The sequence below is a fragment of the Microcoleus sp. D3_18_C2 genome, from assembly GCF_036702395.1.
Taxonomy (GTDB): Bacteria; Cyanobacteriota; Cyanobacteriia; order Cyanobacteriales; family Microcoleaceae; genus Microcoleus.
In genome coordinates this window covers 1-57,671 of the sequence record NZ_JAUBTG010000002.1, presented here as the reverse complement: position 1 = coordinate 57,671, position 57,671 = coordinate 1, and the positions used below count along the sequence as shown (strand labels likewise).

Below are 57,671 nucleotides of genomic sequence, written 5' to 3'. Positions count from 1 at the left end.
AAACAGATTTCAGATACTGATAAATCGCTGTCGCCGAGTTTGTTGTATTCCATGATTTCGCTTGCTGGAAAATTATATGATTCTATATTACAGAAAAACCTAGATTTAATTGACAACTCCAGAAAAGTGCGCGAGGCTTACTCCTCTCTTCCTCTTTTCCTCTGCGCTCTCTGCGCCCTCTGCGGTAAAAAAAAATTAAAATATCTCCGCACCTAAATGTTAATATAAATAATTCGTATCCCTCTGATGTATGAGTAACCGCCAGCCCAAAGTTCCCTTTGTAAATCTCTCCCTGCAACACCAACCAATCCAATCCCAAATAGCAGAAGCTATGGGAAAAATAATCCAGGAAGGAGACTTTATTTTAGGCCAAGCACTCACCGAATTTGAAACAGCATTTGCAGCAGCTTCTGGAGTAAAATACGGCGTAGGAGTGGCTTGCGGAACAGATGCGATCGCTCTGGGACTCCAAGCTTGCGGCATTAATCCGGGCGACGAAATTATCATACCCGCTAACACTTTTATCGCCACCGCGATCGCCGTCCTCCAAGCCAAAGCTATACCTATTCTTGTAGATTGCGACCCGGAAACCGCCCTGATTGACCTCACAGCAGCCGAAACAGCAGTTACCTCAAAAACTAAAGCAATTATTCCCGTACACCTCTACGGTCAAATGGTATCGCCGGGACAGCTTTTAGATTTTGCGAACCGCCACGATTTGATCGTATTTGAAGATGCCGCCCAAGCGCACTTAGCCGAAAGAGAAGGATACCGCGCGGGTTCCATTGGAAAAGCAGCAGCATTCAGCTTTTATCCCAGCAAAAACCTCGGTTCTTTTGGCGACGGCGGGATGTTAATTACTAATGATGCAGAGCTCGCAGAAAAAATGCGAACTCTCCGCAATTACGGAGCACCCAGCAAATATTTGCACACAGAAATTGGCACCAATAGCCGCCTCGACAATTTGCAAGCCGCCGTGCTCAATGTTAAATTGCCTTACTTAGAAAAATGGAATCGCGATCGCGCCGCCGCCGCCCAACACTACAATAGTCTATTAGAACCCCTGAAACGCAAAGGCATTGTACCCATCGCCAACCACAGCAGCAGCGGTCACATTTATCACCTCTATGTTATCCAAATTACGGAGAAAAGCTCGCTCAACCGCAACACCCTTCAGGAAAAACTCGCCCAACACGGCATTCAAACAGGTATACACTATCCCGTACCTTGTCACCTGCAACCCGCCTACCAAAACTTAGGCAATCCGGGCGACTTCCCCCACGCAGAAACCCTGTGCCAACAAATTTTATCATTGCCAATGTATCCCGGATTGAGCAATACTCAGATCGAGCAAGTTGTTCGGGCGATCGTACTATCATTGAATTGCTAATTGTTCATAAAAGTTATGCGGAACCTGTTTCCAGCAGTAGAGTGCAGTTATAAAAGCATTTAAGTTCCGAATTAACTCACATCAGGCACCCATATCAAAAACCCGTAGGGGCGGGTTCACCAATAGCTTTAAAGGGTGCAGACAGGTTAAATAAACCCGCCCCCACCCTGCGCGAGAGTCCTTTATTGATATTGATGCCTGATGTCGGGAATTAACAAATCTTTAACTCACACTTTAAAACCCCAAAGCGTTGCGAATCCAGCGCGGCAATCTTAAAACTTCTCAAACCATGCAAATCCAGCGCAAAATTCGCATTGTTTTCAAGCGATACCTCCTGGGGGAAGGTATCACGGCGCTCCTAGTGCTGCTGTACGCCCCCTTGCTAGTACACTGGTACGACGGCTGGTTCAACAAAACCATCAGCCTCGAACACGAATATTTCAGCCACGGACTAATTGGTTTACCCTACGCAGCTTATATTGCTTGGATGAACCGAAAGTGCTGGCGCAACTTGCCCAATTCACCGCATCCTTTGGGAGGCTTTTTGCTGGTACTAGCCACGCTTTTTTATCTGAGTCGCTTGAGCGATTTAGTAAATTTATCCCTTCCCATAATGCTGGCCAGCATTTGCTTATCTTTAAAAGGAATTCCCGGCTTAAAATTGCAGGCGATGCCGCTTTTATTCGTATTTCTGGCCTCGCCAAACCACATTCCTTACCTCATAGAACCCTACGCCTTGCCCTTACAGCAATTCATTGCTGAAACATCAGGCTGGATATTAATTAAGGTTGGTATCAACGTGAGAGTGGAAGAAATTTATCTGTACGTGAACGATCGCATTGTAGAAGTTGCTCCACACTGTGCAGGCTTGAAAATGCTGTTTACCAGTCTTTACGTTAGCTTAATTCTGCTGGATTGGACGGGAGTTTGGAACTCGGGCAAAAAAAGTCTTTTGTTTTTAGTGATTACATCCATTATTAGCATCACTTCCAACATTTTTCGCAATACTTTGCTAACTTACTTTCACGGAACCGACAGAGAGGCGCTTTTTACTTGGCTGCACGCCGGATGGGGCGGAGATTTATATTCTGCTTGTATACTAGGGTTATTGGTACTTCTCCTCAACGGAATGGAAAAGTATTTCCCAAGTCAGTCTGGCAATTAATGAAACAGATGATTTCAGCACAGAAACTCCTGCGGCGGTATCAATTATCTAAAATTATGGTACTGGTGTTTTTGCTGGTATTAGTTGGGGCAGTAGCAATTCCCGGCTACGCGACGGGAAGGTGGCCTTGGACAAACCCGCCAACCCTTGCCAACCTCAAGCAATTAAGAAGTGTACGCCAAAACGGGATAAAAATTCCTGGGTGGCAGGTTATAGCCGTTCAGAATAACGTCCAAATTGGCACTCACAGATGGTTAGTTCAAGAAATTAAAAAGGATAAAACAATTGCCATTTTATTGCTGTTGCCTCAAAATTACCCCAAAAACCAGCCCCAAGTAGAATGGCTAGATATCGATGGATTTCACCGATGGCAAACCGATTCTCATCGCACTTTGAGGTTTACAGTTAAATTAGCACCAATACCCGGCCAGCCACCGCCTACTGTCGAGGCGAGGTTTTTCCGAAGCTGGACTCGCCAACAAACTTTTGCTGTCGTGCAGTGGTACGCTTGGCCTAACGGGGGTTCTCCAACAACCAGTCGCTGGTTTTGGGAAGACAGCATTGCTAGACTCTCGAACCGCCGCGCCTCTTGGGTTGCTGTCAGTATCATCCTTCCCATTCAACCCCAGGGCGACATTAAGATAGCTCAACCATTGCTGGAATCTCTTGCCGAAAGTGTCCAGGCTAAATTAATTACAGAAACTTTTCGGTTTTAGTAAGCAGGTAGGTGCAAATAAATCAGCCTAGGGCGTGGGCGAGTTTTGCCAAAATCTACTGCTTCCTAGTCAATATTCTAGTTCAACCCGCACGAAAATATCTTATTGTTTTTTGTCGTCGCTATATTTAGATGAAACTTACAAATCAGGTCATTATTCAAAATATTACTTTTTTAAATCCTCTGAAAATGCGGCAAAAATCCACTATTAAAAATCGCCTCGCTTTTTACTTGGCAGGCCTGCATTCCACTGTTTGGACTCTATCTTTTGCTGCTGTATTCTGGGGTTTTAATAGCAAAAATTTTTCGGAAACGGCTTTAGCTCAATCTGTTGTTCCCAGAGACGAGCGACTCGTGGCGCCACCGCCACCGCCTGTACCGCCACCGCCGCCTGCCAATTTCAACCGGGATATTAACCCAGCTTTTCGGAATCGGCCCTACCGCCTGGGGCCGGGAGACCAGATTTCTGTTCAAGTTCAGCGCTTCCCTGAGCTAGGTTTTACAGGTGCAATCAGCCCTGAAGGGGTAATTGTACTGCCGCTAATCGGAACAGTAAATGTGCGCGGTCTTACTGTCGAAGAATCACAGCAGCGCCTCCGGGAGCGCTTTGGTCAATTTATCAAAAATCCTCAAGTCTCGGCTGCTTTGCTGGTTCAGCGCCCCGTAGTGGTGACGGTGACGGGGGAAGTTGCCAGACCGGGTTTTTATCCGCTGCAAACTCCCCAGCTTCCTGCGGCTTTGGCGGCGGCTGCTGGGACTAATCCTACGGCGGAACTGCGAGGGGTGCGGGTGCGGCGGACTCTGCCTTCCGGTGCTGTGGCGGAGCAAGTTGTTGATATTTTGACACCGTTGCAAACTGGTATTGCTCCACCGGATTTGCGTTTGGAAGATGGAGATGCGATCGTCGTACCGTATAAACAGGTTACGCCCGATCGCAACTCCGATCGAGATTTGGCGTCCAGGTACAGCCTCGCTGCTGCTGCTGTCCCCGTCCAAATCACTGTCACCGGAGAAGTCAGCAAACCGGGTTTTTACACGCTTCCTGCGGGTTCTGGTCGAATTTCGGCTGCTTTGGCGATTGCGGGGGGAGTCACGGGAAAAGCCGATTTGCGGGAGGTGCGAGTGCGGCGGACGCTGATGGACGGCTCCTCGGTGGAGGAACCAATCGACCTCTACACTCCCCTAGCAAACGGTAACGATTTGTTCGATTTTCCTTTGGCATCGGGAGATGTGATTGTCATCCCGGAATTGGACGCTAGTACCAAAAACCTAGACTACGATAAAGCTCTGGTTTCGCGGTCTACTTTGATTAAGCCCAGGATCTACGTTCGAGTTTTGAGTTACGCTAGTGGTGGTTTGACCTCGTTCTATGTTGAAAATGGCAGTCGGTTTTTGGATGCTCTCAACAACTTGCCTGTTAATCTTGCTGACTTGCGAAAAATAGCCCTGATTCGGTTCGACGAAAAGCAAGGTAGAGCAATCAACCGTTCGATAGATGCTAAAGCTGCTTTGGAGGGCAATGTTTCTCAGAACCCGATGCTCGAAGATAATGATGTGATTGTGATTGGTAGGAATTTGGTAGAGCGCATTGGTTATGTAATCAATACTTTTACTCGACCATTCCGGGATACTTTGGGATTTATTCTGTTCTTTGAGCAGTTGAGAAATGGGGTAACAGATTTGTTTGGCCCATCACGTAATGAGAGGTAGTCATACCATTTTAGATTTAAGATTTAAGATTTAAGATTTAAGATGGAGAATGACTTAGGCGATATGGGTTTTAATCACCGACCGAAAGTTCTAAGGTTTTTGGGGGATTTGTAGAATTAGTCCGCAATCATTAGTTATCGTTAACACTTAGCAATCTAAAATCTAAAATCTAAAATCTAAAATCGTCATGACTTTATCAGTTGTTAAACGTTATTTAATTGCTTTCGACCAATACAAGTGGGTGGGACTGGCTACTCTCGCGGTGACTGTGGGGGTGTCGGGGGTAGTTGCCATGCAGCCAAAGCCTGCGCCAGTTTACGTTGCAATAGGTACGCTTGCTTACGACAGACCGAGCGTGATTTTTTCATCTACTACTACTAAAATCCAACAGGAAGGACAAGAAATAACTAAAGATATGCTGCTGGATACAAGGGTGGTTGAACCAGCAGCGAAAAAACTCATCAAACCCGAAGGAAAATTAAACAAAGAAGAAGCGGAAAAAGTAGAAGCTTTGGCTAAAAAGCTGGGAAAAGATGTGCAGATAAAAATGCCCAGTAAGAATAATGACCCCAGCGCTTTGATTCAAGTATTGTATAAAAATGCCGATCGCAAAAAAGCAGAAGCGGTAGTAAAGACGCTGATGTACGAAATGGTGGAACACAGCAAAAGTATTAATACTTCTAGACTGCGTGAGACGATCGCCCAAATTAACAAGCGTTTGCCGACAGTAACTCAGGAACTTAGAGACACGGAAGCAAAACTTGAAGCCTACGAAAAACGAGAAGGAACTTCAATTTTAGCAGCTCAGAGCGGTGCACTGCCGCAAGCGATTACCAGCAGCCAACAGCAGCAGCGGCAACTCCGCGTGCAGTTGGGAGGAATTGAAGCTCAAATTAACAGTTTGCAGGATCGCTTGGGATTGAATGTGGAGCAAGCTTACGTCGCTCAAGCACTCTCTGCCGATCCAATTATTGCCCAACTGCGAGTGCAATTGTTTTCGATCGAATCTCAGCTCAAAATTCTCCGCAGCGACTTGCAGGAGGAACACCCGAAAATTGTGGAATTGCTTAAACAAAAACTTGCTTTTGAGCAGCAGTTGCAGCAGCGGCAGTCTGAGGTACTAGGCGGTAACGGGGTGGCGGCTCCGCTCAGAAGTGCCGATCGAATTCGGGTAGACTCTTCTTTAGATCCGGCTAGACAGCAGTTAGCTCAAACTTTGATTGCTTTGCAAACGCAGCGGGATACGGTGCAACAGCAACTCCAAGGAATCGAGAAAACTGAACAAGAATTGCGTCGGGAACACGCGACAATCCCCAACAAGCAGTTAGAACAAGCGCGGTTAGCCCAGCAAGTGGCGTTCAAAAAAGCTCTCTACGACAAGATGCAGTCGGCTTTGGTAGATGCTGAGGCGGCGGTAGCTGAGACAACGGGGAGTTTGAGAATCGCCCAATTGCCGCAAACTGATGACGTTGAGTCAAACAAGAGAGGTTTGCCCGTGATGCTGGCGGTGGGCGGCTTTGTGGGATTGCTGTTGGGCGGGGGGTTGATATTTTTGTTGGGGATGCTCAACGGCAAGTTTTACAGTTGGGAAGAAGTGCGGGCGGCTTTGGTGGAAAAAGAGGTGCCGATACTGGCAGTTTTGCCTGAAGTGACGGTGTTTGATTCCTACGGCGATGAAATAATGCCGCTCGCCTTGGAGGCAAATTCTCCCTATTTGGAGTTTTACGAGCGGTTGCGTACTAATTTGCGCCGGATCGGGAACAAACCGGTGAAGGTGGTGTTGCTGACTTCGGCGGCGCCTTTGGAGGGGAAAAGTTTTAGTGCTTACAATTTGGCAATTGCATCGGCTCGATCGGGTAAACGGACTTTGCTAATTGAAGCAGATTTGCGATCGGCTTCTAACGTTGAATCTTTGAAAATCGCCGCTGATCCTCTGGCGACTGTGGAACCTTTGCACTATTACGGCAATATTAGCGAGTGCGTTCTTTTGGTTCCAGAGGTAGAGAACCTATACGTAGTGCCGAGTCCCGGCTTTTTGCGACAGGCCTCCGCCGTACTAGAATCCAGCGAAATGCGGAGATTGTTTGAGGATGTTCGCAACCGCTTTGATTTTGTGGTTGTGGATTCTCCGGCTTTGAGCGAGTGCAACGACGCGCTGACGCTGGAACCGTACACGGATGGTATGATTTTGGTGGCGCGGCCTGGTTACACTTTGTCTAGTATGTTGTCTGAGGCTGCAGATCAGTTGCTGGAATCTGAGGATGACGAGTCGCATAAATCTGGGCCGCGGCTGTTGGGAGCGATTATTAACGGTGCTGATATTCCGGTGAAGTTCCGCAATGATCTTGATATTGATGAATGGGAGTTGCCTGTGAGTGCGATCGGCGATCGGGCGATCGAAGTGCGATCGAGGCAATTACCGCAGCACTCAAAGCCTAAAAATAAGGCTATTAATAGTAAATTTAGATAATTTATCAGGCTTGATTATTGTAAAGCCATCCTCAAGCAAATGTGAATGTTTTGTAGGTGCAACCTAAGCAGGTTAAGCCGAAAGCACCGTTAACAGCCAGTCGATTTTAGATTTGGAATTGATATAAATTCCGGTGGCATTTGGAATGATTAAACCGCAGAGGACACAGAGAACACAGAGTCAGAGAACAGAGAGATGAATCATTTCTATTCTATGAGATTTGAGATTTGAGATTTGAGATTGATATCAATTCTGGTTGCTTTGGAATGATTAAACCGCAGAGGACACAGAGATCACAGAGTCAGAGAGCAGAGAGATGAATGATTCCTATGCTGCCGAATTTGACATTAAAAATTGACTCCACAGATTCATCTGGGATCGTGAACATTAATCTAAAATTTTTCGCTTGTCAACAGTCAACAGTCAATCGATTTTAGATTTTAGATTTTAGATTTTAGATTTTAGATTGACTTGCGCGAGATAAATGCTCTTTCTTGAGGATTTTAGATTTGAGATTTTGGATTGATTCCACGGATCAATCACGTGGCGGGTACCACCTTTGAAATTCGCTTGTCAACAGTCAACAGTCATTACTTGAAAATGTGTCATCGTCCTATTGATTGGATTCCGGGCGTTTGGAGTGTTTACTCTGGATAAACTGTTCCAAATCGGCGATCGCATCTTCAAAATCCGACAAATTAATTTTCGCAGGTCTAGTCTTCTTCGGCAAACTCGAAGACTGACTCGAAGGTTTAGCCGGAGGCGGTGGAGATTTCGGTTGTGCAGCTTGCGTGCTGTTCGATTCTATAGAATCGAACAATTCATCCAGGGACTCAAAAAATGATTGAGCCGAGGCCCGGCGTAAATCTTTCTGGTCGTCGTCATCCGTCATAAGCCACTCCATAGGGTCTAAAATTTGCCAACAAACTCTGTCCGCCCCGGCGCGTGCAGATATTAGACATGAAAACCGACTAAAACAAGCAGGAGGACAGAATTTAACCGGGCGATGGGAATGCCTGTGGCTGAACTTGCTGCCCCATATAAAACCTGCTGCGGGCATTGTCAGCCTTCAAACTATATTTAACTCTACACCCGCTTACTGAGTGATTTGAGACTTGGTGCAGACCCAGCTCAAAATCATTGACCCTGAAAAAATCTCAGTTAGGGCTCTTTCGTTGTCTAATTAACCCTAGTCTAGTCGAGAATAAGGAGACAGGACTTATGCAACTATTACCGCTGTTCAAGGGTTGCGATGGCAACGCGCCACCCCGAAAGGACGGAAATACGGTGTTTTTTGCTTGAGTCCTAAGATTTCAAAGGCATTAGGAGATTTTAAGGTGACTCAGGGATTTGATTACGATTTAGCAATTATCGGCGCTGGCGTGGGCGGACACGGGGCTGCCATACACGCGGTTAGCTGCGGGCTGAAAGTGGCAATTATCGAAGCAGGGGACATGGGGGGGACTTGCGTCAACCGGGGCTGCATTCCCTCGAAGGCGCTGTTGGCGGCTTCCGGGCGGGTGCGAGATTTGCGGAATGCCCACCACCTAAAGACTTTGGGTATTCAATTGGGCAGTGTGGATTTCGATCGCGGGGCGATCGCCAATCACGCTAATACTATTGTTAGCAAACTTCGTGGCGACTTGACTAACAGCCTCAAACGTTTGAACGTCGATGTCATCCAAGGTTGGGGCAAAATTGCCAGTGCTCAAAAAATTACCGTCGAAACCGATAAAGGCGAGAAAACTATTACCGCCAAGGATATTATTCTCGCTCCCGGTTCGGTTCCCTTCGTCCCCCCTGGGATAGAAATTGATGGCAAAACTGTATTTACCAGCGATGATGCTGTCAGGTTGGAATCGCTACCGAAGTGGATTGCAATTATTGGTAGCGGCTATATCGGTTTGGAGTTTTCGGATATTTACACGGCCCTGGGCTGCGAAATTACGATGATTGAAGCTTTAGACCAATTGATGCCGACTTTTGACCCGGATATTGCTAAGTTGGCAGAACGAGTGTTAATTGCACCCCGCGATATTGAAACAAAAGTGGGTGTTTTGGCGAAGAAGATTACTCCTGGTTCGCCGGTAATTATTGAATTAGCTGATTTCAAAACTAAGGAAGTTGTCGAAGTTTTGGAAGTTGATGCTTGTTTGGTAGCAACTGGTCGGGTTCCTGTGAGTAAGAATTTGGGGTTAGAAACTGTTGGCGTGGAAACGATGCGCGGTTATATCCCAGTTAACGATAAGATGCAGGTTTTGGCGGCGGGAGAACCGGTGCAAAATTTGTGGGCGATCGGCGATGTTAATGGCAAGATGATGTTAGCGCATTCTGCGTCTGCTCAGGGAATTGCTGCAGTGGAAAATATTTGCGATCGTGCCCGCGAAGTTGACTATTTGAGTATCCCGGCGGCGGCGTTTACTCACCCGGAAATTAGCTATGTGGGGATGACTGAACCTGCGGCGAAGGAGTTAGGAAAAACTGAAGGGTTTGAGGTCGGTTCTGTCAAGAGTTATTTTAAGGGAAATTCTAAGGCTATTGCGGAGGGTGAAACTGACGGTATGGCTAAGGTGATTTACCGGAAAGATACTGGGGAGTTGTTGGGAGTTCACATTTTCGGTTTGCACGCTGCGGATTTGATTCAGGAGGCGGCAAATGCGATCGCCCAGCGCGATTCTGTTAATACTTTAGCATTCCGAGTTCACACTCACCCGACGCTTTCGGAAGTGCTTGATGAGGCGTTTAAACGGGCGGCTGGAGCGGGTAGTCATTAATTTGTAGGGGCAGTTTTATTGTTTTAAATCCCCGGCTTCTTGAAGAAGTCGGGGATTTAAGTATTCTGTTTTAGGGCGGTGGTAGAGCAAGTTAAAGGAGATGAAAGTGCTCGCAATTGCATCTTTTAGCATTCTCGCTTAACAGGCTTTCCTGCCTGTTCCACAAAGAGTAAGTTTTTTTGTGGGGAGTAGGGTTTGGGCTTTAATTCTTTAATTCCTTGTATATTCAGAAGCTCTGTTAGAACTTTAGTACCTTTTTTGTGGTGATGACTATAATTCGCTCCCCCAAACTAAGAGTGACTATTTATAGTTAACAATCAAACTCGCTTAAATGTCAAGCCTGAGAAGGACTTGATTGGCATTTTGACATATTTGTTCAATTGATTTTACTGATTTAACTATTGATTTAGCATAGTAAGGAATGAGAATTAAATAACTTCCACTCTTGAAAGTGGGATGGGCGTCCCGCCCGTCCACTCATGACGGGCGGGACGCCCATCTCACAATAACAATTAAAATTGTAAGTTATTTAATTCGCGATTTTAAGTAACGAAGAAGCTAATTTTAGCTCAAATTTATTCCCAATCAAACTGCCTCCCAAAATATTGCTCTAATTCCTGATTGTAAGGTCGGAAATAATCGCTCAACCTGTCGCGAACCGATCGATCGATCGGCTGGTAAGAACCGGGATTAGCATTTTGGTATTGAGACAATTGATATTCCGGCAAATCTAAGAATTCTAAAACTTGCTTGACGGTTGTCGCCGCACCTGCATAAAAATCTTCGCTTTTCAAAATTAACAACTGTTCTTGGGGAAAGAAAGTCCGCCAGTTTTTGATAAATTCTATGTACCTACCGCGAGCTAAATAATTCCCCGGTTCCTCGCCGATGATGTATTCTGGATTTTGATTCAACCGTTCAATTTCATCGCTAATTACTCGATCGAGCGATCGCGCTTCCCAATTTAAGTCAGTCAAGCGGTAGAATTGAGAAATCGCCCGATCGACCGGATTTCGCAAAAGTACAATCAGCTTAGCCTCTGGAAACGCGGTGTAGAGACGTTCCGGTGCTTCCCGATAGTCAAAATAGCTCGGACTTGCTTCGCCCGTCAAAAATTCCTCTCCCGAAGGCATTGGGGGAAAATGAGCCAAATACCAATCAATCCCTCTGTCAAAGTGCCACGAAAAAAAATCCATCTCCTTTTTAATCGGAGTCAAAATTTGCGGGTGTTGAGCTAAATAAGTATACAGAGAAGTCGTCCCGCACCGCTGAGAACCAATAATTATAAAGTTAGGAACTTTAACGGCTTTTAAGTTCCAATTTTGTGGAACAAGCATCTTGCCTGTATCTGCTTGTGGAACAGGCATCTTGCCTGTCTCTGCTTGTGGAACAAGCATCTTGCCTGTATCTGCTTGTGGAACAGGCATCTTGCCTGTTCTCTTACTGAGAATAGATGCCAAACTTTGTTTGTAACTGACAGTTCGATAAAAATCAATCGCCTCAGCAATTTTACCTTGCCTCGTCAAAGCTTCGCCCAAATTCAGATAAGGCCAAAAAGCCTCCGGTTTAGCTGCAACAACTTCGCGGCACAAATTTTCAACTTCATCTAACTTGTCTTGCTTAACAAAAACTTCCCACAAATTGTAATAAAACCACCAAGGAAGATCGGGATTTATTTCTATTGCTTGGAAAAATGCCGCCGCCGCTTCCTCCCAATATTTTTGGTGGCTCAGAACAGCACCTAAATTATAATAAGACCAGCAATCATCTGGTTTTTGGGCGACAGTTGCGCGAGATGACGCTAATGCGCGATCGCACTTTTCTTGCTGCTGCAACAACTCCTCCAATTCCGCTGACAGACTTGCACAAATAGGCAATTTTGTCAAGAGCATTTGGTAAAAAATAATTGCGCTTTTTGGGCGATCGTACTTGGCTAAATTCTTTCCTAACTGCAAATAAAAATCCCTATTTTCCGGTGTAATTTGCAATTGACATTCTTCTAAAACTAAGTTTAAATCAGACTCTGTTTGTCCGAGAGCGTATCCCAACTTCTCGTAACTTCCCGGCAAATCTCCGTCAATTTCAATAGCTTTTAAATACGTAGCGATAGCTTCATCCCACTGTTTGAGTTTAGTTAAAGCGTCGCCTAAATTGCAAAAAGACCAAGCAAAATCAGATTTGAGTGCAATCTCGCAGCGGTAAGCAACAGCAGCTTCTTCCCATTGCCTAAGTTTCAGCAAAGCATCGCCCAAATTGTGATAAGACCAGGAAAAATATGGATTTAACTCAACAGCTTTTTTGTAAGCAGCGACAGCTTCCTCCCATTTTTCAAGTTTCAGCAAAACATCGCCCAAACTGTGATAAGACCAAGAAAAATTAGGATTTAATTCAATAGCTTTTTTGTAAGCAGCAACAGCCTCATCAAACCGACCGCTTTCTTGCAGGGAATTACCCAAATTGTGGTAGTTATTATCCATGCAAAACTCCTGCAAGACTCAGTAATTTTTCCAGCGAGTTCAAATCCACCCGCATATCTTTATGTCCCGGACATTTCTGAATTTTGTCATCCACCAATTCGCCAAGTAAATAGTAATGTTCCAGGCTGCACAAATTGCTAATCATCCAATAACAATGCGGCACGTAAAGGGGAGAAAAAAGCTCAATTACCTTGGTTCCCGGACTGCAAAAAACTAGATTAGTCAACCCCCCTCCGTGAGGTGCGATAACTACTTTAGCAGCAGCTAAACATGATGCTTGTTCCCCTACCGACATCGTTTCTAACTTGACACTGCGAAACCCAATTTTTTCTAAGTATTTAATTACCTCTTCCTCGTTGACGAGTCGCCGATAAGATGCTTGTTTACGGGTGATATAAATTCGCTCTGAATAGTCTGTGTTTAGTGGCTGTTTTTCATTTAAAAATGTCTGTTTTAGATATTCACACTTCCATTTTGAAACTGCCCCAGATCCGTCATAAGATATTGAAGGAACTATTAATTTATCAGCGGTAATGTGTAAATTGCAGCGACTTTCTAAAATTTTAGCTTGAGGAATTCCTAAAATCTCTAAAGTTTCTGCTTGATAGGAAGAATCCGAGGCATTGACAACAAACTTATCTATAGTTTCTATCAATCCGCTCCGCTGCAAAAGGTCAAATCGCGTAATCACATCAAACATCCAATGAAAATAAGCGGCTCCACCCCAGCGAGCAGATAAAAAAGCCACATTTCCATCGACGTGTTCAGCGGGAGGCAATTTGTCGGAAGTGATTACCAATTCAGCACAACCCATTGAAATATCAGTAACAAGTTTATTGTTTGAAGTAATCACGGCGGTAGTCACCACATCTGCCCAAGCTCGTCCGTTTGGCAATACGGCAACAAAAGCTTTTCTGGAATGACTTTGATGCTCCCAAAATCTGTGGCTGCTGTCGATTGTTTTGGAATCAGATAAATTAATTTGACTCGCAGGATGGATGTCAATGCAGGTGAGGTGCGGATTCGATTCTGCTGCAACGATCAAATCTTCTGTAAACCCACAGTATTTTTTGAGAATTCTTAAGGGTAAGATTTGATTGCTGTATTCTCCCCGCTCGCTCTCATCGACTTCTCCTTTTTGTTCCAGAGCATAACCTATGTTATCGTAAACTTCAAACAAATCGGGTTTAATTTGCAGGGCTTGAACTAAATTAGCGATTGCAGGTTCCCACTGCTGTTTAGCCATTAAACTCAAACCCAATCCTTCGTAACACCAACAGGATTTTGGATCGAGATTGATACCTTTTTCGTAAATTGCGATCGCCCTTTCCAATTCCCCTTGATTCCGCAGTGCATCACCCAACTTTTTGTACAGCCAACTATGATCGGATTCTAGCTCAATAGCACCACCAAAAGCCACTGCTGCTTCGGGCCAATTTTCTTGGAATTCCAGAACTTCCCCCAAACAATTGTACAACCAACAATCATCGGGATTTAATTCAATAGCTTTGCGGTAAGCCGCCGCCGCTTCTTCCCAGTTTTCCAATGCAATCAAAGCCTTACCTAATCTGTCGTAAGACCAACAAAAATCGGGATTGAGTTCCACTAACTTGCGGTAAGCAAGGGCAGCTTCTCCCCAATTTTCCAGTGCAACCAAAGCCTTACCTAATCTGTCGTAAGACCAACAAAAATCGGGATTTAGTTCAACTAACTTGCGGTAAGCAACAGCAGCTTCCTCCCACTCAGAAAGCTCCATCAGCACATCGCCTAAATTGTTGTAAGTCCAACAAAAATTGGGATTTAACTCAATAGCTTTGCGGTAAGCAGCAGCGGCTTCCTCGTGTTCCTCAATCGCCTGCAAAGTTTCCCCCAAAAAGTGGTAAGACCAACTAAAATTAGGGTTGAGTGCGATCGCCCGTTGGTAAGCTGCCCTAGCTTCGTCAAACAGTTCTTTCTCTTGCAGAGCTTTACCCAACTTGTGGTAAGTTAAGTAGTTGCCCGACTTAATTTTAATAGCTGTTTGATAGCGGGCGATCGCCTCATCCAAATAACCCGCATTTGCCGCAATATCCCCCAACTTTTCCCAACCAAGAGACAACAAAGTTTGCTCGGCGCCCAAACTTTGATTGCCGATTTTTTGGACAATCAGTTGATAGCCTTTGTGTACTACTTCTAACTGACTTCCAAACATCTCCAAAAAAACATCTATCCCAATTTTAGTATCTTGCTCCGGGCTGTCGGGAAACGTAAACTCGTAATCATCAAAAATCATCAAGCCCCCAACTTTCACCAACCTCCAAGATAAAATCGCATCTTGCAGAGCACTTGTGGGTTTGTGACAGCCGTCAATGTAAGCAACATCGTAATATTCCGAATTTAAATTCACTAACAAATCTTGAGAGTAACCTTCTAATTCAATTACCCGATCGGCTGCTCCCGTTTTAACAATATTGCCCTTAAAATGTTGTTGAAAATACAAATCAATACAAGTAATCTTTGCCGTCGGATGAGTTAAAATATTATCCAGCAGCCAGCAAGCCGACATTCCCTGAAAACTGCCGATTTCCACAACTTGAAAATCCGTAATCCCGGTAAATTCCTGCAAATGCCGTTTCCAAATAGGAATATTGTGGGTAAACCAATCTTGGGTAAATTGATAATCTTTCGCCGCACACTCAGGCCAACTCCTCAATTCTGCCGCTTTTTGGTGGCAAATAATTGCTTCTTCCAATTCCCCTAATTGGGGTAAAATATTTCCTAAATCGTTGTAAGGGTTAGAATTGCTCGGATCGATTTCTATTTGGCGACGGTAAGTGGCAATTTGTGCGTATAACTCATGTTGTTTCGCCCGAACCTCCTGGAGTTTTGCAACAACTTCCGCAGCATTGGGTTCAATCTTCAGTGCCATGCTATAAAATACGATCGCACCTTCCAACAGCTTTTGTTTCGCTAAAATATTGCCTAAATTTATATAAAACTCTGCTCCATCTAACTCAATTCCCAGCAATTTGTGGTAAATTTTCCCGCTGGCAAGTACCTCGATACCTTGACAATAAGTTGCGATTGTGCTGTCTAAACCCGATTCGCTGCGCTTCCGCAAAACATATCCCAACCTCTGATTGATTCCCGTCAAATTCGGCTCAATCTGAACCGCGTGCAGGTAAGCAGCCACAGCTTGATCCCAGGATTGTTCACTGGTTAATGCAATTCCCAAATTGACATAAAACCAAGGAATATTGGGATTTAATTCAATAGCTTTGCGGTAGCAAATAATAGCTTCTGGCCACAGTTGTTTTTGAGCCAAAGCTTCCCCTAAACAATTGTATGCCCAGTAGGAATTATCATTAATTTCAAGAGCCTGACGGTAACATTTAATAGCTTCATCCAACTCGCGCTTCTGCACCAAAACATTACCTAAACCCACGTAAGCACGAGCATAATTTGGATTGAGTTCGATGCTTTTGCGGTAACAGGCGATCGCCCGATCTAATTCTCCTCGCTCCGCCCAAGTTTTACCCAAACTGTGGTAAGATTCAAAAGAATTTGGATTGATGGCAATGGCTTGTCGGTAATTGGCGATCGCCTCATCCCACCGTTTTTGGCCAATCAGCATTTCCCCCAAATTGTGATAAGCTGTTGCCAGTTGCGGGTTTAACTTAATTGCCCGCGAATAACACTCCATAGCGCGATCGAACTTTCCCAATTCAACCAAACTATTTCCCAGAGTGACGTGCTCCTCAGCAGTTGCCCAATTCGGCTCAATATTAAAAGCTTGATACCAACAGTCTGCCGCCTCTTCTCGCTTCTCCAACTGCGTCCAAATTCTCGCCAACTGCCGATAAACAGCAGCAAAATTCGGCGCTAGCGAAATCGCTTTTTCACAATTGGCGATCGCCTTTTCCCACTGTTTCCCCTGAGAATACAAAATGCCGAGATTAGCATAAACTTCCGGCAAATTTGGATTGCGATCGATCGCCGCTTCATACCACTGCTTAGCTTGCTCGATTTCACCTCGAACCTGCATCACCTTTCCCAGCGTCTGACAAGCTGCCGCCAAATTCGGTTCAATTTTCAACGCTGACTCGCAAGCAGCAACTGCCTCATTTAACCTTCCTTCGGCTAAATAAACTTCTGCTTGCCGACTCAAATCAACCGCTGCCTTTTCCATCTTCTCAATCGAGGGCATAATTAAACTTGCTCCAGACACCAACTAACTCAAACCCACCACCTCAACCATCCTTTTCAGCGAACTCAAGTTCACTAAAATATCCTCAGTCAGCGAATTCTGATACATCAACTGTCTAATAGGATAGCATTCAAAAGCCTCGCCCGTTAAAAAGTAATGTTCCAACTGCAAATATTGACTGATTCCCCAGTAATAATGGCTGATATAGTGAGGCGACACCAACTCAATTACTTTAGTTCCCTTGCCACAAAAAATTGTATTTGTCAATCCGCTGCCGTGGGCTGCAACTATTACCTCAGCGTGGGAAAAATGAGCAATTTGCTCTGCCAAAGACATCGACTCAGGAAAAATTGAAACAAACCCAAAGTTCTCCAAAACCTCAACCGCATCTTCCTCGTTCAAAACTCGTCGATATCTTGCTTTGCTGCGGCTGATGTAAATGCGTTTTGGATAGCTCGAACTAGGTATAATTTCCTTGAGAAACTCGCGCCTCAAAAAATCCATCGCCCACCCAGAAGGCCAGCCCAAATATCCCGCAAAAGACGGCACAATCAACTCGGTTGCTTGAATGTGAGGCACGCGATCGCTCTCCAAGACTTTCTCTTCTGGAATGCCCAGAATTCTTAGACTTTCCCGCTGAAATTGGTGCTGACAACTATTCACCAAAAACCAATCAATCTCCGCCAAATCCCTACCGCTGTGCCGCAGCAATTCTATCCGTGGCAAAACATCAACCATCCAGTGAAAATAGACATTTCCAGACAAACCCGAAAGCACCGCCACGCTACCGTCAATTTGCTTTAAACCTGGAAAGGATTCTAACTGAAAAACGCTGTGTTTCCTCACATCATGCTTTTCGCATCCCGGCAAAAATCCCGGATAATCTCTCGACACATCAGCCAACAAATAATTGTCAGGAGTAATTACAGCGATCGCCTTGCAAATCAGCCAATAATTTTCCTGCGGCACAATCCAAACTCGCCCGTTGGGAATTGCCGCCACAAAAGTCTTGGGCGACTCCACAGGTAGCGGTTGCGAGTTGGACAAACGGCAAATTCCCCAACCCAAATGCACCGGATCGAACCACTTAGAAAGTCGCTGCAAACACAGCCCGCAAGTTAACCCCGCACAATCGGAATTTGCCAATTGGGAATTGGATCTCGCAAATTGGGAATTCGGAATATTTTCTGCACTTGCTTCGGGTGCAGGTTGCCAAAATATTTCCACATAATTGTCAGCCTCCAACTTAGCATTAACCAGCCAATCCCAACTCGATAAATAAATACCGTCAGGAGGTTTGATAGAAGTGCTATCTGGCAAGATAAAACTCAGTTTTTTCCACTCTTTCTGCTCCCCATACCCGTGCAATTGCAACTCTAAAACTTTTTGATAATAATCGAGCGCCCGTTCCCAGCGCCCCTGTTTTTCCAGCAGTTTTGCCAACTCAAAATAAACCTGCGGTAAAGCAGGTTGAATCGTCAAAGCCATGCGGTAAACGGCAATTGCTGCAATGAACCGCTTTTGCTGGGCTAAGGAATTTCCCACCCGCCAGTAAATCTCTGCATTTTGTGGCTGAATTTGCAAAGCTTTTTGATAATAAGCGGTGGCAGATTCATGCCCGCCGTACTCTGTTAAAGCATTTCCTAAATGCAAGTAAATTTCGGCTAAATTATCGCAAATTTCAGCAACAGGTAATTCGCAAGCTGCACTTGACAAATATCTAGCCACACCATCTTTTTTATTTACTTTTAAATCTGTTAAATCCGTGACATCCGTGACATCCGTGACATCCGTGACATCCGCTACAAAATCCGTTGCCGAACTTCCCATCAATGCTGTGAGAAATCGATCGCACGCAGCGATCGCCCTGGACAATTCATCATCTTCTACCGCCGCAACTCTGCGCCTGTCTCCTAAGCGGCAGTAGGCTTCAACAAAATCAGGCTTCAGAGCTATTGCCCGCTCAAAATAAGGCATGGCTTCAGCAATTTTGCCCAAAACCATCAAAGAAAACCCGGCGTCTGTATAGCCTGAAATATAGTCGGAATTGAGCTCGATCGCGCGACCGAAACAAGCAAGCGCCGCCGAATGTTCCCCCTGCAATTGCCACGCTTTCCCCAGATTGTAGTGAGCCAAAACCATGTCCGGCTCCAACTCAATAGCTGTGAGGTAAGATGCGATCGCCCTATCGGGATTTTTGTCCAGCAAGGCTTGACCCAAATTATTGTGCAGCGTCGCCCAATCCGGCTTAATCTCGATCGCCCGCTGGTAAACCTCGATCGCCTCAGCAGCCCGATCGTCCTTGAGCAAAATCACACCCAGATTGCTGTAAGCTTCCACGTAATCCGGCTTTAGAGCGATCGCCTGTCGGTAGGTATCCATTGCCGCTTCGAGCTGACTATTTTCACCTAAAACCACAGCCAGATTGTATAAAGCATCGAGATAATCCGGTTTTTGGGCGATCGCCTTTCGGTAACAGTCGATCGCCCCCAACAAATTACCCTGCTTGTGAAAAATATTTCCCAAGTTATAATGAACTTGGGCCCAATCTGGTTTCAAATCCAGAGCTTGTCGGTAGTGAAAAACCGCCTCATCCAGCCACGCATAGTCGCTGTAAAGTTGACCCAAATAAGCATGAGCCAGAAAAAACTGGGGCGAAATCTCCAAAGCTTGCACAAAAGCGTCTCTTGCCGCCGTCGGATCGCCTTGAGCTTCGAGAATTTCCCCTAAAGTCGTGTAAGCCGAGGGCGAAAACGGTTGAAGTTCGATCGCCTTGTTGCAAAACTCGATCGCCTCAGTTAACTTCCCCCGGTTCAAATAAATTTGGGCTTGCCGGATATATTCTTCAGTGCTCATTGCTAGCGGTGCAGTTGCGGTTTCTTTACCGCTTCAGTAAAACCTAGAAATTCTAATTTAAAAACTTTCTATTTATATTTTGCCCGATCGGGCGATCGGTTAATTTTATCAATAACTGTCGATCGATTTTTTTTAACTGCCCCTGCTTCAGTTCCTGCATTGAAGATTTCAACCTCACCCCGCTTGTAGCAGAGTGAGGTTGAAATCCTTTAAAACTACCGGCTTTGTGAGAACAGCCCCGAATCTTATCCGGTGCTGCCCCACAACTGCCAGTTGTTTTAGAACAACTCGAAGTTGTTCGAGGTAATAGTCAGGCCAGGCTGCAATTGAGCAACAGTTAGCACTCCGCTGGCGCCGTTGAAGAACAACTTACCGCTTGTTGGGTCGTAGACCAACTTGTTCGTCGTGGCTGTTCCTGGAGTAGCTTCGTTGAAATTAGAAACGACGACAAACTCGCTTGCCTCGAAGCTGCTGCCCAAGCCAGCGAACACACCGCCCTGTTTCAAGCGGATCTTATCTTCGCCTGGGGTAAAGTCAGTGATCGTGTCTACGCCGAAATCGCCACCAGCACTCGCGAAGTAGAACGTATCGCTGCCAGCACCGCCGATCAGGACATCGCTGCCTCTGTCGCCAGAGATCAAGTCATTGCCAGCGCCACCATCGACAGTATCGTTTTCTTTACCGCCGTAGAGAGTGTCGTTGCCATCGCCACCGCTGACAAGATCGTTGCCTTGGCCACCAAAGACTGTATCGCTGCCACTTCCGCCAAGTACAGTGTCGTTGCCTCTGTCGCCAGAAACCAAGTCGTTGCCATCGCCACCGTCTACCAGGTCATTCCCTTTACCGCCAAAGATTAAGTCATCGCCGCTAACGCCAGCGACCACATCGTTGCCGCTGCCTGAAATGACGGTATCGTTGCCGTCGCCGCCGCCGACACTATCATTGTTGCCACCCGATATAATCAGGTCGTTGCCAGTGCCACCAGCGATGACATCAGCGGCCTCAAAAGTCAGAATGATATCGCTGCCGGGGCTGCCGTTCAACCTGTTAGCGCCTACGGGGGTGCCAATAATGGTTGAGCCACCGCCACCGACACCGCCTGGTTGTGTAGTTGGTGTTGTTGGATTTGTTACCTGTGTCATTTACACTCCTCCTAAAAGATCAATCATTTTTCTACAATACACTTTTCCCTCCAAAGGGATTCAATAAATGAAACCGGACATCGGTTGAGACCCTAATTGACCCGGCTGCTATAAGCTGTCATGTAATTTAAATTGTCAGCAGCGAGCCTGGGAGCGCGAGTTGAATCCTGTATTCGTTGAGCAGCAAATCTCGGTTGTTTCCTGCTTTTGACTCTCGACTCCACCACTGCCTCCTCTAACACGAAAATATTCCACTTAAACGTTTGCGAGTTTACCATAATGACCATCGATATGGCTAGTCATTATTAAAACAATACCCGGAAGATACACAGAGACCATTTTTAATGGAAGTATGCTCTCAAGATTGAGAAGTTGCACCGGGCCCGCGGGCCCTGTCATCGCCGGAGAGTTCGATCGCCCGCAATGAGGCTGGAACTGAGCTGCGATTTTTTTAAGTACACTGTACTTGACCAGACTTTTGATTTTCGCCAATAGTTCCCCAGAAATCAAAAGTTTGTAACTCGCTTTGAAAGCAAGCCCACGCACGCTGGAGGCCGGATTCAATCAAAAGTGGCTCCCAATACAGTCCCGGACGAACTTTTGAGCCTCATCGCCTTGATGTTTCCAGCCAAATCCCTCACGCTCAATATAGAATTTTGGCTAAAAACCCAGTTTTTCAACCCCCATCCGTCATTTCAACCACGATCCGCATCCATCCGCACAATCAGACAATGTAGCGCGATCGTCTTTTGGTCAAAAGTTGGGATCAACGGTGGGCCGGTAGATTTGTGAGGGTAATGTCACTAGATTTTAGATTTTAGATTTTAGATTTTAGATTTAGTCCACAGATGAATCTGGGAACTGGAACTAGGATATAAATTTTTGGGCTGCTGGCGAATCCTGCCCCAGTTATGGGTTAGCCCCATTGTAGTTATGAATAATTTACCTGTTTATCATGAATGCTGAAGCCGTCAATTTTTTGATGGCATCTATCAAAGCCAATGTAAAATTCTTACCTCGATACTCGCCGGATTTATCTCCCATCGAGCTGTAGTGGGCAAAAATCCAAGCGATTTTCCCTTTTGAAGCATATCCACCTTCAAATGTTCTTGATGAAGCGATTACTAAAGCTCTTAAGGCTCTTACTGATGAAAATGCTTGGCCATCCTTTCATCACTCTGGTCTATTTTGAGAACAAATTAAATAGTTAATTTTTGCGGTACATTCGATGGCTAATACCTGTGAGTGAAAATATTGAGTTTTTAGCAAAGACTTTTTTACTAATGGTTGTTAACTTCGAGCCGATCATTAACGATTAGCCAATTCCCCGAAATTTGAGCCGGCAGTCATTCAGAGAAAATCTCTACTTATTCCTAGCGGTGTGCTTCTAGTTGCGCTGGTGAGGCGTTATAATTGCTCTGGCTGTCGTACTTGTAGATGTGAGCGTGAGAGTCACTCTCGAAAATATAATTGATGGAAGTAGCTCCATAGTATGCCAGCGCTAGCAGCGACAATAGATGAAGAACTCTATAAATTGGTTTCTCAGATACTTCGTTCATTTTGACTCCTACTTTTTATGCAAATAACTAATTTGGATACCGTGACGGCACTTTTTTTTTGAAGTTCCCAAACATCTCGTACTTCCAAAAATTTAGCTGGCTCGCGTTATACACTCCTGATGCCCGATCGCCAAAAATAAGTCGTACTTGAGACTTGAAACAGTTTTGGTTGCCTATTTCATATTGCAGTCTCTGCCTTGAATTGTCTATCTAACTGCGGTAAGAGTTAGGGATTTTGGGCGCAAACGAACTCTACAATTTCCTGCTTAGAGCTGCTACGATTTGAATAAAGGGATCCCGAAAAGCTTAAATGGCAAAGAGTCTAGCTGTTTTTCCACGCCTCGCCAGGATTTTCCCACCTTCGATTAATGGTACGCAGTGGTCGGAAGTAATGAAAATTCTTAAGTTGGTCAGCGACCGACGAAAATATGTCTGAAGTTATATTTTTGCAAGCAACAGGCCATGTTACATTACATATTTATTTTGAGCTTGGTTGATGTGGCAGATAATTTTTTAGTAAAAAAAAATTGCGGTCGTTGTTCGACAATGTGAGTCTGACAATTTTGCCGGAACAATTTTAACTGAAAGCATCCAGGATACCCGCCACGTGATTCATTCCGAAAGCAGACTCAGTACCCAGAAATAAAAAACCTGTATCCGATAAAGGAACCCCCGAATTTATCTCGCGCAAGTCAATGCTTCAAATCTAAAATCTAAAATCTAAAATCTAAAATCGCGCAATCGATTGACTGAGCCGCACCGTTAATTCACGATGTGACAGAAGAAAATTAGGCATCAGTCAATTGGAGACTTTGGCGTGATACGTGGGCTAGGGCGTGCGTCAATCTCGCTTAGTTCAACGATTGGAGATTTGAGATTTATGCCACAGATGAATCGGAGAGCTTGAACAAGATCCTAAAATTTAGGGCAGCAGCCGACTCCTGTCGGAAACTTGTATCCGTTTTTGGGCTGGATCAAAAAGCAGAAGGCAGAATTTGATAGCGGTAAAAAAATACTGTTTTAGGATTCAGAATTTTTATTTGATTCTACCTTCTAGCTGCATTTTTTTAGTATGAAACAAGATAAATTACTCGCTGCCAAAAGCGATGCACGCCGAATAATTTAGGAAGAGATAAGCGAGTGTGTTGAAGCCAGTTACTTCCAAAAGTTATTATATTTTTTGCTCGCATTGAGCTGTTTGTACAACAGACTTTTTGCTAGTAATTTGCAAAAGGGATAGGGGCAGAACAACAGGCCAAACCAGAGGGCCGATTATTAAGGCTATCCAAGATATCACGTCTTTTTTAGATGTCGCAGTATCATTCCAAAAACTTTTGAACCAAACAAGAAAAACGATTAAGGCAATAGAAAAGTAGCTAATCATTATCATTTTTTGACCTCCCTGTCTATAGATGGGATAGAAGTATTTATAATTATTGTATCTCAGGCGGTGGCTCGCCGATCGCAACTTTATGCCCTGAGCCACAAGCTGCAAGTGTCTTAAACCAAAAGTTTCACAGCTATGCAAGTCCATAGCCTGCAATGTTGAGCGGAATTACTCCTGCTGCGCGGCGGTATTGGAAACTTAAAGCCTTGCGTTCAGGGCTTTTCGAGGTTTTGTCAAACCTGGAGGCTACCACCCCAATCATAGCTTATGCGATCGAGGTATTGGGTTTGCTGTGATTTAAATCACGTATACTGGTAGACTTCGGTCACAAATCGAGCCAAGAACGATCGCACAGCTTAGCCGACTGCAATCACCCTACTCTTTTGTCAAATGCTCGATATTATAATAGTCGAGTTCAACGAGATTTCATGCAAGCTCTGACTTTAAAATCCGATCGGGCGATCGCTGAACTGTTCTATCAAGTCACCAATTCAGGCAATCTGACTCGCACTCAAAGCCACGGATTGCGCGAACTCTGCCAAAGCGCTCTCAGCGAAGATGCCAGAGATGCAGTCAACCGCCTGCTGCACGCCATCCGCCGCGGATGGGTCAGGATTTCCGATTAGTCTCCTCACACAAAAAGTTGAGATGAGTATTTTTACTTTCTCTCCTGTCAAGCTTTGCCAACAATAAGATTGAAGTGAGTAGGTCGATCCATTAACCCTCTCCAAAAAAAAATTGTAGTGCGATCGAAAAACTCGAACCGGTTTCTTGAAGAAGCCGGGATTTTTGATTGGAAGCAGCCAGTCGATTTTAGATTTTAGATTTTAGATTTTAGATTTTAGATTGACTTCACATATGAATCTGGGAGCTTGAACTAGAGCTTAAAATTTTGGATCGATGCCCACTCCTATCGGAAACTTGTATCTGTCTTTGGGCGGGTTATTAAGTATATCCACGGAACAAAGACCACACCAAGAAACTAGGTAAATGTAGGTAAAAGCGGGTTCCTAAACAGGCTAAAAGTTGTACCTTCAATTAAGCCATGCGATTTAGCTAGCAGTCATTAGTAATCTCTTAGGATCGCGAATTAAATAACTTACAATTTTAATTGTTATTGTGGGATGGGCGTCCTGCCCGTCATGAGTGGACGGGCGGGACGCCCATCCCACTTTCAAGAGTGGAAGTTATTTAATTCTCATTCCTTAATAGATAAATCTTAATTTATTTGTCACCGTTTCTTAACCAAAAGTAGAGATTTCGGAGTTGCCAAAAGCGAGAAATCGGGACGGGGTTTGTGTTTACAGTGCCAGGGCTATCGAGGAAATATCCGATCCCCTAGTCCGGCTGACACAAATCACTCATCAAGAGCCAATCGATCACATTTACTCCCGTAGTTGAATCACATAAATTTTGGAAAAATTAGTTAATACTGTCAAAAGTGAGTTCAAAAAAAAACACATGATGACAACCCAAACGCTGTTACCTCAATTTACTATTGCAGAGCTAGTCTTTCAGGTATATCACTCCGGTCTGCTGACTCCCACTCACCGACAACAGCTCAAGACAGCGCTGTTAAATGACTGTCTTACCGAAGAAGATCAAACAGCCATCAACCGCTTGCTCCACGCAGTTCGCCGGGGCTGGCTGAAAGTTGTAGATTAAACTCGGTGCTAAATTTTTTGCCACTACTCTTTAAATGCACTGTCACTTGAAGGCAGAATTAAATCCCCTTAAAAAAATTAGGCATTAGCCTAAATGTAGGGTGCGCCATAGGCACCCTGCCGTTTTAACTTCTATTTTCTCAGCTTATTTAGTCACAGATTGTGCCGTCAGGCATCATGGCCTCTCTCAGATTCGCTTCATCCAAATTAGTCCCACGCAAAGAAGCTTGATGCAAGTTTGCTCCCCGGAGATTTGCTCCCTTAAGGGAAACTCCGCTCAAATCTGCTTGATGGAGATTTGCACAGCTCAAGTTAGCTCCACTCAAATCGGCTCCCTTCAAATCAGCTTTTTCCAGATTTGCTTCCGTCAAATTAGCCCAACTCAGATTTGCTTGAGTTAGGTTAGCACGGCTGAGGTCAGCTTGTGTTAAGTTTGCATCGGTTAAATTTGCTTTGCTCAGGTTGATTCCGCAAAGCTTTACTTCTGTCAAGTTGGCACCTTGCAAGTTAGCGTTAACTGCATAAACTTGAATCAAAATTGCCCCCTGAAGGTTTGCATCTCTCATGTCTGCACCCCTGAGACTCGCCCCCGTTAAATCGGCTCCACTGAAGACGACACTCCGCAAGATGGCTCCGCTCAAGTTCGCTCCCACCGCCTCGCATTCGCCAAAATTAGCGGACATGAGGTTGGCTTGGGAGAGGTTGGCTTGACTGATATCTGCTTGATACAGATTAGCTCTGTATAGGGTGAGACCGATCGAATTTGCACCTTTTAAATTAGCGTGACTCAGGTCAATATCGCGCAAATTTGTCCTTGACATATTGGCACCGCTCAGGTCTACTTTGTGAAAAACCCGTTCTCCGGCTGCATACCGTCTGAGAAGTTCATCTGCATCCATGTCATTTTCCCCAAAATATTTAATAATACCTTTGATATTTAAATAATATTAGGAATGAGTGACCTTTACGTTTCTTGGGCTGAGTACCATCGGAAAATTGAGGATTTGGCTGTAAAAATTGAGGAATCTCAGTGGAAATTCGATCGAATTGTCTGTCTGGCGAGGGGAGGGCTGCGGGTTGGAGATACTCTGTCGCGGATTTTCGACAAACCTCTGGCGATTTTAGCGGCCTCGTCCTATGGTGGGGCCGAGGGAAATGTCCGGGGCGCGATCGAGTTTGCCCGCGATTTGACAATGGTGGGCGATAATTTGGGCAGCAGCATTCTCCTGGTTGACGATTTGGTGGATTCGGGAATTAGTTTAGAGCAAGGTATCGCTTGGCTCAAGAATCGCTACGGCGAGGATATTCAGGAAATTCGGACTGCTGTACTCTGGTACAAGGCTTGTTCTGTTGCAAAGCCGGATTATTATGTAGATTATTTGGCGGACAATCCTTGGATTCACCAACCTTTTGAAATGTACGAAAAGATGAGTGCGGCTGATTTTGCGGCACAAGTTGGGAGTTAGTCAATAAAAAACTAAAATCAGGTCAAGCTTTAATATGGTTTTGCCGATATTTTGCACTTTTTGGCATAGTCCGTCAGGGGTTGAAACCCCTGTCTCATAGCTAAAGTCCTCTGAAGAGGACTGGATATTTATCAAGGTTCGGCAGTCTGTTTCAACTCTGATATTGCACCAGTATCAGCAACAGGCAAGATGCCTGTTCCACAAAGAGTGAATTTTCTTGTGGAACAGGCATCTTGCCTGTTCCTAAAAGGCTTATTGAGAATGGTGCAAGATATAAGTTTCAACCGACTGTCTTCTATGAGACGGGGAATTTATTCACTCCTAGGGCTTGTGGGTAAGTACAAGTCGGCTGATAGAATTAGCGAACCGAAAGAATACGATCGCCCAATTCCATACTATCTGCCAAAACTTCCTGCCGCGCCCACCTATCCGCAGCCAAAATATCGTCTAAACCAGGACTTTCACAGTTATCGGCTTGATGTTTGTCGCACGCCTTCTCAATCAACTTCGGAATATCCAAAAACTGAATCTTCTCCTGCAAAAATAGCGCTACCGCCTGTTCGTTTGCCGCATTCAGCACCGCAGGCATCGAACCGCCCGCACGTCCCGCCGCATAAGCCAACTGCATACAAGGATACTTTTCGTGGTCTGGTTCTCGGAAAGTTAAATCCCCAGCTTTTACCAAATCGAGCCGTTCCCAATCTGTATGAATTCGCTCCGGCCAAGACAAAGCGTAAAGCAGCGGCAAACGCATATCCGGCCATCCCAATTGCGCCAAAACCGAGGTATCTTGCAACTCAATTAACGAGTGAATTATGCTCTGAGGATGGATGACAATATCAATGTCGTCATAATCCATTCCGAATAAGTAATGAGCCTCGATGACTTCTAATCCTTTATTCATCAAAGTAGCAGAATCGATCGTGATTTTCTGCCCCATCGACCAATTTGGATGTTTCAAAGCATCGGCTACTGTTACTCCTGCTAATTTGTCGATCGGCAAATCTCGAAAAGAACCCCCCGAAGCAGTGAGAATAATTCGCCGCAACCCGCCAACCATAACACCTTGGAGGCACTGAAAAATTGCCGAATGTTCCGAGTCAGCAGGTAATATTTTAACGCCGTATTTTTCGATTAAGGGGTTGACAACCGGGCCCCCAGCGATTAATGTTTCTTTATTGGCTAAGGCGATATCTTTGCCTGCTTTGATAGCCGCAATTGTTGGCAGCAAACCGGCACAGCCAACTATGCCAGTGACGACGGCTTGAGCGTCACCGTATTGGGCAACTTCGACAACGCCTGACTCGCCAGCAAGTAAAATAGGTTGAGGGTCGATGTCTGCGATCGCCTCCTTCAATTCCAGTAATTGATCTTCGTCGCAAATCGCAACAATTTCCGGTCGAAACTGGCGAATTTGCTGGGCCAGCAACGTTACATTTCGTCCGGCGGTTAACCCGACAATCCGAAATTGATCGGGGTATTGAGCTACAATATCCAGAGTCTGAGTGCCGATCGAGCCTGTGGATCCGAGAAGAGTTATTGCTTTCACAATTTTTTAAGGTTTTGTGGATTATTCTAATATTACGATTGCGGGGATAAAAATTAGTGGTTAACTATTGCGTGGAAAGCACATTCGATGGAATCATATTTTGAGTGACCGAAAGCATCCAGGATACCCGCCACGTGATTCATCCGTCCAGAAATAAAAAACCTGTATCCGATAAAGGAGCCCCCGAATTTATCCGTGGGGTCAATGCTTCGATCTAAAATCTAAGATCTAAAATCTAAAATCGATTGACCACAAGGTGCCAGATTTCATGCAGAATAGGGAAAATTTTGCTGATGACCGTGAGGACATCAGTGTCTCGATCGCCGAAAATATAGATGAAGGTCGATCCCAGCTACCGTCGAGTTTGGTTTGGGCGATCGCGACTGCTGCGGCAATTTTCTTGTTGTGTAGCAGTTTACGCCACGCTTTATTCCAATCAACTGCTTTCGATTTGGGAATTTTTGACCAAGCAATTTACTTAATCAGCCAAAACCAAACGCCTTTTTCTTCTTTAATGGGGATTCATATTTTGGGCGATCACGCAGCGGTAATCTATTATCCGCTAGCTTTGCTGTACAAAATTTACCCAGATGTGCATTGGCTGCTGTTGGTACAAGCAGTTGCATTATCCCTGGGGGCTTGGCCTACCTGGAGTTTAGCGCGTTTGGCAGGTTTGAATCAAGAACAATCCCGTGCGATCGCATTGATTTATTTGCTCTATCCGGTGGTATTTAACATCAATTTATTTGATTTTCACCCGGAAGTAATCGCTTTACCCGCACTTTTTGCCGCAATTTTGGCAGCGCGTTTAAATAAAATTGTGTGGTTTTGTACCGCTATTGTGTTAGTTCTCAGTTGCAAGGCGGTTTTGTCCATAACCGTTGCTGCTATGGGTTTCTGGCTGTTTTTTTGCGAAAAAAAGCAACGGTACGGGGCGATCGCACTTTTGCTAGGTGCAGCTTGGTTTTTGATAGCTTCCCAGAAAATAATCCCCTTCTTTAGCGGCAGCGAAGTCGCTGGAGTCGGGCGCTACAGCTATTTAGGAAAATCCGTACTAGAAATTATCATCAATCTCATATTAAAACCACAGTTAGTATTAGGAAAAATTCTTTCCTTCGATACATTCAAATATTTATTTCTCCTCACCTTACCTGTGATTTGGCTGCTATTGCCATTTTCGGGCAAACTACGGATACAATATCTAACAGCGCTAATTCCTGCCCTCCCTACCCTCCTGATCAATATCCTCTCTGACTTGCCATTTCAACGCAGCTTAGCCTATCAGTATTCAGTACCTGTAATTCCCTTTTTATTTTTAGCAGTAATCGCGAAGGAAGAAACCAGGAAGAGGGAAGAAATAAAAGGCAACAAGGAAGAAGATCAAGCAAATAAGCAACAGTTTTTAACAGGGGTGAATCTGCCACAAATTAAAAACTTCCGAATTTCTCAACTTTGGCGGGGAATTCAATTGCCGAGAATCATGATAATTTGGTCATTACTAATTTTCCTATGTCTGGGCGAATATAAAGATTTTTATCTGTACCTAAATAGACTAGATACCTGGCAAGCTACACGCGAAGCAGTCGCACAAGTCCAACCCCAAAGCAGTATTTTAACCGATAATAGACTTGCCCCTCACTTTGCCCATCGCCCAATAGTAAAATTGCTTTCACAAATTTCGCCCCAAACAAATTTAGCTGAATTTCAATACATATTATTAAACCTGCGCCATCCCTGGCCTGATACTGAAAAACTTGGTGATACCTTAGCAAAGCAACTGAAAAAGTCTCCCGATTTTAAATTAACTTATCAAAAAAACGAAGTTATGCTATTTAAACGAATCGCTGATTAAATAATAAAATGCGAACTTTAAAATTCCTAAAAACTCATCCAGTATTTTTAATGATTGTCGTGACAACGATAGTCTTATTTACCGCCAGCAGCGCGCGGCACGCTTTGTTTCAGTCAACTGCATTCGACTTAGCAATTTTTGACCAAGCAATTTATTTAATCTCCCAAAATCAAACGCCATTTTCCTCTTTAATGGCAATCAATATTTGGGGCGACCACGCCGCTTTTATTTTCTATCCACTAGCTTTACTTTACAAAATATATCCAGATGTTCACTGGCTTTTTTTAGTACAAGCTGTTTCCCTAGCTTTAGGCGCTTGGCCGAGTTGGAGTTTGGCACGTCAAGCCGGATTAAACGAACAAAAAGCAATTGCAATTTCAGCCGTATATCTGCTTTATCCCGCAGTATTTAATGTCAACCTCTTCGACTTCCACCCAGAAGTAATTGCTTTACCAGCATTGCTAGCAGCAATCTTAGCCGCGAGGCTGAATAAAACCTTGTGGTTTTGTGCTGCTATTGTATTAGTTTTGAGCTGCAAAGCCGTGCTATCTTTAACTGTGGCTGCGATGGGTTTGTGGCTGTTGTGTTTTGACAAAAAACGCAATTGTGGGCTCATAGCTCTCTTTCTAGGCGCGGGTTGGTTTCTGGTAGTTACTCAGGCAGTTATACCGTATTTTAATCAGGGAAGAGAACACGCGGGTATCGGGCGATATCAATATTTGGGAAACTCTGTTTTTGAAATTGCTATTAATTTAATAGTGAAACCAAATCTAGTTTTAGGGCGTTTGTTTTCTTTAGATACTTTTGGATATTTAGCGTTATTGCTATTACCTATAATTTGGTGGCTGTCCCCGCGTCATCTGTCATCTTTAATTAGTGCTGTGCCGATGTTGGCGATGAATATTCTTTCCGATATCCCCGCTCAGCGGGATTTAATTCATCAATATTCTGTGCCGATATTGCCGTTTTTGTTGGTGGCCGTAATTTCCAGTTTGGCAGCTACCAATCAGCAAAAGGGAAAAACAATATTTGAGAGATTGCCACTTCCTAATTATCCCTTGCCTAGAGTCATTGTAATTTGGTCGTTGATTGCTTTCTTAGCTTTAGCGAAATACGGCTATTTTTGGACTATTTATTTAAAGGGGATCGACACTTTGCCGGCTACCAAAGAGGCAATTTCTCTTGTAGAAACCAAAGGCAGTGTTTTAACAACTGCTCAGATTGCTCCGCACTTAGCGCACCGCCCTGTAGTAAAATTAACTCAGGCTAACACGCCGCCTGCAAATCTCGCAGAATTTGATTATATATTGCTGAACCTCAGATATCCTGGCTGGATGAGCGATCGAGATTTTGTTAATAACTTAGTAGCTCAACTAAAAAACACCCCTCAATTTCAACTAAAATATCAGCGAGACGACATATACCTATTTACTAAGAGTCATTAGTCAGCAGTCATCAGTCATTAGTCATCAGTCAGTAGTCAACAGTCAACAGTCAACAGTCAACAGTCAACAGTCAACAGTCAACAGTCAACAAATTCGCGCTAATCCTCCACTTTCACAGCCCTTCTTGCCAACTTCACGTAAGTTTTCACAGTTTCATAAGGCATTTCCAAATCAGCAGCAATATCCAACAAAGATTCCCCGAATTCCCGGCGCGCCAAAATCGTTGCCCAAGTTTCAGCAATCTCAGCAGCGCGACTTCCACCTTTACGCTTTCTGTGCGCCATAAACTTCTTTGTCAATTCCTCTATTCGCGCCGCCAAGACGCTTTGTATCGACACTTCAGGTAGCGCTTTTGTCAACCATTGTACTCGCGTTTGTCCCAATCCAAAAGTTGTTTTGTAGCCGGTGCCGAAGTAAGGCGCTAACCGCCCCAAAGCATAAAATAATTGTACAAAATCAGGACGATTGTGAGCAGATCGCCCTAGCCCAAATTCCACAGCCCCAGTGAATCCCGTTACCATGCCTTTTTTGCCCGCCGCTACCTTTTGCGACTCCAATTTGTGGCGGCTAATAATTGCATTTTCATCAATCCAATTCAAAAATTCTGTTTGGTCAAAATTTACCCCAGAAAAGTTATTCCAGCGACGCAAATAGCTGTGAAAAACATTTTCGGGAACTGGCAGAGGGAAGTGATGGCTTTTGCTACGAAAGCTTGTAGGAGTCACAAAACTAAGTTTGATGGTTGGCGAAAATGGGGGTTTTGCTGTTAATAATTGCTGGTAAGTTGTGGGAGCAAAAGCAATATCCCAAGAGCGAATTAGCAGCGGAGCATTTCGCAAATCTATCTCTTCGGGCAAATTTTGCAGCCACTGACTCAGCCACTGCACTACTGGCTTTGAAAGTCCTGTTACGTACCAGCGATAAATTCGATCGCCCAAAAGCTGAAATTCTTTGCCACCGGGGAGCAAATCACCTTCCAATCCCGAAAGAGTAAAGGCTTTTTCTGACTGTTCATCGCGCAAAAGTTTCGATAAATCCGGGTCAGTTTGTTGTACTTGACCTAAAAACCAAGCGTGCAAACCTATAGCATACTGCGCGTACAGATGGCTAGCAGCACGGGGAGTCAATTCAAACACTAATCCGACTAACTCGGTGTCAGCCGGCCAAATCAGCCCAGAAGGAGGAGATTTTTTGCTGTGGGTGCGGTTCGGGGAAGTTGCCATCAGATGCCGTGCCTATAACCGTCACAGAAAGAGTGCCGTGCTATCTTATCCGATTTTTATCCCCTTTGGGGGATGATAGTTGAGGGCGATCGATCGCCCAAATCTTTTGGCAGCTCCAAAAACCGGGTCTACCGCCAGTTTCCCGCACCCTCCGGGATAGACAAAAACCACTAAAAAACCAACAACCTAAAACTCAATCTTTGTCAAGGTTTTCTTCCTTGTAACTAAACAGAAATATACCAGTGTTTAAAATCACATTCTGCGCTACAATTGTCAAAAGCTCGTAGCATCCTCAACTCCGATCCTAAACTATGAACACAACAGAAAAATCTAAACTCTCCAACGAAAAAACTTTGGAGGCGATGAAGAATTTCTCCGAAACCTACGCCAAGCGCACGGGAACTTACTTTTGTTCCGAACCTTCCGTCACTGCTGTCGTGATAGAAGGACTAGCAAAACACAAGGATGAACTAGGCGCTCCCTTATGCCCTTGTCGCCATTACGAAGATAAAGAAGCCGAAGTAAAAGCCGCCTACTGGAACTGTCCCTGCATTCCCATGCGCGAGCGCAAAGAGTGTCACTGTATGTTATTTCTGACGCCAGATAACGATTTCGCTGGAACTAATCAGGAAATAGGAATGGATCAGATTCAAGCTGTCAGAGATACTATGTAATCGTTTAAGTAGGCGGTCGTGAAATGGCAGGAGTTTGGAAAACAGGTCGTTATTTTTCCTATTTTTAAGACTTAGCTATTTAAAAGAAATCGATCGCCGCCTACTCAAACACGCATCCGCCATCGAAAATCGCGAATCTCCAATCAAATGACAGAGGAAATCCCGCTCGAATTTTGGCAAGGTATCGAACAGTTTAACAGCCAAGAATTTTACGCTTGTCACGATACTTTAGAGGCTTTGTGGATGGAAGCCGGCGAGCCGGAAAAAAGGTTTTATCAGGGAATATTGCAAATTGCGGTCGCGCTTTATCATTTAGGAAATCAAAACTGGCGCGGTGCGGTAATCTTGCTGGGAGAAGGAATAAATCGGCTCAGTTATTATCAGCCGAGTTATGCCGGAATTGCCGTTGAAGAGTTGCTCGGACAAAGTGCTAAACTTTTGAGCGCTTTGCAACAAGCTGGCCCGGAAAAAGTAGCAGAATTTGTGCCGTTGTTCGCAGGTACAGAAGTTGCAGGCTTGCAATTGCCACGAATTATCAAAGTAGAAGGTGAAACCCGATTGAGAAAAGGAGATTCCAACGGTAGGTAAGAAGGGTGGGAAAATCGCGGTATTTTCAGGTTATACCATATGTTGTACAGCAGATGCGATACAATTATAAGTTGTGCTGCTTAGGTTGTTGATTTCAGTAGTTTGAGGTTGCCTTGAAGCGGTTTCCATCAAGTTTAAAAAGTATGGATATAGTTGAATTTCGAGGCATTTCGTTTGTTGTAGCGACTCCACCGCTACAGCCCATCTCTATTCAAGATTTATCTGCGATTGAGGATTGTCTAGGCTTTCTATTTCCGGAAGATTACCGTGCGTTCGTGAATACATTAGGACTGGGCGAAACCGACCTGAGCATAAGAACACTTCCTCCACAGGAAATTTTGGATAGCTATCTTAGTGAGGTTCGTGGTAGATTGTCTGGGGACTGGTTCTGGGCTAAAAATCCCGATGTACTTACACAAGCTCAAGCTATTGAGTGTGTCCCATTCTTTGATAGCCCTAGCGGTGACGATATTCTGTTCCATCCATCTGACCTAAATCGTTGGTTCATTTTGCCTCATGAAGGAGAGGAAGCCATTGTTGTTCACTCTTTTCAGGAACTCTGTGATTTCTATTTGCGAAGATCTAATGATTTGCAACCTCCCTATAAGTTCTACGGTTATGATGATATCTGAAAAAAGGTGGGAACGATCGCCACACAATAACGCTCATGCACACCAACCCCCGAAAGTTGATCGGTTGTGATGCAAAGTCTATCTGCGGTGTGCGATGGACGACGTTGCATTTTTCACCGACAGGTGAAATGCGATCGCGCTAGGGATGCGGAGCATTATCGCCCGCAACTTCGGACGATCGATCGCCAGCTTTCCCTATCCTAGAAAAATACAGCCCCCGCGAATGCTCAAATGAGATGGAAACTAATTTAAAGAAAGAACCTAATAAATCAAAATTTGCCGAACTCACTGCGGACAGCTAATGCCTTAGTACGTAGAGAGTTTGCCAGAAACTTCCCGAGGCGAGCAACCGTCAAAAAACTTGCAAATCCAGCAAATCAGCCAAACACGTCGTGAAAATGGCTATTGTCTTGCTAGGATAATTGGTTGACGCTCTCGGGCAGGTCGATCGACCTCACGGGAATTTTTCACGGCCGTTAAGATAAAATACCTAACTCTCGCCTGTGGGAGATCTAATCTCCATAGAGAAAAATCTGGGGGTGAGATAATGCCCTTCAGCAATTTTATAAATTTTGAGGCTTGTAAGCTATGATGCCCTCCGCTAAACTACTCAATTCCCGAATATTCAAAGGATTATCGCTGCTGTTGCCCCTCACTCTGGCAGGCGCGATCGCCTCTCCCACCTACCCGCAAGCCGGGCCGCCCCGCACTCTCAGCGTGCGATCGGACATTCAAGAAGCCGACTCCAAAACCGGCATCGTGACAGCCCGCGGCAACGTCCAAATCAACTATCCAGCCCGCCAAATACAAGCAACTGCGGCTCAAGCTCAATATTTCAGCCGCGAGCGCCGGATCATTCTCAGCGGAGATGTTTACGTATTGCAGCAGGGCAACAGCCTGCGCGGCGAAACCATAACATACCTCATCGACGAAGGGCGGTTTATTGCCCTGCCAGACAACCCAGGACAGGTAGAATCTGTTTATTTGGTTGCCCCGGAACAAGATGCGGCAGCTCAAAATGCAGTTGGCTCCCCACGTCCAACTACAGCCCCCCGGTAACAGTGGATCGCAGCAGCGAAATTTCGCCTCAGCCAAAACATACTACTTGGGATAGATGCGAAATTTCGTCTTTATAAAAGTCACAAACTTGAAAAGGTAAAATTTAAATTAGAGAGTTGATCGCACAAAGCTGCAGTCTGAAATTGAGCTTGTAGAGGTTGCCGGGAGCGAAAATGAAAATTGTACTCGAAAATATTCACAAGTCCTACGGAAAACGCAATGTAGTCAGCCGCGTCAACCTGTCAGTAGCCCAAGGAGAAATCGTAGGATTGCTAGGCCCCAACGGTGCCGGCAAAACCACAACATTTTACATAGCAACCGGATTAGAAAAACCAAATCAAGGCACCGTTTGGCTAAACGATTTAGACATCACTAAATTGGCGATGCACCAGCGAGCACATTTGGGAATTGGCTATCTCGCTCAAGAAGCAAGCATTTTCCGAAACATGAGCGTGCGGGACAACATTTTGTTAGTCCTAGAACAAACTCAAGTGCCACGCTGGGAATGGCGCGAGCGAGTCGATTTCCTATTGCAAGAATTTCGCTTAGAAAAAATAGCATCTAGTTTGGGAATTCAAATATCAGGGGGAGAAAGGCGGCGGACTGAACTGGCCAGAGCCTTAGCCGCAGGGCGAGACGGGCCCATGTTTCTATTTTTAGACGAACCGTTTGCAGGCGTCGATCCGATCGCAGTAGACGAAATTCAAACCATTATTGCTAAACTGCGCGATCGTAAAATCGGCATCCTCATCACCGATCACAACGTCCGAGAAACCCTCGAAATTACCGATCGAGCCTACATCATGCGAGACGGCCAAATTTTAGCCTCCGGGGCTGAAGAAGAACTCTACAGCAACCCTTTAGTGCGACAGTATTACTTAGGTGACAACTTCGTGCGATAGTCTTTTGAAGGCATTCGGCAAACGGTAGAATTTTAGATTTGAGATGTTAGATTGAGGAGCAAACTGCAAAAATCCCAAACTATGAAAATAGCAATATCCAATTCTTTGAATCCCATCAACTGGCTGCCGAGAATTTCCGTAATGGACTGGTACATTACCAAAGAACTAATCGGCCCATTTTTATTTGGCGTCGGACTCTTTACATCCGTCGCCGTCACAGTTGGAGCCTTATTTGAATTAGTCCGCAGAGTAGCAGAATCCGGCCTCCCCTACGGCGCAGCCATAGAAATTTTTCTCCTGCAAATTCCCTACTTCGTAGTATTGGCTTTCCCCATGTCAATGCTGCTAGCAACCTTAATGGCTTACAGCCGAATGTCCAGCGACAGCGAACTCATCGCCCTCCGCAGTTGCGGAGTTAGCGTTTACCGATTGATACTGCCTGCTGTGATCATGAGTTTAATTGTTGCAGGATTAACCTTTGGTTTGCAAGAGTTAGTTGTACCCGCCGCCAGCTACAGAGCAACTCTGACTTTAGACAGAGCCCTGAAGCGAGAAAAACCGACATTTCAAGATAGAAATATTATCTACACAGAATTTCGCAAACCAGAAAAAGGCGGCGACGAAATCCTCGCCCGCTTTTTTTATGCAGAACAATTTGACGGCCAGCAAATGAAAGGTTTAACAATTATCGATCGCTCCACCCCAGGCCTCAATCAAATCGTTTCTTCAGAATCCGCTACTTGGAATGCCTCAGAAAATACCTGGGATTTTTTCAACGGAACCGCTTATATAGTAGCTCCTGATGGCTCTTACCGCAATATAGTTAGGTTTCAACACCAGCAGTTGCAACTGCCCCGCACGCCCTTAGATTTAGCTGCGAGAGCGCGGGATTTCAAGGAAATGAACATTGCCCAAGCTTTAGAGCGTTTGGATATCCTTAAAAACAGTGGCGACGAACCGCAAATTCGCAAATTAAAGGTGCGAATTCAAGAAAAATATGCTTTTCCTTTCGTGTGCATGGTATTTGGTTTAGTGGGAGCTGCTTTGGGAACTCAACCGCGCCGCTCCGGTCGAGGAACGAGTTTTGGTATTAGCGTAGTTGTGATTTTTACTTACTACGTATTTTCTTTCATCACCAGTTCTATGGGCGTGAAAGCTGTTTTGACTCCGATTCTTTCGGCTTGGCTGCCCATCGTGTTTGGTTTGGGAATCGGGGGATTGTTGTTGGTGCGGGCTGCCGCTAGGTAAGTTTTACCAATAACATTGGGAATTGGGAATTGGGAATTGATAATATCGTTTTCGTGGCCGAACTTCCATCATTTAAGGATTAGAAAAAGTATTGATTTCGCCACCGCCAATGTAGCGTCCCGGAGCCAGGGAGCCTGGTGTAGCAAAAGTTTGAGGTTGAATGGGCTGCACGCCCTGATTGGTATTTTGGGGAACAACTCCAAAGTTAGGCTGCTGTGGTAAATTAAGCTGACTCGGTGGAGGTGTTTGAAATTGAGAATTCGCTGAATTGGGAGAGAATTGAGGGTTAATTATCTTGCTTCCCCCAATCCCATTCGGAAAGGGAGATGGACTGACATTCGGAAGTAGAGGTGTTGGCGAAGGTATGGCTACTGGAAGTGCCACAGGTTGAACTTCAGTTGCGAAGCCGGAACCAGATAAATCAGTTTGGTAGGGATTTTTCGGCAAAGCCACCGGTGCAGCCCCTGCATTAATTTCGGGGAGGTTCGGCACTCTGGAATTTAACCCCGCCAATGATTCAGCGACTGTAGCTGTCGGTTTTAAGAATTCTTGAGATTCCTTGCTCACAGTATTTGTCGGAGTCACAAGGGGGGGAAGTGCTGTGGGAACATTCACAGGATTGGCTCCACTTTGAGCTGTAGCGGTCGTTGGGAGCAAATTTGTCGCATTTCCTGCAGCAGGATCGGAAGCCGGTCGATCGAGCAATGTAGCCTCGTCTGCTGTTTTCTCACCTGAAGCCGCCGTTGCCGAAGTGTTAGCAACGACGTATTTTTTCATAGCTGCTTGCAGCGGACTCAAAGGCAGAGAATTTTCGTTTTGTTTATCTGAATTAGCATCATTCGACGCCTGCGATAAAGTTGCTGTCGCTGTACCCCCAGACTCAGGCTTAATCGTTTTTATCCCAGAAGTTAGTCTCCCGCTGCTAGATAAACTCAACGGTGATGTTGCGTTTGAACTTGGCAAGCTGGAATTTTGGGGGTTATTGTTTCCCGCCTCGACAGCAGGATTTGCTAAATTTGGCAAGGAGAAAAATCCGCTGCTTCCTACCTGCTTGGGTGCTGAAGATGGCTGAGGAGTTTCTAAGTCCCGATCTCGAAGTTCCTCGAATAAACCTTTGCTTTTTACTACTGATGAATTTAACAAGTTCAGTTCAGAAGCAGTAGATCCATTAAACTGATTGACTAGCACTGGTGAGCTGTCGATTTCAGCGGCAATGGCGGTATCTTCAGCAGATAGTCCCGATAGCGAAGCTGGAGTGTTTGAGGCTGGTTCTTCTTCGCCATCTATACTCAACCTTTCTGGATTTACAGAGACCTCCCAGATAAATAATCCCCCTGCACACAGCACGGCTAAGGGAGCCCAAACCGCCGGTTGCGTCCAGTGGCGCAACCGCGCTATTAGATAGCGGACTGATGTAGGAAATCGCTTAAAAATTGACATAGTTTTGCTTCCTTCCGAGCGTGCGGATTTAAAACTATTTTTCCTAGTCTACCACATCAATCTTGATTATTTTTGCTATGTCGGCGTAAGTGCGATCGGGAGCATCTCGGTTTGGCTTTTACTGTCGGTGTGCGATCGTCCGGCTGGCTATATTTATAGACTTTGCTGTGTGGGACGGATCCGAGTCCCAAAAAACGCTTTTTACTTTCTGCACAGATGCTCCGAGTACGATCGAACTTTTGATTGAAAGTTGCGACAGCTCAATGCAACCGGTGAAAATCCATAAAGCACTGGTAGAAATAAGTCTTGCTTTCCTTAAATCAAGGGGCATAACATGATAAAATCTTATGGGATGCGGTGCGCGGCCTGCCGGGTCTGTCAGCCGATCGACCTCAAACCAAAATGTCAAGGTAAAATTGGCAATTGGTGAGAACAACACCCAAGTAAAGTTGAGAGGAAATTAATGAAAAAAGTAGTTGAAGTATTAGCAAATCGGGAACAACTAATAGATCGATCGCTGGAGATTGTGCTGTCGAAAATCTCAGAAGCCATAGCAGAACGCGGACTTTGTACGATCGCCGCAGCGGGCGGAAGCACACCAGAACCCCTATACAGATCGATCGCAGCCCAAGACCTGGCTTGGGACAAAATTCACGTTTTCTGGGGCGACGAACGCTACGTTCCCCCAGAACACCCAGACAGCAATCAAAAAATGGCGCGCCTCGCGTGGCTCGATCGAGTGAATATCCCCGCCAGCAACATCCACCCCATGCCCACAGGCGCCGGCGACCCCGCAGCCGACGCAGCAGCGCACCAAACCGAATTGCAGCAGTTCTTCAAAGTATCCGACGGCGAGTTTCCTGCCTTCGACATCATTTTATTGGGCATAGGAGACGACGCCCACACAGCCTCTCTATTTCCCGGCACAGCAGCCTTGGAAGTCCGGGATGCCCTAGTAACTGTCGGCAACAAAGACGGTCAACCCCGCATTACCTTTACAGTCCCCTTAATCAACCGGGCCCGGTGCGTCATCTTCATGGTCGCAGGAGCCAGCAAACAACCCGCCCTTGCTCAAATTTTTGCCCCCGCAGCCGACGAAATGACTTATCCAGCCAGACTCGTTCAACCAGAGGGCGAGCTTTGGTGGCTCCTCGATGCGGCGGCTGGCGCAGCAGTAAAATAGCCCATAGAGTCGCAAGCGTGCCAACACAGTCAGCATTATCACTAACTCAATCTTGCCCATCACAGCTAACGTCACGGCGTCAGCTCAGTTGCTAGTATTAGAAGCAATATAAGAATTGTGGCGGTTAAAGTTAAAATTTGACCATATACACGACGAGTATTTTTATGAGGCTGATTTGAAAATCTGGCCGATAGCAAGGAGAAATCGATGATTGTCTGTCCCAATTGCAATCACCAGAACCCCGACGGGGCCAGCCAGTGTGAGGCTTGCTACACGCCTTTACCTGTTACCGCAAGTTGCTCGAACTGCGGTGCAGCAGTTCAGACAGATGCAGCATTTTGCGGTCAGTGTGGCTTTAACTTGCGTCCGGGTTCCATAGTTCCAGAAGTTGAGGTGACAGTACCGTCCCCCTCGCCTGTAGGCCCCACAGTGGTATCGTCACCGGCGCCCGATTTAGTGCCACCCGATCCCTTGATGGCAATGGAACCTCTAGTTACCCTGAATAAGGGGCTCAACTTGGAAAAAACTCCCGCCAGCATTCCGACGATTCCAGATCCCCCGCCTTTGCCCTCGGTTCCTGTTACAACTGAATCGGTGGCAACACCAGTAACTATCTCTCCTCCGGTTCCGGGCCTACAGCCAGCAGGTGTAGCTAAAACTCAACTGCAACAGCAGTCGGCGCGCCTGCTACACGTTCAGACAAATACCCCGATGGAATTGCCTCACAGTCTGGCTGTGGTTCACATAGGCAAGCCAAATGACTTAGTACCCCCGGATATTGATGTTTCGGGATTTGCTAATTCTGAGATAGTTTCTCGGGTACACGCAAATCTCCGGGTGGAGGGAGATGCTTGCTACCTAGAAGATGTAGGCAGTTCCAACGGCACTTACGTCAACAATACTCCGCTACCCAAGGGAAACCGCCACCGGTTGCGACCGGGAGACCGCATCTCTCTGGGCAAAGGAGACCTGGTTACGTTTTTATTTCAAATCTCTTAGAGCGAGTTTGGATTGGGCGATCGAAAGTCTAAAATCTAAAATCGCATCTTGAGGCGCTCTACCAAAACTCAATGCTGCCAATGTGATTAAGCTGACCTTGCTACATCCACTCCAGTCTATACCCGTCCGCAGTTGGATCTTTGAAGACGAGCAGGTCGTGCGGATCGGGCGCTCGACCGAAAACCACGTCGTTCTTTTTAGCGCTGTGGTTTCTCGTCGCCACATCGAATTGCGGCGCAGCGGCATAACTTGGGAACTGATCAATTTAGGTACCAACGGCACTTACCTCGATGGTAAGCCGATCGCTAAGGTTCCCATTGTGGACGGTCTGATCGTTCACTTGGCTCGCTCTGGGCCGAAAATTCAAATCAACGTAGGCCCGAATCAATCCTCCGTCCAGTTAGGACTTCTTGGCGTCAAGCCCAGGGAGGCTAAGGAAATTCACGCTCCCTCGGCCGGCGTGCACATGAGCACGATTCCCGTTCCCGACCACAAAGAAGTTGGCACTTCCAGGGAAGAGGACGAGTTAACCCAGGCAGATAATAATCGCCATTATTCGGAAGAAGAATATTAAATCGGCTTCTTTGGACGATCGACATTTTTCAAAGGCGGCACTCAGGAGTTTATTTATGAGTACATCACCACAGATTGTTAGGCGCAGCGAACTGCAGGGCCGCCGCACCATCGACCGCAGAACGGCGGAAGAGGTCGGCAGGGTAGATCGGGTTTGGCTCGATGCTCACTCCCAACGGGCGATCGGCTTTACTTGCAAGTCGGGACTTTTGGGGAGCAAAAAAACTTGGTTCGCTTGGGCGCAAGTAGATACGGTGGGGGAAAATGTTTTTGTCACCATTAACCCGGAACTGCCGGAACTTCATCAGCCGGAACAAGCTGTTTGTCCGATCGGGCTTGAGGTGCTCACGGACGCTGGAAATAAGGCAGGTGCAGTGGTTGACTACCTATTTGATGTCCGCACGGGTTCAGTCACCAACTACCTATTTAAATCGAGCGGCTGGCGCGGTGTTTTAGACGACATTTACTTGTTACCTGTGGCAGCTATTTCGACCATCGGCAGCAAGCGGGCGATCGTCTCTGAAGCTGCTGTATCGGAGCCAGTGCAGTACGCGGAGGGACTGCACAAAAAAGTCGGTCTGGTAGCAGAGTTTTTACATGAAGATTTCGACAGAACTCTCAAAAATGTGGCAGGTGTGAAGCGGGGCGCTCAAAGTCTGGCGGAAAAATTCCAAGATAAAGCTCTCGAAGTCAGGGATGTAGCTCAAGAAAAAGTTGCAGAGTTGAAGCGGCAAAGGCAAGAATCTGTCCCGCCAGATCCGAATCCGGAGCCGCCTGAGTCAGATTTGAGCTGAAGTTTGGCCTTCCCGCTCGCCGGGGGACTAATTGCCGAGCGCATTTGGGGGCCGCGCGCGAGGAAGGTCGATCGGTATTTTCGCTATGAGAGATTGATGCCTTGTCGCTCAAAATTCCAGTGCTGCTCAAAGCATTGTATTTTAAAGGTATTGCATCAATAAGGAAAATGTTAGCAACTCAAAATGACCTATGCTGTTTGATACAACTCACATCTTGCACTATTCTCAAGAACAGGCATCTTGCCTGTTCCACAAAGAGTGAATTTTCTTGTGAAACAGGCAAGATCCCGCTCCCTAAACAAGTAATTGAGAATGGTGCAATATCTCAGATACAATCCACAAGTATTTTATCTAGACACCCCAGGATTAATAATTGGTTAACTTCTTTCTTTATAAACAGCAAGTCGTTGAGCAGTGACTCTCGCCCGACCGAGAACTCGAATCAGCGGTGCAACCAGCGCGGGTCTGAGTTAAATTCTCTGGTTCATCAGCGGCAAAAGGATTATTTAGCCGATAGAATTGAGCGACTCACCCATCGGCAGAATCGCTCCCTCACAGACCAAATTAATCAAGCGGTTAAAACCGCTGTCCATTACTGGGAAGTTCACCCGATTTATCACATCGTGTTTGGTTGTTACCGAGTACCGCAAAAATTTGCCCCTGCGCCAAAAGCTAACCCTCAAAAGTTGCTTCAAATACCTCAAGCAGCCAAAAGTTCGACTTTTAGGGCAGATAGGGGGAATAGTGGTCCACTGACGACGCCTTTAAAAAGCAAATTTTTTGCAGTTTTCTCCCAAAAAATCTCTCTGGAAGTATCCCCGTTGCTGTCTGGCGGTGGAGTGTCAAAACATCAGTGATTACCTTAACTCTTTTACATCCTATCCAGTCTGTCCCAGTTCAAAGTTGGTGTTTTGAATCAGAACCGGTGGTTCGGATCGGTCGATCGAACGACAATGATGTAATTATTTACAGCGCTGTAGTTTCCCGCCACCACGTAGAACTGTGGAATCACGCTAATGGCTGGGAAATTATTAATTTTGGTGCTAACGGCACTTATGTAGATGATAGACCGATCGCTCAGGTGTCCGTTGTGGACGGGATGACAATTCGCTTGGGCAATTCTGGGCCAAAAATCAGGATTCGGGTGGGCGCAATGAATCAACCGGGCAAAATAATCAAGCCACCGCAGCGCGAATTTCGCCAAAAGGACGAAGTTTCAAAAGACAAGTCAACTCCTTTGCCGGGGGGCGTGGGAATCATCGAAGACGATGAACTTGGAGGGATCACTCAAATCGATCTTGACTGAGCGGCAGCTATCTATCCCTGCTGGCTCGTTCCGACAAATATCCCGATGTCCAAATCGAGCGTCTAAGTAATACTGTGGTAAGTTGCCTGATTTGTGCCTAAATATCCCTATACATTAATTAACAGCTTCTTTAGTAGGATTTCAGCCTTCTAAAGATAAGATAGGGGGGATCTCGATCGATCTTAGTTCACTTTCGCTGCTTGCCCAGCGGCGGTAATCTAAGAGCAACTGGTGCATCAACCGCTGTTTGACGCTCAGCAGTACGCTCTTGAGCAAAGCATTCCCCGTTGCTTCTAAAATGGGTTTGGGCGTCAGCCAAAACGGCGGCGGTAATTCTACTTGCACTTCCAAATCCGCTTTTCCCCTCAAGTATGCTACCCCGCTGCTTTGGTGTACACAAAGCTTTCCTTTGAGATTGAGAGCAAAGCGATCGTTTATATAACCCACGCCACGAATTTCGCAGGCGACGGACTCCAAATTGATTGTGCCATCCGACTGGGCCCACACCCTCATGTCTACTGTGGGTTGAATGCTCAGCATCATAAATTGTAACGGTCGCATTTTTAAGCGGAAACAGTCCTCGCTTAGCTGTTGTGTGCGACTTTGATCGACAAGGGCGTTCACCAGTCGCCTCGGCTGACGCAGATAATGTTGAATGGGAACCCGTTCCTCTGGTACGGCGAGCTCAACGGATTGGGAAGAATTAAAGCGGGTATACATGAGAAAATATCAAAATATAGGATTCCTAAGCATATCTTAATAAACTATCACCTTTTTTTGGGTGACATAAGTCGCGTCCTAAGTCGTGTACCCAGCAATGTCATCCGAGAAATCACTGATAAAAGCTTTCGGGACATCGCTAATTTTTCATCATACTTCCTAGCTGATGAGAGTAAAGCAAACATTTGTAACCTAAAATTGCCTGTAAATGAAAATTTCGTTAGCGAAGCCCTCGAAGAGGATCGCACATCTCGGCCCTGTTGGTACAAATGCAGAAACAGCGGCTCTAGCTTATGTCAATTGGTTGAGCCTGGAAACTAACTTGGAATGCACCCTGTGTCCTTATTCCACCATTTCTCAAGCGCTAGAGGCATCTGCCGTAGGGCAGGTTGATTATTCAGTTGTGCCCGTCGAAAATTCGATCGAAGGCAGCGTGACTGTCACCTTAGATACACTGTGGCGACTCGATCAACTCCGCATTCAACACGCCTTAGTTTTGCCAATTTCCCACGCCCTAGTGTCTAATGCTAAAAATTTTAACGAGATTAAAAAAGTTTACTCTCACCCGCAAGCGCTAGCTCAGTGTCAGGTATGGTTGGGGCAGTTTATTCCCTCAGCCCAATTAATTCCGGCGAATTCAACCACGGAAGCATTGCAATATCTGGAAGATACAAATGTAGCAGCGATATCTTCGCCAAGAGCTGCTGAACTTTACCATTTGCCAGTGTTAGCTCACCCCATTAATGATTATCCCGATAATTACACTCGATTTTGGGTACTCAGTAGGAGTGGTGGAGAAATCGCCAACGTAGAACCAGGGGATCACTCATCCCTTAAATCCATTACACAATCTGCTTCTAAGTTGATCCTCGATGCTTCATCGTCTAATTGCACCCATACCTCACTAGCTTTCAGCGTACCTGCCAATATGCCGGGAGCACTGGTAAAACCTTTGCAAGTATTTGCCAGTCGCGGTATTAATTTAAGTCGGATTGAATCTAGACCGACTAAACGATCGCTCGGAGAATATATTTTCTTTATGGACGTTGAGGCTAACGCCTGCGAAGCATTTGTTCGATCGGCACTCGAAGAATTAAAAAATCACACCGAAACTTTAAAAATATTTGGTTGCTACAATGTACTGTCAGTAGTATAATTTATTTTTAAGTAAAACTTAGGAGGCTGGCGAGATGAATGCTGATGAACTTCTCAAGCGATACGCAGCCGGAGAAAGAAATTTTCATGAAACCAACTTGAAAGAGGCTTTTTTGCGAGAAGCTTTCCTAATTCATATTAATCTAGCCTGTGCAAATCTGAAGGAAATCAATTTTGCTTTGGCGAACTTAAGGGGGGCAAACTTAATAGCTGCCAAGCTAAAGAATGCTTGCCTAGTGATGACCAGCCTAAATGGGGCTAACCTAAGCGGAGCCGATCTAACTTTCGCAAGATTAACAGGAGCTGACCTGATTGAAGCAAACTTGGAAAACGCCAACTTGAGCGACACCAAAATGATTGGTGTTAATTTGAGCGGAGCAAACTTGGAAAACGCCAACTTGATGGAGGCGAACCTCCTAGATGCTTGTTTGGACAAGACAAACCTTGAAAAAGCCAATCTCAGCGACGCTAAACTGCGGGGAGTGAGTCTCAGAAGAGCAAACTTGAGAAACGCTTTTTTGTGTGAAAGTAACCTTGAGGGCGCTGATTTGAGCGGTGCTGATTTGAGCGGTGCTAATTTGAGCGGGGCATTTTTATGCGGTGCTAATCTGGAGGGAGCTAAGCTAGATGAGGCAAATTTAAGTGGGGCAATACATTTTTGCGTCAGACAAGTTTGAACTCACGGAATATATAACAGAATAATCCGACAATTAAGGACTAAAAAATATACTATTGACTTGGCTGAAAGTGAAGTCTATTTGCTGCTGTACCTTAGCAAAATGAAGCTGCATCTTGAGGATCTCTTTCTTGGAATTAGCTTGAGCAATCTTACTTTCCAAAGCCAGCAAGTTGCGATTGAGAGTTTCTACTCGCACAGTTTGGTAGTCTAAGTCAATTTTTAGTTCTGCTGCCCGATCAACTTGAACCTGCTGGCGAACCACGGCGAGGCGGATTGAATTCTTATCCTGTGTCTGAAGAGCTAGCAAAGCTCGCTGCTGCCACTGGTGGGCTTGAGATTCAGCTTGATTGTACAGCCACTGAATCCGCAGTTGGGCGGAAATCGCACTGCCAACAGCCTGACGCAGTTCTTTGAGAGGTTCCTGAATTTCTAAGATTAATAGTTCCCAAAGATTCATCAGTTCGGTGGTAAATTCTTCCCGTTCAACAGAGGCTACCAGTGCTTCTAATAGCAACAAATTTGGTTGCATTTGCTGCGTAATTGTCTCAAATATTAACTGTGCTTCGGACATTTGCCGATCGTAATTTTTTTCGGAGACTGCACCGGATGAGTGCTTTAATATTTTTTCGGTGCTGTCTACCTCAGCTTCTGCATCTGAACTTGAAGCTACAAAGGCCTGTAATTTTTCGCGGGCGATCGAATTCAGCCTTTGTCGAAGCAAATCGCAGGCCGCCCGCTGCACTCGCCCTGTTTCGCTTTGACAAATCTTGATGACTATTTTTAAGCCGGCATCGCCGTAATTCAATGTCTCTCTCAGGGCGGCGATTCGATGTTCTTTGACAGAACTAGACAGCCGATGTTTAACTCCTGCTAGTCCGCCGAGCACTACACCGCCCACAGGAGGTGGTAGTTGACCGCCTCTAACTGCATCGTATGGTTTCGGTTGGTCGTGATTTTCTAACACAAGCATTTACTGCTATAAGGAACCTATCCGAACCTGTTTGAAGTTAAGAATTAAACAGATACCTGTTCCAAAAAAGAATGGAACTGTAGGCAATCTCCAAACCCTTAGTTCAATAACTCATTCCCCATCGAAAATCGAAAATCGAAAATCGAATGATTTTTGTGTAATTATTTCTTCAATGCAGGTCAAACCGATCGTGCTTTTTCCTAGGCAAATTGGCTACTTGAGGGTATCTTTAAGTACAGTCCTCGCTGCCAAGTGATTGCGAGTAGAAGTCAAAATTTCGGTTTCGCGTTCCAATCTCGCAGCAGTATCTTGCAATTCTAAAAGAGTTTGCTGTTCTGTCGCTGCACCGTAAAGGTAGCTGGCTACCCAGTAGGACAATTCTGTAGGCAAACTGGGAATGTCTTCGGGCAGGTCGATCGGCTGATCCATCAATTTGCTGGAGAGGCGAACTACATCTCTCAGCAGTTGTTCGACATCTTTTCCCAAAGGTCTGAGGTCTTGTTGCGGGGGTGCGTCTTCGATCCATTCTACTAGACCGACTAAATAGGGTTTTTCCCGAACGGCGTCGAGGACTCGGAACCGCTGCTGGCCGAGAGTCATAATTTTCATGCGATCGTCGGGCAGGCGCTGACAGTGAATCACTTCGGCGCAACAGCCAACTGCAGAGACTTTGTTTTGGTTGGGGTCCCACATGAGCACACCGAAACGCCGATCGCCCTCCAGAATCGTATTCATCATGATTCGATAGCGAAACTCGAAGATTTGCAGTGGGAGTGGCCTACCTGGAAATAGAACCACTTCCGGCAACGGAAATAAGGGGAGTTCGCGAACTGCTACAGAGGAAGAGGATGCCATTGTCGCTCAAAAGTGACGGTACTTGCGCTTATTTTTCTTACTTTAACTGATTAAAGGCAATTCCGGGGCAGGAGCGATCGGGCTTTTGCGCTGGCAACGGGATCGACTGCTCGCTATCTCCGGTGCTGGCAGCTTGACAAAGGCGTTATTTCGTCAAAATGTTAAATATACCTTTTTGCTAAACTCAGTGCTGCGGAAGGCGATGATAGCGACTGCTAAAGGAGGGTTTTTGTAGTGATACCCCCTTAATTAAGAATAATTATTTAAGTTAGTGCCGGAGCCAAAATTATTGCTGATTAATAACTAATAACTCATATAGCCACTGCCAAGACGGTTAGGACGTTGTTAATGGCTGAAACGATTGATTTTCTTCCTTCTTCCTTCTTCCTTCTTCCTTCTTCCTTCTTCCTTCTTTCTTCTTCCTTCTTCCTTCTTCCTTCTTCCTTCTGCTATAACTAATGACTAGGGAAATTTCAACAAAAAGAAGGAACAATTTATTTAATCTTTGTTCCTTCTTTTCAAGTTTTCGATAAGTCAATCTACAGCTTGACTTCGATATCTACGCCGGCGGGCAAATCCAGTTTCATCAAAGCGTCAATTGTTTTTGCCGATGGCTGGTGAATGTCGATAATCCGGCGGTGCGTGCGGGTTTCAAAGTGTTCGCGAGAATCTTTGTCTACGTGGGGCGATCGCAGCAAGCAGTAAATCCGTCGTTTTGTCGGTAGGGGAATCGGGCCGATCGCTGTGGCTGCTGTCCGATTTGCTGTATCTACAATCTTTTCGCAGGATGCGTCTAGAATTCGGCGATCGAAAGCTTTGAGGCGGATGCGAATTTTTTGTTGTTGAATTGTTGCCATTTTTGTTTCTTGAATTTTCGAGGTTCAGTTTATTTTTAGTCATTAGTCATTAGTCATCAGTCATTTGTTATTTGTTATCTGTTATTGAACATTTAACCCATAACTACTAACAACTGGCCACTAACCTATAACTACTCACTACTCACTAAATAGCAGAAAAGCCTATTGACATTTGGCGGCTTTTCTGCTATTTAAGCTGTTATGCGAGTCCTACTTGAGGATTTTGGAAACAACGCCGGCGCCGACGGTGCGGCCGCCTTCGCGGATAGCGAAGCGCATTCCTTGTTCGATCGCGATCGGGTGAATCAACTCAACAGTCATTTTGATCCGGTCACCTGGCATCACCATTTCTGCTTCACTACCGTCATCAGCGGTGAATTGTGCGATCGTGCCGGTCACGTCAGTGGTACGGACGTAGAATTGAGGGCGATAGCCAGAGAAAAAGGGCGTGTGCCGGCCGCCTTCTTCCTTCTTCAGGATGTACACTTCAGATTCAAACTGAGTGTGAGGCATGATGCTTTTCGGCTTGGCAATCACCATTCCGCGCTCAATATCCGCCTTTAAAATCCCCCGTAGCAGTAGACCAACGTTGTCGCCGGCCAAACCTTCTTCCAGAGACTTGGTGAACATTTCTACACCAGTCACTGTAGTGCTGCGAGTGTCCTTAAGACCCACCAATTCGACTGTTTCGCCGACTTTGATAGTTCCACGTTCGATCCGGCCTGTGGCGACAGTACCCCGACCAGTAATCGAGAATACGTCTTCAACTGCCATCAAGAAAGGCTTGTCAACTTCGCGTTCTGGGGTGGGGATGTAAGCATCTACTTCTTCCATCAGCTTGTAGATTTTGTCAACCCACTCATTTTCGCCCTTGACAGTCTTGGGATTAGCAAGCATCGCTTCGAGAGCTTTCAATCCCGAACCTGTGACGATGGGGATGTCATCGCCCGGAAAATCGTAAGAGCTCAAAAGTTCGCGAACTTCCAGTTCTACCAATTCCAACAGTTCAGCATCATCCACCATGTCTTCTTTGTTCAAGAAGACAACCAAGCTGGGAACGCCAACTTGCTTAGCTAGCAGGATGTGTTCGCGAGTTTGAGGCATGGGGCCGTCTGCTGCTGACACTACTAGGATGCCGCCGTCCATTTGAGCTGCACCGGTGATCATGTTTTTCACATAGTCAGCGTGTCCGGGACAATCTACGTGGGCATAGTGCCGACCTGTGGTTTCGTATTCCACGTGAGCAGTATTAATCGTAATACCCCGTGCTTTTTCTTCAGGCGCAGCGTCGATGTCGGCGTAGTTCTTAGCCTTTGCTTGACCTAGTGCAGAGAGAGTCATCGTAATCGCGGCGGTCAAAGTTGTTTTGCCGTGGTCAACGTGACCGATCGTGCCGATGTTTACGTGGGGCTTATTCCGTTCAAATTTTGCGCGTGCCATTCTTGATCTGTTCCTTGTTTCTTTTAGCGATTTTAGACTTGAGATTTTAGATTCTAGACTTTGGATTCAATCCAAAATCCAAAATCTAAAATCCAAAATCATTAGTTCCCTTTGTTCTTAGCGATAATGGCTTCAGCCACGTTTCGCGGCACTTCTTCGTAATGGCTGAATTCCATTGTGAAGATGCCTCGACCTTGGGTTTTCGAGCGGATGTCGGTGGCGTAACCAAACATTTCTGCTAGTGGAACTTTTACAGAAACTTTGGCTATCCCCTGATCCGTCTCTTGACCTTCGATCTGACCCCGACGCGAGTTGAGGTCTCCGATGACGTTCCCGATGTAATCTTCGGGAACTTCCACCTCTACTTTCATCATAGGCTCTAGCAGCACTGGAGACGCCTTCATCACGGCTTCTTTGATCGCCATTGAACCGGCGATCTTAAATGCCATTTCTGAGGAGTCTACATCGTGGAAAGACCCGTCTACCATAGTAGCTTTGAGGTCAATCACGGGATATCCTGCTACAATACCTGATTCGCACGCTTCTTTCATCCCTTGTTCTGCTGGGCCGATGTACTCTTTGGGTACAGTGCCACCAACAATTTTGGAGACAAATTCAAAGCCGCTTCCGACTTCGGTGGGTTCTAGTTCGATCACGACGTGACCGTACTGACCTTTACCGCCGCTTTGGCGGATAAATTTACCTTCGGCGCGGACGGATTTGCGAATGGTTTCACGGTAGGCTACTTGTGGCTGACCCACGTTCGCTTCTACTTTGAATTCCCGCAGCATCCTGTCTACCAGGATTTCCAGGTGCAGTTCGCCCATGCCGGCGATGACTGTCTGGTTGGTTTCTGGGTCAACGTTGACTCGGAAGGTGGGGTCTTCTTCCGAGAGCGACTGGAGGGCTTTGGAGAGCTTCTCCATGTCTTGTTTGGTTTTGGGTTCGACAGCCACCGAGATAACTGGCTCTGGTATAAACAGAGATTCCAGAATCACTGGCGCTCCTTCTTCGCAGAGGGTGTCGCCTGTGAAGGTGTCTTTCAAACCCAAGGCTGCTCCCAAGTCTCCGGCGCGCAGTTCCTCAACTTCTATCCGATCGTCCGCTTTGAGTACAATTAGGCGAGAAACCCGCTCTTTTTTGTCTTTGGTGGAGTTCAGGACATAGGTTCCTTTTTTGAGGATACCGGAGTAGACGCGAACAAAGGTCAGGCGGCCGTAGGGGTCAGCCATGATTTTGAATGCCAGAGCTGACAGCGGGGCGTTGTCGTCGGCAAACCGCTCTGCTGTGTCGCCGTTGGGTAGGAGTCCTTGAATTGGAGGGACTTCCAAGGGCGACGGCAGATAGTCGATGACTGCATCCAACAACAACTGAACGCCTTTGTTTTTGAAGGCCGAACCGCACAACATGGGGACGATCGTACCTTCGACAGTGCCATGACGCAGGGCCAAGCGGATTTCGTCTTCCGTTAACTCTTCGCCTTCGAGGTATTTCTCCGTGAGGGCGTCGTTGGTTTCTGCTACCGACTCGATCAGCTTGGTGCGGTATTCTACGGCTAGATCCTTTACTTCATCGGGGATTTCTACTTCCTCGATGTCGGTTCCCGTGTCGTTGTTGTAGATATAGGCTTTCATGTGCACTAAGTCTACAATTCCCCGGAAGTTTTCTTCACTGCCGATCGGGATTTGGATGGGTACGGCGTTCGCTCTCATGCGATCGCGAATTTGGCCGTAGACTTTGTAGAAGTTTGCCCCCATCCGATCCATTTTATTGACGAACACGATCCTCGGTACTTTGTACCGATCAGCCTGTCGCCAAACTGTTTCGGATTGCGGCTGCACTCCCCCTACCGAGCAGAACACTGCGATCACTCCGTCGAGCACTCGCATCGAGCGTTCGACTTCGATCGTGAAGTCTACGTGTCCGGGAGTGTCGATGATGTTGATTTTGTAATCTTTCCAACTGGTGGTGATAGCAGCGGCAGTAATCGTAATTCCCCGCTCCCGCTCTTGCTCCATCCAGTCAGTGACTGCTGTTCCCTCGTGCACTTCACCCATTTTGTGAACCATGCCTGAATAGAACAGAATTCTTTCAGTTGTTGTTGTTTTGCCCGCGTCTATGTGGGCTGCGATGCCGATGTTGCGAGTTTTTTCTAGCGGGACGGTACGTGCCACAGCTACCTCCTTAATCTTGTGTTGCTGTTATAATACTATTATACTACACAGTAACCCTATTTTGCACTCCCCAGTGACTTACAAAAGTCTCTGGAGCTTATTGTTACATTTTAATATTTTTTGCAAGATTTGTTTACAAAAATATTAAGGATGCGACATGGAGGATTCAGAGAGTGCATGAATTTTGAGTGCATGAATTTTGATTTTGAGAGTTTTGAGTTTGCTTCACCAATCGCAACTGCGCCAAGAGAAGCAATCTCAACACTCAAAACTTATTACACTTTCCAATTTCTCACCCGATGCTTTTATACCGCACGATCGCGCTCTTCTCCATGCCAGTTGTTGCAGTTAGTAGCGGTAGTGAGCAAAAGCCTTGTTAGCTTCAGCCATCCTGTGAGTTTCTTCGCGCTTGCGAATAGCACTCCCTGTTTCGTTAGCTGCATCCATCAGTTCGTTGGCTAGCTTGGCGGCCATCGAGCGGCCGGTGCGGGCGCGGGCAAATCTGATCAGCCAGCGGAGGGCGAGGGTTGTACCGCGATCGGAACGCACTTCCATTGGCACTTGGTAGGTGGCGCCACCTACCCGGCGGGCTTTGACTTCGACCAGGGGTGTCGCGTTTTTGACTGCTTTTTCAAACAAGTCTAACGGTTCAGCCCCTGTGCGTTCTTGGATGGTTTTGAGGGCGTCGTAGACGATGCTGGAGGCAACGGATTTTTTGCCGTGCTGCATGATCCGTCTCACCATCATGCTTACCAACCGGCTGTTGTAGGTTGGATCTGGTGGAACTGGACGTTTTTGAATAACTGTGCGGCGAGACATAGTTCTATTTGGGATTTTTGATTTTGAATGATTGAGTTTGGGGTTTTGGGATCACATTTCGATTTATGACGATCGAGCGTGCAATTGAGCGGCGCGATCGGATTTATTTTTGCTTCCCAACCCCGACGATCGGGCGAGTTCCGTGTTATTTTTTCTCTTTAGGACGCTTGGCCCCGTATTTGGAACGACCCTGCTTGCGGTCTTTCACCCCAGCGGTGTCTAATGTACCCCGAATGATGTGGTATCTAACTCCGGGCAAATCTTTTACCCGACCGCCCCGGATCATTACTACCGAGTGTTCTTGCAAGTTGTGACCGATCCCTGGGATGTAGGCGGTGACTTCAAAACCAGAGGTCAGCCGTACCCGAGCCACCTTCCGCAGCGCCGAGTTGGGTTTTTTCGGGGTGGTCGTGTACACTCTGGTGCAAACTCCGCGGCGCTGCGGGCAACTCTTGAGAGCTGGCGATTTGGTTTTTTTCTGCGTTTGTTCCCGTGCTGAACGGATGAGTTGCTGAATAGTGGGCATGAGTTACGGCATTTCTAGCTTTTTGCTGAATATAGTGATTTGGCTGTATCCGCACTGAAAGTCCCTTCCCCTCTGGGGGGACGGGATGAATGAAAATAATTATGGGTAAGTGAGGATACCAGACTCTGTATTGTACACGACGCGTGTTTCTTTGGCAAGAAATTTGCGCGACCCGCGCTCAAACTTCCTTCCTTGCTGCAAGTTGGGAGGGGGCGAGCGCAACGGGAGAATGGTATGTGACATCCTATAATTTAGGCGCAACTATGATGATTGTCACAGCCGTCAGCAAAATTTATGACGATCGCAATATCGCGCTTTTGCGATCGAATTACCATTGTGAGGAGAGGCGCATTAACTCCAGCCTGGGATCGCATCACAGTCTATAGCCGATCTACATCACATAAAGTTATCTAAAATTACCGGACAATAAGAAATATACATTGAGTTGACAGCAGATGACAACCAAAGCTTATATTCCTGAATATACAATTTCCGAACTTTACTTGAACATTTGGAAATCCGGTAAGATCGATCGCACTGTGTTCCAGCAAATTCAATACGCAATTAATTCTCACAGTTTAAAAAGTTCAGAGGATCGAAAAATTGTTAGCAGGCTGCTGTATGCAGTACGGCGGGGATGGGTGTCAGTGATGGACTGAGTTGCTTCGGAGTTTTGAGTCAGGGCGCGAGATTGCTTCGTAAGTCCCCGGGCGTAGCTGCGTCAATGAGTTTTGAGATTGCTACCCACTTGCCATCCACAGATCACAACACACACGGGGTGCAGGAGTTGTGAGCTAAAATCTCATCCATAAAATTTAGAGGACTCCCAAATAGATGCACCCCTGTGGAAAGGCAATATTAAGGTAAAAGGATAGGGTATGTTTAATTCTACAGAACTTCTGATCGAGGCTTTCATCGAACAACTTCAGAACGGTTACAGCCGCACTTACGGAGGCTACAAATCAGACTATGCTGACATTATTGCCTGGGTGGGGGCAATGGCGTTAGAAAACATCGCCAACAGCGACGCTCTTTATCACAATGTAGAACACGCCATTTGCATTAGCTTAGTCGGTCAAGAAATCTTGCGGGGAAAACACATTCGCAAGGGCGGAGTTTCCTGCGAAGATTGGCTGCACTTCATCATTTCTTTGCTGTGCCAAGACATCGGATATGTCAAAGGAGTTTGCCGGCAAGACCAAGAATCAGAAGGATTATATGCTACAGGAAAAGATGGCATGAGAATTGCACTTGCTCCCGGTGCAACGGCGGCCAGCCTAGCTCCTTACCGAGTTGACAGAGCTAAATTGTTCATTGACGAGCGCTTCGGCAACCACAAGCTAATTAATGCTGAGATAATTAAGCAGAACATAGAACAGACTCGTTTCTCGGTGCTTGACGGTAACACAGACGAGGATGCAGTTAATTACTCTAGTTTAGTGCGCGGTGCTGACTTGATAGGTCAGCTCAGCAACCCGCAATATTTGCAGAAAATTGGCGCGCTGTTTTACGAGTTAGAAGAAAGCGGTGCTACTAAAGTTTTGGGCTATCGACATCCGGGCGACTTGCTGCAAAGCTACTCTAAGTTTTACTGGAGCGGTATTTATCCTCACATCAGTGAATCTCTCGGTTACTTGCAGTTGACGCAGGAAGGCAAACAGATTGTTGCTAGTTTGTACGCTAACATATTTCGGATGGAACACCAACGTTGCGATTCTTCTGAGGTTGCTTAATTGCAAAAGTGAATTCAGCAGTCAGCCGTCAGTTGTCAGTTGTCATTGGTTATTTTTAGGTGCTAATAACTAACAGCTCATAACGAATAAAAAAGCACAAATCACCAATTACCACCAATTACCAAGTGCCGAAGTTTATTTGATTCAACTCAACTAATTTCCTCCTTCATTTCCGAATGATATCTGGGACACAACCAATTGCTGGGTACCAAAGAAGGCCATCCCTCCCGTAGCGCTTCCAAACAAACAGCTCGCACAGTTAACTGACAGTCAAGCAGTTCTACCCCAGCTTTTTCAACTTGCTTTTTGCCAATTTTTAAAATAGATTCATCGCTAAATTCAAAGGTTTTGTGACACTGAATGCAAACCAGATGGTGGTGGTGGTGCAATTCGGGAAAATTCAGTTCGTAATGTTTGTGTCCTTCTGCTAATTCTAGTTCACGCAAAATTCCTATTCTTGCTAATAAATGCAGCGTTCGGTAGACAGTAGACAAGCCTATTCGTTCTCCTTTATTCTGCAAAGTCTTGTATAATTCTTCCGCACTTAAATGATTGCCTTGTGGCAGATTTTGAAAAACACTCAAAATAGTTTCTCGCTGGGGAGTCAGGCGGCAGCCTCTTTGGTTGAGTTCGACTTTGAGTGAGTTAGCACTGTATAAATTCATGTCGGAAAAAATAAAAAAGTTGAACGAGGATTGTCATGGATTATCTGTTATTTATTCGTGCTATTTTTTAGATGCTCCTAAAGTATATTTTCCGTGAGAATCCATGTAAATTTAGACTCCAATAGGGTATAGACTCCCGCCCAGAAGACGATGAGGCCGGCGTGGGCGACGTGGATACGGAGCAAACGGCCCGAAAGGTTGATTAAGCCGGCGTTGCCGACCCACCAGGGAAATGATTTTCCTTCGGCTGGGAAGGATTTTGCCATGCTGGTCACGGCGATTTACCTCTTGAGAAAGATGCCAGGGGGGTTTTAAGCGATCGCAGGTTATTGATATAGATAATCAACAATTTTAGTATTTTAGTCAAGGGGTATTTGAGAAAAATTTTCACTGATTTGAGTTCTGGTATGTAAATCAGTAGGAAAAAACATCGTTTTATCACGATTATGACTGTTTTTGGCGCTTGAGCGGAGTTTGGCCTCTCGTTAGCAAAAATAACAGCTAAAGGAATACCTCTAAATTTATTGATAAATAATATTATTAAGGAGTATTATGGCTAGAGTATTGTTTAAGTAGGGCTTGCCGAAAAAGCCTAAAACCTTTACAGAGAAAGACTTTGACTGGTTTGAACGCTCCGCGTGTGCAAGCTT

The 57,671-nt window shown here is 45.7% G+C and carries 50 protein-coding genes and 1 pseudogene (1 of these 51 running past the window's edge); 27 read left to right on the top strand and 24 right to left on the bottom strand.

Going from position 1 to position 57,671, the window contains the following annotated elements:
- On the bottom strand, nucleotides 1-53 hold the beginning of the coding sequence (locus tag QUA88_RS01535; protein WP_333269874.1) for an NADP(H)-dependent aldo-keto reductase. It extends 985 nt beyond the left edge of the window; the window shows 53 of its 1,038 coding nt (coding positions 1-53); the start codon lies at nucleotides 51-53; its stop codon lies off the left edge, out of view.
- Between the two features lie 197 nt (nucleotides 54-250).
- Here QUA88_RS01535 and QUA88_RS01530 point away from each other — a divergent pair, with 197 nt between their 5' ends.
- The 5 genes from QUA88_RS01530 to QUA88_RS01510 all read left to right on the top strand — a co-directional run bounded on the left by QUA88_RS01530 (nucleotide 251) and on the right by QUA88_RS01510 (nucleotide 7,450).
- The gene (locus tag QUA88_RS01530; protein ID WP_333269871.1) at nucleotides 251-1,390 is read left to right on the top strand and encodes a DegT/DnrJ/EryC1/StrS family aminotransferase; all 1,140 of its coding nucleotides are present in this window, start codon (nucleotides 251-253) and stop codon (nucleotides 1,388-1,390) included.
- Nucleotides 1,391-1,679: 289 nt separating this feature from the next.
- The gene (gene crtB / locus QUA88_RS01525) at nucleotides 1,680-2,555 is read left to right on the top strand and encodes a cyanoexosortase B (protein WP_333056500.1); all 876 of its coding nucleotides are present in this window, start codon (nucleotides 1,680-1,682) and stop codon (nucleotides 2,553-2,555) included.
- The gene (locus QUA88_RS01520) at nucleotides 2,555-3,271 is read left to right on the top strand and encodes a cyanoexosortase B system-associated protein (protein ID WP_333269867.1); all 717 of its coding nucleotides are present in this window, start codon (nucleotides 2,555-2,557) and stop codon (nucleotides 3,269-3,271) included. Before crtB ends, QUA88_RS01520 begins: the two co-directional genes overlap by 1 nt.
- Before the next feature lie 131 nt (nucleotides 3,272-3,402).
- A complete protein-coding gene (locus QUA88_RS01515) occupies nucleotides 3,403-4,980 on the top strand; it encodes a polysaccharide biosynthesis/export family protein (RefSeq protein ID WP_333233570.1) in 1,578 nt (525 codons plus the stop codon).
- Between the two features lie 187 nt (nucleotides 4,981-5,167).
- Nucleotides 5,168-7,450: an AAA family ATPase gene (locus tag QUA88_RS01510; protein ID WP_333269864.1), complete on the top strand. Its 2,283-nt coding sequence runs from the start codon at nucleotides 5,168-5,170 to the stop codon at nucleotides 7,448-7,450.
- A gap of 613 nt (nucleotides 7,451-8,063) precedes the next feature.
- Here QUA88_RS01510 and QUA88_RS01505 read toward each other — a convergent pair.
- Nucleotides 8,064-8,342 carry a hypothetical protein gene (locus QUA88_RS01505; RefSeq protein WP_333209194.1) on the bottom strand — a complete coding sequence of 93 codons (279 nt, stop codon included), beginning with the start codon at nucleotides 8,340-8,342 and terminating at the stop codon, nucleotides 8,064-8,066.
- A gap of 445 nt (nucleotides 8,343-8,787) precedes the next feature.
- Here QUA88_RS01505 and lpdA point away from each other — a divergent pair, with 445 nt between their 5' ends.
- Nucleotides 8,788-10,224, top strand: a complete 1,437-nt coding sequence (gene lpdA / locus QUA88_RS01500) for a dihydrolipoyl dehydrogenase (protein WP_333056495.1) — start codon at nucleotides 8,788-8,790, stop codon at nucleotides 10,222-10,224.
- A 575-nt stretch (nucleotides 10,225-10,799) separates the two neighbouring features.
- Here lpdA and QUA88_RS01495 read toward each other — a convergent pair.
- The 6 genes from QUA88_RS01495 to QUA88_RS01470 form a co-directional block, all read right to left on the bottom strand.
- On the bottom strand, nucleotides 10,800-12,701 hold the full coding sequence (locus QUA88_RS01495; RefSeq protein ID WP_333269861.1) for a tetratricopeptide repeat protein: 1,902 nt from the start codon (nucleotides 12,699-12,701) through the stop codon (nucleotides 10,800-10,802).
- Nucleotides 12,694-16,887 carry a tetratricopeptide repeat protein gene (locus QUA88_RS01490; protein ID WP_333269858.1) on the bottom strand — a complete coding sequence of 1,398 codons (4,194 nt, stop codon included), beginning with the start codon at nucleotides 16,885-16,887 and terminating at the stop codon, nucleotides 12,694-12,696. The genes QUA88_RS01495 and QUA88_RS01490 overlap by 8 nt, the downstream gene beginning before the upstream one ends.
- 24 nt (nucleotides 16,888-16,911) lie before the next feature.
- A complete protein-coding gene (locus QUA88_RS01485) occupies nucleotides 16,912-19,743 on the bottom strand; it encodes a tetratricopeptide repeat protein (protein ID WP_333269855.1) in 2,832 nt (943 codons plus the stop codon).
- Between the two features lie 278 nt (nucleotides 19,744-20,021).
- Entirely contained in the window at nucleotides 20,022-20,885 is an 864-nt protein-coding gene (locus tag QUA88_RS01480) for a calcium-binding protein (protein WP_333056491.1), read from the bottom strand.
- 92 nt (nucleotides 20,886-20,977) lie between these two features.
- Nucleotides 20,978-21,163: a hypothetical protein gene (locus tag QUA88_RS01475; protein WP_333096849.1), complete on the bottom strand. Its 186-nt coding sequence runs from the start codon at nucleotides 21,161-21,163 to the stop codon at nucleotides 20,978-20,980.
- Between the two features lie 1,095 nt (nucleotides 21,164-22,258).
- Nucleotides 22,259-22,444 (bottom strand): hypothetical protein, encoded by a 186-nt coding sequence (locus QUA88_RS01470; protein ID WP_333056490.1) that lies wholly within the window; start codon nucleotides 22,442-22,444, stop codon nucleotides 22,259-22,261.
- A 1,815-nt stretch (nucleotides 22,445-24,259) separates the two neighbouring features.
- Between QUA88_RS01470 and QUA88_RS01465 the strand changes: the two genes are divergently transcribed.
- Nucleotides 24,260-24,457, top strand: coding sequence for a hypothetical protein (locus tag QUA88_RS01465; protein WP_333056488.1), 198 nt, complete (start codon nucleotides 24,260-24,262; stop codon nucleotides 24,455-24,457).
- A gap of 838 nt (nucleotides 24,458-25,295) precedes the next feature.
- A complete protein-coding gene (locus QUA88_RS01460; protein WP_333056545.1) occupies nucleotides 25,296-25,496 on the top strand; it encodes a hypothetical protein in 201 nt (66 codons plus the stop codon).
- A 148-nt stretch (nucleotides 25,497-25,644) separates the two neighbouring features.
- On the opposite strand, the gene QUA88_RS01455 is transcribed toward QUA88_RS01460, so the two are convergent.
- A complete protein-coding gene (locus QUA88_RS01455) occupies nucleotides 25,645-26,394 on the bottom strand; it encodes a pentapeptide repeat-containing protein (protein WP_333056487.1) in 750 nt (249 codons plus the stop codon).
- A 54-nt stretch (nucleotides 26,395-26,448) separates the two neighbouring features.
- Here QUA88_RS01455 and QUA88_RS01450 point away from each other — a divergent pair, with 54 nt between their 5' ends.
- Entirely contained in the window at nucleotides 26,449-26,961 is a 513-nt protein-coding gene (locus QUA88_RS01450) for a phosphoribosyltransferase family protein (protein WP_333056486.1), read from the top strand.
- A gap of 358 nt (nucleotides 26,962-27,319) precedes the next feature.
- Here QUA88_RS01450 and dxr read toward each other — a convergent pair whose 3' ends face one another.
- Entirely contained in the window at nucleotides 27,320-28,510 is a 1,191-nt protein-coding gene (dxr, locus tag QUA88_RS01445) for a 1-deoxy-D-xylulose-5-phosphate reductoisomerase (protein WP_333209211.1), read from the bottom strand.
- Nucleotides 28,511-28,778: 268 nt separating this feature from the next.
- On the opposite strand from dxr, the gene QUA88_RS01440 reads away from it, so the two are divergent.
- Nucleotides 28,779-30,362, top strand: a complete 1,584-nt coding sequence (locus QUA88_RS01440; protein ID WP_333233573.1) for a DUF2079 domain-containing protein — start codon at nucleotides 28,779-28,781, stop codon at nucleotides 30,360-30,362.
- 8 nt (nucleotides 30,363-30,370) lie between these two features.
- Nucleotides 30,371-31,807, top strand: coding sequence for a DUF2079 domain-containing protein (locus QUA88_RS01435; protein ID WP_333269848.1), 1,437 nt, complete (start codon nucleotides 30,371-30,373; stop codon nucleotides 31,805-31,807).
- Nucleotides 31,808-31,905: 98 nt separating this feature from the next.
- Here QUA88_RS01435 and cas6 read toward each other — a convergent pair whose 3' ends face one another.
- On the bottom strand, nucleotides 31,906-33,030 hold the full coding sequence (gene cas6, locus QUA88_RS01430) for a CRISPR-associated endoribonuclease Cas6 (protein WP_333153313.1): 1,125 nt from the start codon (nucleotides 33,028-33,030) through the stop codon (nucleotides 31,906-31,908).
- Between the two features lie 311 nt (nucleotides 33,031-33,341).
- Here cas6 and QUA88_RS01425 point away from each other — a divergent pair, with 311 nt between their 5' ends.
- The 7 genes from QUA88_RS01425 (at nucleotide 33,342) to QUA88_RS01395 (ending at nucleotide 38,133) form a co-directional block, all read left to right on the top strand.
- A complete protein-coding gene (locus QUA88_RS01425) occupies nucleotides 33,342-33,704 on the top strand; it encodes a ferredoxin-thioredoxin reductase catalytic domain-containing protein (RefSeq protein ID WP_172186333.1) in 363 nt (120 codons plus the stop codon).
- A gap of 147 nt (nucleotides 33,705-33,851) precedes the next feature.
- A complete protein-coding gene (locus QUA88_RS01420; protein WP_333269845.1) occupies nucleotides 33,852-34,292 on the top strand; it encodes a DUF309 domain-containing protein in 441 nt (146 codons plus the stop codon).
- 143 nt (nucleotides 34,293-34,435) lie between these two features.
- Nucleotides 34,436-34,924: an SMI1/KNR4 family protein gene (locus QUA88_RS01415; RefSeq protein ID WP_293249699.1), complete on the top strand. Its 489-nt coding sequence runs from the start codon at nucleotides 34,436-34,438 to the stop codon at nucleotides 34,922-34,924.
- Between the two features lie 66 nt (nucleotides 34,925-34,990).
- Nucleotides 34,991-35,128: a hypothetical protein gene (locus QUA88_RS01410; RefSeq protein ID WP_333234112.1), complete on the top strand. Its 138-nt coding sequence runs from the start codon at nucleotides 34,991-34,993 to the stop codon at nucleotides 35,126-35,128.
- 384 nt (nucleotides 35,129-35,512) lie between these two features.
- Entirely contained in the window at nucleotides 35,513-35,983 is a 471-nt protein-coding gene (locus tag QUA88_RS01405; RefSeq protein WP_172186331.1) for an LptA/OstA family protein, read from the top strand.
- A 173-nt stretch (nucleotides 35,984-36,156) separates the two neighbouring features.
- Nucleotides 36,157-36,885: an LPS export ABC transporter ATP-binding protein gene (lptB, locus tag QUA88_RS01400; RefSeq protein ID WP_333034782.1), complete on the top strand. Its 729-nt coding sequence runs from the start codon at nucleotides 36,157-36,159 to the stop codon at nucleotides 36,883-36,885.
- An 81-nt stretch (nucleotides 36,886-36,966) separates the two neighbouring features.
- On the top strand, nucleotides 36,967-38,133 hold the full coding sequence (locus QUA88_RS01395) for an LptF/LptG family permease (protein WP_333269841.1): 1,167 nt from the start codon (nucleotides 36,967-36,969) through the stop codon (nucleotides 38,131-38,133).
- A 72-nt stretch (nucleotides 38,134-38,205) separates the two neighbouring features.
- On the opposite strand, the gene QUA88_RS01390 is transcribed toward QUA88_RS01395, so the two are convergent.
- On the bottom strand, nucleotides 38,206-39,573 hold the full coding sequence (locus QUA88_RS01390) for a hypothetical protein (RefSeq protein WP_333058236.1): 1,368 nt from the start codon (nucleotides 39,571-39,573) through the stop codon (nucleotides 38,206-38,208).
- Nucleotides 39,574-40,036: 463 nt separating this feature from the next.
- Between QUA88_RS01390 and pgl the strand changes: the two genes are divergently transcribed.
- The 5 genes from pgl to QUA88_RS01365 all read left to right on the top strand — a co-directional run bounded on the left by pgl (nucleotide 40,037) and on the right by QUA88_RS01365 (nucleotide 44,428).
- Entirely contained in the window at nucleotides 40,037-40,756 is a 720-nt protein-coding gene (gene pgl, locus QUA88_RS01385) for a 6-phosphogluconolactonase (protein WP_333269838.1), read from the top strand.
- Between the two features lie 207 nt (nucleotides 40,757-40,963).
- Nucleotides 40,964-41,755: an FHA domain-containing protein gene (locus tag QUA88_RS01380; RefSeq protein WP_333081242.1), complete on the top strand. Its 792-nt coding sequence runs from the start codon at nucleotides 40,964-40,966 to the stop codon at nucleotides 41,753-41,755.
- An 82-nt stretch (nucleotides 41,756-41,837) separates the two neighbouring features.
- A complete protein-coding gene (locus QUA88_RS01375) occupies nucleotides 41,838-42,329 on the top strand; it encodes an FHA domain-containing protein (RefSeq protein ID WP_333058233.1) in 492 nt (163 codons plus the stop codon).
- Nucleotides 42,330-42,384: 55 nt separating this feature from the next.
- Nucleotides 42,385-43,122 (top strand): PRC-barrel domain-containing protein, encoded by a 738-nt coding sequence (locus tag QUA88_RS01370; protein ID WP_333226425.1) that lies wholly within the window; start codon nucleotides 42,385-42,387, stop codon nucleotides 43,120-43,122.
- Between the two features lie 853 nt (nucleotides 43,123-43,975).
- Nucleotides 43,976-44,428: an FHA domain-containing protein gene (locus QUA88_RS01365; RefSeq protein ID WP_333058231.1), complete on the top strand. Its 453-nt coding sequence runs from the start codon at nucleotides 43,976-43,978 to the stop codon at nucleotides 44,426-44,428.
- Nucleotides 44,429-44,569: 141 nt separating this feature from the next.
- Here QUA88_RS01365 and QUA88_RS01360 read toward each other — a convergent pair whose 3' ends face one another.
- Nucleotides 44,570-45,148: a DUF1997 domain-containing protein gene (locus QUA88_RS01360; RefSeq protein WP_333058229.1), complete on the bottom strand. Its 579-nt coding sequence runs from the start codon at nucleotides 45,146-45,148 to the stop codon at nucleotides 44,570-44,572.
- Nucleotides 45,149-45,356: 208 nt separating this feature from the next.
- Between QUA88_RS01360 and pheA the strand changes: the two genes are divergently transcribed.
- Both pheA and QUA88_RS01350 read left to right on the top strand, forming a co-directional pair.
- Entirely contained in the window at nucleotides 45,357-46,304 is a 948-nt protein-coding gene (gene pheA, locus QUA88_RS01355) for a prephenate dehydratase (protein ID WP_333058228.1), read from the top strand.
- A gap of 34 nt (nucleotides 46,305-46,338) precedes the next feature.
- Nucleotides 46,339-46,980: a pentapeptide repeat-containing protein gene (locus QUA88_RS01350; protein WP_333058227.1), complete on the top strand. Its 642-nt coding sequence runs from the start codon at nucleotides 46,339-46,341 to the stop codon at nucleotides 46,978-46,980.
- Nucleotides 46,981-47,013: 33 nt separating this feature from the next.
- Here the strand turns inward: QUA88_RS01350 and QUA88_RS01345 are convergent, their stop codons facing one another.
- The 9 genes from QUA88_RS01345 to QUA88_RS01305 form a co-directional block, all read right to left on the bottom strand.
- Nucleotides 47,014-47,952 (bottom strand): PspA/IM30 family protein, encoded by a 939-nt coding sequence (locus QUA88_RS01345; RefSeq protein ID WP_333058226.1) that lies wholly within the window; start codon nucleotides 47,950-47,952, stop codon nucleotides 47,014-47,016.
- 213 nt (nucleotides 47,953-48,165) lie between these two features.
- A complete protein-coding gene (locus QUA88_RS01340; protein WP_015174045.1) occupies nucleotides 48,166-48,807 on the bottom strand; it encodes an LON peptidase substrate-binding domain-containing protein in 642 nt (213 codons plus the stop codon).
- A 334-nt stretch (nucleotides 48,808-49,141) separates the two neighbouring features.
- The gene (locus tag QUA88_RS01335; RefSeq protein ID WP_333058225.1) at nucleotides 49,142-49,345 is read right to left on the bottom strand and encodes a hypothetical protein; all 204 of its coding nucleotides are present in this window, start codon (nucleotides 49,343-49,345) and stop codon (nucleotides 49,142-49,144) included.
- A gap of 1 nt (nucleotide 49,346) precedes the next feature.
- Nucleotides 49,347-49,664, bottom strand: coding sequence for a 30S ribosomal protein S10 (gene rpsJ / locus QUA88_RS01330; protein ID WP_006632193.1), 318 nt, complete (start codon nucleotides 49,662-49,664; stop codon nucleotides 49,347-49,349).
- Between the two features lie 210 nt (nucleotides 49,665-49,874).
- Nucleotides 49,875-51,104, bottom strand: a complete 1,230-nt coding sequence (gene tuf, locus QUA88_RS01325) for an elongation factor Tu (protein ID WP_190660866.1) — start codon at nucleotides 51,102-51,104, stop codon at nucleotides 49,875-49,877.
- A 101-nt stretch (nucleotides 51,105-51,205) separates the two neighbouring features.
- Nucleotides 51,206-53,278, bottom strand: a complete 2,073-nt coding sequence (gene fusA, locus QUA88_RS01320; RefSeq protein ID WP_333058224.1) for an elongation factor G — start codon at nucleotides 53,276-53,278, stop codon at nucleotides 51,206-51,208.
- Between the two features lie 348 nt (nucleotides 53,279-53,626).
- Complete coding sequence (rpsG, locus tag QUA88_RS01315; RefSeq protein ID WP_006632196.1) at nucleotides 53,627-54,097, bottom strand: 30S ribosomal protein S7; 471 nt, start codon at nucleotides 54,095-54,097, stop codon at nucleotides 53,627-53,629.
- Between the two features lie 145 nt (nucleotides 54,098-54,242).
- Nucleotides 54,243-54,623, bottom strand: a complete 381-nt coding sequence (rpsL, locus tag QUA88_RS01310; protein ID WP_006632197.1) for a 30S ribosomal protein S12 — start codon at nucleotides 54,621-54,623, stop codon at nucleotides 54,243-54,245.
- 251 nt (nucleotides 54,624-54,874) lie between these two features.
- Entirely contained in the window at nucleotides 54,875-55,000 is a 126-nt protein-coding gene (locus tag QUA88_RS01305; RefSeq protein WP_333058223.1) for a hypothetical protein, read from the bottom strand.
- A gap of 78 nt (nucleotides 55,001-55,078) precedes the next feature.
- Between QUA88_RS01305 and QUA88_RS01300 the strand changes: the two genes are divergently transcribed.
- Together QUA88_RS01300 and QUA88_RS01295 are read left to right on the top strand one after the other, a co-directional pair.
- Nucleotides 55,079-55,282, top strand: coding sequence for a hypothetical protein (locus QUA88_RS01300; protein WP_333058222.1), 204 nt, complete (start codon nucleotides 55,079-55,081; stop codon nucleotides 55,280-55,282).
- 219 nt (nucleotides 55,283-55,501) lie between these two features.
- Nucleotides 55,502-56,356, top strand: coding sequence for an Npun_R2479 family HD domain-containing metalloprotein (locus QUA88_RS01295; RefSeq protein ID WP_333058221.1), 855 nt, complete (start codon nucleotides 55,502-55,504; stop codon nucleotides 56,354-56,356).
- A 149-nt stretch (nucleotides 56,357-56,505) separates the two neighbouring features.
- On the opposite strand, the gene QUA88_RS01290 is transcribed toward QUA88_RS01295, so the two are convergent.
- Nucleotides 56,506-57,021: a transcriptional repressor gene (locus QUA88_RS01290; protein ID WP_333058220.1), complete on the bottom strand. Its 516-nt coding sequence runs from the start codon at nucleotides 57,019-57,021 to the stop codon at nucleotides 56,506-56,508.
- A 116-nt stretch (nucleotides 57,022-57,137) separates the two neighbouring features.
- Nucleotides 57,138-57,287 (bottom strand): annotated as a pseudogene (locus tag QUA88_RS01285) (chlorophyll a/b binding light-harvesting protein); the annotation flags it as partial.
- Between the last annotated feature and the right edge of the window lie 384 nt (nucleotides 57,288-57,671).

Bases quoted from the DNA above. Each gene is read 5' to 3' on its own strand.
- QUA88_RS01415 (WP_293249699.1), top strand. From the start codon at position 34,436: ATGGATATAGTTGAATTTCGAGGCATTTCGTTTGTTGTAGCGACTCCA.
- QUA88_RS01480 (WP_333056491.1), bottom strand. From the start codon at position 20,885: ATGACACAGGTAACAAATCCAACAACACCAACTACACAACCAGGCGGT.
- cas6 (WP_333153313.1), bottom strand. From the start codon at position 33,030: ATGGCAACTTCCCCGAACCGCACCCACAGCAAAAAATCTCCTCCTTCT.
- QUA88_RS01405 (WP_172186331.1), top strand. From the start codon at position 35,513: ATGATGCCCTCCGCTAAACTACTCAATTCCCGAATATTCAAAGGATTA.
- QUA88_RS01370 (WP_333226425.1), top strand. From the start codon at position 42,385: ATGAGTACATCACCACAGATTGTTAGGCGCAGCGAACTGCAGGGCCGC.
- QUA88_RS01530 (WP_333269871.1), top strand. From the start codon at position 251: ATGAGTAACCGCCAGCCCAAAGTTCCCTTTGTAAATCTCTCCCTGCAA.
- pgl (WP_333269838.1), top strand. From the start codon at position 40,037: ATGAAAAAAGTAGTTGAAGTATTAGCAAATCGGGAACAACTAATAGAT.
- QUA88_RS01380 (WP_333081242.1), top strand. From the start codon at position 40,964: ATGATTGTCTGTCCCAATTGCAATCACCAGAACCCCGACGGGGCCAGC.
- QUA88_RS01295 (WP_333058221.1), top strand. From the start codon at position 55,502: ATGTTTAATTCTACAGAACTTCTGATCGAGGCTTTCATCGAACAACTT.
- QUA88_RS01475 (WP_333096849.1), bottom strand. From the start codon at position 21,163: ATGGTAAACTCGCAAACGTTTAAGTGGAATATTTTCGTGTTAGAGGAG.
- rpsJ (WP_006632193.1), bottom strand. From the start codon at position 49,664: ATGGCAACAATTCAACAACAAAAAATTCGCATCCGCCTCAAAGCTTTC.
- QUA88_RS01290 (WP_333058220.1), bottom strand. From the start codon at position 57,021: ATGAATTTATACAGTGCTAACTCACTCAAAGTCGAACTCAACCAAAGA.
- crtB (WP_333056500.1), top strand. From the start codon at position 1,680: ATGCAAATCCAGCGCAAAATTCGCATTGTTTTCAAGCGATACCTCCTG.
- QUA88_RS01485 (WP_333269855.1), bottom strand. From the start codon at position 19,743: ATGAGCACTGAAGAATATATCCGGCAAGCCCAAATTTATTTGAACCGG.
- QUA88_RS01345 (WP_333058226.1), bottom strand. From the start codon at position 47,952: ATGCTTGTGTTAGAAAATCACGACCAACCGAAACCATACGATGCAGTT.
- QUA88_RS01300 (WP_333058222.1), top strand. From the start codon at position 55,079: ATGACAACCAAAGCTTATATTCCTGAATATACAATTTCCGAACTTTAC.
- tuf (WP_190660866.1), bottom strand. From the start codon at position 51,104: ATGGCACGCGCAAAATTTGAACGGAATAAGCCCCACGTAAACATCGGC.
- QUA88_RS01395 (WP_333269841.1), top strand. From the start codon at position 36,967: ATGAAAATAGCAATATCCAATTCTTTGAATCCCATCAACTGGCTGCCG.
- QUA88_RS01425 (WP_172186333.1), top strand. From the start codon at position 33,342: ATGAACACAACAGAAAAATCTAAACTCTCCAACGAAAAAACTTTGGAG.
- QUA88_RS01510 (WP_333269864.1), top strand. From the start codon at position 5,168: ATGACTTTATCAGTTGTTAAACGTTATTTAATTGCTTTCGACCAATAC.
- QUA88_RS01390 (WP_333058236.1), bottom strand. From the start codon at position 39,573: ATGTCAATTTTTAAGCGATTTCCTACATCAGTCCGCTATCTAATAGCG.
- QUA88_RS01515 (WP_333233570.1), top strand. From the start codon at position 3,403: ATGAAACTTACAAATCAGGTCATTATTCAAAATATTACTTTTTTAAAT.
- QUA88_RS01465 (WP_333056488.1), top strand. From the start codon at position 24,260: ATGCAAGCTCTGACTTTAAAATCCGATCGGGCGATCGCTGAACTGTTC.
- rpsL (WP_006632197.1), bottom strand. From the start codon at position 54,623: ATGCCCACTATTCAGCAACTCATCCGTTCAGCACGGGAACAAACGCAG.
- QUA88_RS01350 (WP_333058227.1), top strand. From the start codon at position 46,339: ATGAATGCTGATGAACTTCTCAAGCGATACGCAGCCGGAGAAAGAAAT.
- QUA88_RS01435 (WP_333269848.1), top strand. From the start codon at position 30,371: ATGCGAACTTTAAAATTCCTAAAAACTCATCCAGTATTTTTAATGATT.
- QUA88_RS01490 (WP_333269858.1), bottom strand. From the start codon at position 16,887: ATGCCCTCGATTGAGAAGATGGAAAAGGCAGCGGTTGATTTGAGTCGG.
- pheA (WP_333058228.1), top strand. From the start codon at position 45,357: ATGAAAATTTCGTTAGCGAAGCCCTCGAAGAGGATCGCACATCTCGGC.
- QUA88_RS01360 (WP_333058229.1), bottom strand. From the start codon at position 45,148: ATGTATACCCGCTTTAATTCTTCCCAATCCGTTGAGCTCGCCGTACCA.
- rpsG (WP_006632196.1), bottom strand. From the start codon at position 54,097: ATGTCTCGCCGCACAGTTATTCAAAAACGTCCAGTTCCACCAGATCCA.
- QUA88_RS01420 (WP_333269845.1), top strand. From the start codon at position 33,852: ATGACAGAGGAAATCCCGCTCGAATTTTGGCAAGGTATCGAACAGTTT.
- lptB (WP_333034782.1), top strand. From the start codon at position 36,157: ATGAAAATTGTACTCGAAAATATTCACAAGTCCTACGGAAAACGCAAT.
- QUA88_RS01470 (WP_333056490.1), bottom strand. From the start codon at position 22,444: ATGAACGAAGTATCTGAGAAACCAATTTATAGAGTTCTTCATCTATTG.
- QUA88_RS01460 (WP_333056545.1), top strand. From the start codon at position 25,296: ATGACAACCCAAACGCTGTTACCTCAATTTACTATTGCAGAGCTAGTC.
- QUA88_RS01495 (WP_333269861.1), bottom strand. From the start codon at position 12,701: ATGGATAATAACTACCACAATTTGGGTAATTCCCTGCAAGAAAGCGGT.
- QUA88_RS01450 (WP_333056486.1), top strand. From the start codon at position 26,449: ATGAGTGACCTTTACGTTTCTTGGGCTGAGTACCATCGGAAAATTGAG.
- QUA88_RS01455 (WP_333056487.1), bottom strand. From the start codon at position 26,394: ATGGATGCAGATGAACTTCTCAGACGGTATGCAGCCGGAGAACGGGTT.
- QUA88_RS01440 (WP_333233573.1), top strand. From the start codon at position 28,779: ATGCAGAATAGGGAAAATTTTGCTGATGACCGTGAGGACATCAGTGTC.
- QUA88_RS01505 (WP_333209194.1), bottom strand. From the start codon at position 8,342: ATGACGGATGACGACGACCAGAAAGATTTACGCCGGGCCTCGGCTCAA.
- QUA88_RS01520 (WP_333269867.1), top strand. From the start codon at position 2,555: ATGAAACAGATGATTTCAGCACAGAAACTCCTGCGGCGGTATCAATTA.
- QUA88_RS01340 (WP_015174045.1), bottom strand. From the start codon at position 48,807: ATGGCATCCTCTTCCTCTGTAGCAGTTCGCGAACTCCCCTTATTTCCG.